Below are 47,032 nucleotides of genomic sequence, written 5' to 3'. Positions count from 1 at the left end.
CCTTGCGGAATCAGAAAATACCCCGGTGGGGTATTTTCCCGTAAGGCTGTGGCCGACTCGTTCGGCCAAGTCATGAACGGAGAACGGGGGTGCGGTGCCAGCCGCTATGTGAAAAACGCTTTAGGCGTTTTTCATGAGCCTTGCGGAATCAGAAAATACCCCGGTGGGGTATTTTCCCGTAAGGCTGTGGCCGACTCGTTCGGCCAAGTCATGAACGGAGAACGGGGGTGCGGTGCCAGCCGCTATGGGAAAAACGCTTTAGGCGTTTTTCATGAGCGCGCTTTGCGCGCAAAGAGTCTTACTCGCTGCGGCGAGCGCTGGAAATTAAATTTTAGTTGATTTTCCCTTGCGGGGGACGGGAAAATCAAAAGGGGATTTCGCGTCCTGCGGGACGCGACTCAGGGCTCTGCCCTGAGAACCCGCAGCCTTTCGAGAAAGGCTGGCGAAAGCTTCATTTCGCCTGCGGGCGGGTTACCCGAAAACCTATTTGCTATTTTCTGCGAAACGGTGTACAATAGAACCCAAATGGTTCTGTTTTTACGGTGAGGAGATTTCAAAATGCAGAATTCGATCCAATTCGACGCACATTACATAGATTGCGGTGACGCATGCATCGCGTATTACACTTTTGGTCAAGGCGAGCCGCTTGTTTTGCTGCATGGCAATGGCGAAGGCAGTGAATATTTCGCGAAATGTATTCCCTACCTGTCCCGTTTTTATCGTGTGATCGCGGTAGACAGCCGCGGACACGGCAAATCTGAGCGCGGCGAGGGAAAGTTGAACTTTGACCGCATGGCAGAAGATCTGCGCATGGTATTTGACGGTCTGGGACTGGAAAAAGCGCATGTGCTGGGCTTTAGTGACGGCGGAAATCTGGCGATCAAGTTTACGCTGCTTTATCCACAGCGTGTGGATAAGTTGATTCTGAACGGTGCGAATGTATCCATGCTGCGCGGTGTGGTACCGTGGGTGCAGCTGCCGGTGTATCCGGCGGTCGGACTGCTGACGGCGTTGTCGCCGCTCGGTCAGGAATGGAAGAACAAGCGCGATGTGCTGGCGCTGATGGCGCATGGATACGGTGTGCGGCTGCGTGATTTGCAGCTGATCGATCAGCAGACGCTGGTGATTGTAGGCGATCACGACATGATTTTGGAGTCGCACACGCGCGCGATGGTACGCCAGCTGCCGCGCGTGCAGATGGCAGTTTTACAAGGCAGTCACTTCATTGCGGCCGAGTCGCCTGCACGATTCAGCCTCAACTGCCTGCGTTTTCTGCGTGGAGAGCCGATGCCGGACGAGGTTGCGGCAGAGTGGTTCGTGGAGGATGAAAAGGCAAATCATCGATAAGAAAAAAGAGGGCGAACAGCCCTCTTTTATGTTGTGGTATATTTTTTTGGACATAAGAAAAACACACCCGAAGGTGTGCTTTTCTTTGAAAAAGAGAAAGAGAAGGTAGAGAAAAGGGATAATAGCTATTTTAGGATGCTTCCCTAGGGGAAGCATCGTCCGCCGCGCGGGCGGTTGGGAAACGGCCCATGAGGCCGGGAAAGAATTACTTGGTACGCGGACGATAACGGTCGTAGATCGACACGCCAGGTGCGTAGCAAGTCAGCTGAGCCTGTGCAAGGCTGTTCAAAAATCTTGCAAATTTCATGATTTACGCATCCTTTCAATTGGTTTTCTTACTGTCCAATATGATACACCCAATGTCGAAAAAATGCAACGAGTGACTTGTACCAAATACATAAAAACAATAGAAAAATTTTATGCACATTTTACAAAGGCTTGATTTACGCAAAAAGACGGCAAAAGAGAGAAAAAAGTTTTGACAAACTCTTTACAATCGTGCATGATAGGAGAGAAAAGGAGGAAGGCGAAGATGGAACGAGAGCAGATTGAGACGCTGCTGCATACGCAGTTTGCCAAGAAAATACGGAATCCATTCCGCAAAGCGGTAGAAGAGTACCGTATGATTGCACCGGGCGACCGCATTGCGGTTTGCATTTCGGGCGGCAAGGATTCTGCATTATTGGCGGTTTTGCTGCGGGATTATCAGAAGTACGGAAATGTGCCGTTTGAGGTGATTTGTCTTGCAATGGACCCGGGGTATGAACCTGAGAACCGGCGGCAGATCGAAGAGAATATGGACCGGCTGGGATTGCCGCTCGAGGTGTTTGAGACCAACGTCCTGCGTGTGGCGGGCAATCACGCGGCGGAAAACCCCTGTTTTCTGTGTGCCAAGATGCGGCGCGGATACCTGTATGCCGAGGCCAAGGCACGCGGGTGTAATAAGATTGCGCTGGGACATCACTACGACGACGCGATTGAGACCGTGCTGATGGGCTTGATCTACGGCGGACAGGTGCAGGCCATGCTGCCGCGGCTGAAGAGTGCCAATTACGAGGGCATGGAGCTTATCCGGCCGCTGTACCGCGTGCGTGAGCGCGACGTGAGCGCATGGGTGGAAGCCGCAGGGCTCACCTTTCTGCCTTGTGCCTGCCCGGCGCACGTCAAGGAGGGCGACACCAAGCGGGGCGAGATCAAAAAGCTCATCGCATCGCTGGCAGCCGACAATCCGCAGATTGAGGCCAATATCTTAAACGCGGTCAAGAACGTCAACACAGCCAAGGTGCTGGGCTGGCGGGACGCGGACGGTGCGCATAGCTTTCTCGATCGCCTGGATTCGTAGCGTTTTGTGACGATTTTGTGTACGCCGTTGTTTTTTACGGTTAGAAATGGTATAATAAAAAACAGCCGACCGCGGCGGGAAGATTCCGCACGGCGATCAAAAACAGGCCGGTCTGCGTCTGGTACAAACCGGCAGTACAAGGGAGTTTACAAGGAATGATCAAGACATTTGGCAAACGAATTCTGGCCATGGTCGTAGCCTCGGCAGTCGTTGCAGGCGTTACCATGACTTACGGAATTCCGAACATCAAGTACAAAGAGATCAAGTCGTCCGAGCCGGTCGTTATGACGGTTAACGGCGATCCGGTACACGCGGACGAACTGCGTGCATACCTCAAGTATAATAAGATGTCGATGGAAAACATGCTCAGCTATTACGGCATGGATGATTCCATCTGGTCGGACCCGTCCATGGGCTCGATGATGGTTCAGCAGCTGTTCCAGGCAGCCAGCCAGCAGGCAATCGAGGTACGCGTGGTAAACCAGGAGTTTAAGAACCTGGGCCTCAAGCTGACCCGTGCCGAGAGCGAGGCAGCAGAGCAGCGCAAGGAAGACGATGTTGCACTGCTTGGCGATCAGGAAGCGTTCCAGTCTTGGCTGGACAGCATCGGCTATACCAAGGACATTTATAACAACACCATTGCAATTTCGGCGTATGCGAGCGCAATTCAGGACGCATACTACGGCGATAACGGCACCAAGACCAATACCCAGGCGATCATGGATCAGTTCAATGAGACTTATCTGTGCGCAAAGCACATTCTGGTCAAGTCCATTGACGATTCGTACAATCCGCTGACCGGTGATACCCTGACCGCAGCGCAGAACAAGGCCAATGAGGCACTGGAGAAGGCAAACGCCGGCGAAGATTTCGATACGCTGATCGCACAGTATAACGAAGACCCGGGCATGGAGATGTACCCCGAGGGCTACGTATTTACCGAGGGCGACATGGTTGATGAGTTCTATCAGGGCGCAAAGGCACTGGAACCCGGCCAGACCTCGACTTCTCTGGTTGAGAGCAGCTACGGCTGGCATATCATCCAGCGCGAGCCGCTGACCGAAGATCAGCTGACCGATGACATCAAGGAAGTCCTGATTCAGCAGATCACCGGTAAGACCTTCATGGATGAGATCACCGAGCTGATGGACGCAGCTGATGTTGAGTACACCGAGGATTACGGTGAGGCAACGTATGATAACCTCATGAAGCTGCTGGGCGAGGAGACTACCGAGTCGACCGAGACCACTACGACCGAAGATAGCGCGGCAGCACAGGAGACAGCTCCGACTGGGGAACAGACCACCGCGGAATAAGGAAAAAGAGAGAGGCTTGCAAACGCAGGCCTCTTTTTTGCGGCAAAAAACCACCGCACCAAATATTGAAGCTTTCGCCAGCCTTTCTCGAAAGGCTGCGGGTTCTCAGGGCAGAGCCCTGAGTCGCTGTCCGCAGACAGCGAAATTCCCCTTTTGAAACCCGGTGTCCGACCCGGGTTTCAACTAAAAAATAACAAAAAAAGCGCCGTCCGCAGACGGCGCAATTTCCCCGCGGCCAAAGGCCGCTCATAAGACCCGACCAGCCGGATCGGGTCTTTTTTATGACGTACTTACAGCTTCTCCGCCCAGTCAGCTTCCTTAAAGCCAACCAGAACGGTGTCACCGTCCACAACGATCGGACGCTTGACCAGCATACCGTCGCTTGCCAGCAGCGTGAACTGCTCGTCCTCGCTCATCTCGGGAAGACGGTCTTTGAGGTGCAGCTCCTTGTACAGGTTGCCGCTGGTGTTGAAGAACTTCTTGAGCGGCAGGCCGCTTTTGCTGTGCCACAGGCGCAGCTCGTCCTCGGTGGGGTTTTCCAGCTTGATATCGCGGACGGTTACGTCCTTGTTCTGCGCGTCCAGCCATTTTTTCGCCTTCTGGCAGGTGGAGCACTTGGGGTAGCAGACGAAGAGCATGGGAAGGGTCTCCTTTTTGTTGATTTTGGGGTGGGATTTTAAGGAAAAACGCTGATAAGCGTTTTTCATGAACGCGCTGAGCGCGCAGGGGAATTGCGCGTCTGCGGACGCGCTTTCATTTTTGTTTTGGTTGATTTTCGCACGGCGAAAATCAAAAAGGGGATTCCGGACTCTAGCACTCATTTTATCCGCGCACAGCGCGGGAATGAGGATAGTGACCTACGGGCCGGAGTCCGGCTCAGGGCTCTGCCCTGAGAACCCGCAAGCCTTTCGAGAAAGGCTTGAGCGAAAGCTTCAATATTGGGTGCGGTGCTATTTCGTTTCTGCGTATTTTTTCACCAAAGTCTGCGCCATCTGCATGGGTGTCTCGCCGGGTTTGAGTCTGAGCGACAAGTACGGCTGACTGCCCGCATTGAGCAGCAGACGACCAGAGAAATCCGGGTCACCGCACAGCTGAGACAATCTGCGGAAGTCGGTCTGGGCGAAGGTGATATACAATCTGCCAGCGTCCTGTTTGATTTCGGTCACGCCCTGATCGCCAGCCTGCGCACGCAGCAGGGCGATATCCAGCAGAGCGACGGCCTCTGTCGGCGGTTCGCCGTAGCGGTCGATCAGCTCATCCAGCAAGTCGCTTCGACCCTCGTCTGAGCGAATGAGGGCGATACGGCGATATAGATCGACGCGCTGGCCGGGGTCGGGGACATAATCGGCGGGCAGGTTGGCCGACAGGGTAAGTTCTGCGGCGCATTCGACACGCTGGGGTGGGGTTTCGCCCTTTTCCTCGAGCACGGCTTCTTCGAGCAGTTTGAGGTAGAGATCATAACCGACGCTCATCATGTGACCGGACTGTTCCGGGCCGAGCACGTTGCCCGCGCCGCGAATTTCCAGGTCACGCATGGCGATTTTGAAGCCCGAACCGAACTCGGCAAACTCGCGGATAGCCGACAGACGCTTCTGGGAAATTTCCGACAGCACCTTGCCGCGTCGGAAGGTGAGGTAAGCGAAGGCGCGGCGGCTGGAGCGGCCGACACGACCGCGAATCTGATGCAGCTGGGCAAGACCCATGTGGTCGGCGTCCTCGATGATGAGGGTATTGGCGTTGGGAATGTCGATACCGGTCTCGATGATGGTGGTGCACACCAGAATGTCCAGTGCGCCGTCGCTCATCTCGTTCATGACGTTTGCCAGCTCACGCATGTGCATCTTGCCGTGCGCCACGCCGATGCGTGCGTCGGGGAAGTCCTTTTGCAGCCGCAGCGCGGTGCGCTCGATGGACTCGACGTAGTTGTGCAGATAGTAGATTTGACCACCGCGCGCGAGCTCACGCCGGATGGCATCGTTTACAATCGCGTCGTTGTACTCCATGACGTAGGTCTGCACCGGCCAGCGGTCGTGGGGCGGCTCTTCGATGGCCGACATATCACGAATGCCGGACAGTGCCATGTTGAGGGTACGCGGGATGGGTGTTGCTGACAGGGTGAGCACGTCGACCTGCTTGGACATCTCCTTGAGCGTCTCCTTGTGGCTGACGCCGAAGCGCTGTTCCTCGTCGATGATGAGCAGGCCGAGGTCGTGGAACTTGATTTTCTTATTAAACAGCTTGTGCGTGCCGATAATCAGGTCAATCATACCGCTTTGCAGCTGGTCGAAGATCTTTTTCTGTTCGGATGCGGTCTTGTAGCGGGAAATCAGCTCAATTTTGACCGGATAGCCCGCGAAACGCTGTACTGCGGTCAGGTAGTGCTGACGAGCAAGCACGGTGGTGGGCACCAGAATGGCGGCCTGTTTGCCTGCAAGCACGCATTTCATGACTGCACGCAGGGCAACCTCGGTCTTGCCGAAGCCAACGTCGCCGCACAGCAGACGATCCATCGGGCGCGAGGATTCCATATCGCGCTTGATCTCTTCAATGCAGCGCAGCTGATCGTCAGTCTCGTCGTAGGGGAAGGCCTGCTCGAACTCGCGCTGCCAGATATCGTCGTGCGGGAAGGCGAAGCCCTTGAGGCGAGCACGCTCAGCGTAGAGCTGAATGAGTCCGGCAGCCAGTTCTTTGGCGGCTGCCTTGGCGCGCGAGCGGGCACGCTGCCAGTCCGCACCGCCCAGCTTGTTGAGCCGTACTTTTTCCGGCTCACCGCCGCCGATGTACTTGGAAATGAGGTCGAGCGAGGTGGCGGGAACATACAGGAAATCGGTGCCCGCAAAGGCGATCTTGATGAAGTCGCGCGCTGCGCCGTCGACCACCATGCGTTCCATACCGATGTACCGGCCAATGCCGTGATGCTCATGCACCACGAGGTCGCCGGGGGTCAGGTCGGTGTAGCTCTTGACGCGGTCGCGGTTGGATTTTTTGGTACGGCTGGATTTTTTGCGTGCCGGGGCGTGGCCTTCGGTCAGGATGGTCAGACCCAGGCCGGGATATTCCAGACCGGCGGACAGCGTACCCTCGAGGATGTGCACCCGGCCGGGTGCGGGCAGGCGGTTAGAAATCGGCGCATCAATGCCGTGGGCTTCGAGCGCTTCACGCATATTCTTGCAGCGCAGATCCGAGCTGCACAGCACGCAGACCGCGCGCTTGAGCTGTAAAAATCCGGCGATATCGGCTGCCGCCATGTCAAACGAGCCGCCGAAGGCGTTCATCTGGTTGACCGAGAAGCTGACCAGCGTTTTTGGAGTCAGCTCGTTCACCGACGACAGGAAGGTATCCAGTCGGACGAGCGGACGGCCGAGCAGGCTGCGGCACAGGGCAACAAAGTCGAGTGCGAAGGTTTCGGGCTGCTGGGGCAGCTCACCGCGTTCAGCCAGCGCTTCGAGGTCACCCGCAAGGCGCAGGATGTAGCCGCCGACCGCCTCGCGCAGGCGCGGTGCGTCGTCGATGAGGAAGATGGTGTCCTCGGGCAGATAGTCGAGCGGGGTTGCGGCCTCGGGGTAGATGAGGGGCAGGTACTTGTCTGCCGCGGGCAAAGACTGGGTCTCGGTCAGACGCTCGATGTCGCGCTCCAGATTGCGCACCAGATCGGGGTGCTTTTTGCGCTTTGCGCGGGTGGCCTGATCGAGCGCCTTGCACAGACCGCGGATGCCGCCGGGTGCGCAGGCAGGCAGGGTCTCCATGCAGGGCAGACAGGTGAGTGCGTTCAGGCTGGCACCACGCCTTTGAGAGCCGACGTCGAACGCAGAGATCGAATCGATCTCATCGCCCCAGAACTCAATGCGCACGGGCGCATCGGCGCGGGGCGGGAACACGTCCAGAATGCCGCCGCGCACCGAGAACTGACCGGGGCCTTCGACCTGTGAACAGCGCTGATAGCCTGCCGTGACCAGCTTTGCCGTCAGATCGGCGAGCGGGGTCAGATCACCGACCCGGATGGTCAGCGACGCATCGTGCAGTACCGCAGGCGGCAGGGTCTTCTGCACGAGTGCGGCAGCCGATATGGTGACGAGCGGCGCATCGGGCAGCTGCGCCAGCGCCGCGATGCGTGCCTGTTCGTACTGACGGGACATGCCTTCCATGCCCGCCATGGTCAGTTCGCGTGCGGGGACGTGCAGGACGGGCAGCTCGGAGAAGGATTCCAGATCGGAAGCCAGACGAAGTGCGGCGTTGTCCTCGTCGGTCAGGATGCAGACCGGGCGCGAGGTTTCCAGACGGAGCGCAGCGGCGAGCTGTGCCTTAGCGGCAGGCGGCAGACCGACGGCGAGCGCCGGGGTCTGACCCGACCGGATGGCATTAAATAGCTCTTTGTATTCTTTTGAATCTGTAATACTTAAAGTAATATTTTGCATAGCAGACTCCTGTCGAAAAATGGAAGCAAACGGGGAGACGGCAAAAGGGCAGATTTTGCAACCTGCCCATAAAACCGTCATTTTATTTTAAACCTTCGGGGCTGTGCCTCGAAGGTTTCCCGCGAGCCCGCGCCGCAGTCCGGCGCGGATGATCCGGGGGTATCAAAAAGGTTTCGAGTGCTCGCAGGAACCTTTTTGTATCTAGGGACGAACCAGCACCTTAAAATACGCCGTAGGCGTGTGCTGGTGAGGTGAGCGACCCGACTCGACTTTCGAGAGTCGGGTAAAAAATATGTCGGTGACATATTTTTTAGCGATGGGAGGGTCCCCCTGGATTATTTTATTCGTGGCTGTGGCAAGCCGCGCAGTCGCCCGAGCAGCCCATAATCGCCTCGGGGTCCTTGCCCTGCTTGCGGTAGTAGTCCGCGATTGCCGAGCGCAGTGCCTCCTCAGCCAGCACCGAACAGTGCATCTTGACCGGGGGCAGACCGTCCAGCGCCTCTGCGACTGCCTGATTGGTCAGCTTGAGCGCCTCCTCGATGCTCTTGCCCTTGACCATCTCGGTAGCCATGGACGAGGTCGCGATCGCTGCGCCGCAGCCAAAGGTCTTAAACTTAACGTCCTCAATGATGCCGTCGTCCGAGATCTTGAGGTAGATCTTCATGATATCGCCGCACTTTGCGTTGCCGACCTCGCCGACACCGCTTGCGTCCGCGATCTCACCGACGTTGCGCGGGTTTGTGAAATGGTCGAATACCTTCTCGCTGTATTCCATAAGAGTTAGGCTCCTTTGTCTCTATAATTTATGAATGGATGTGCTTAATGATGATGATGGTGATCGTCGTGCAGATCGGATGCTGCGGTCAGGTCGGGCTTGCCGTCCACCCAAACCGGGCTCATTGCGCGCAGCGTCTCGACAACCTTGGTGACGTTCTCAATCAGGTAGTCTACGTCCTCCTCGGTGTTCTGCTCGCCCAGAGTCAGACGCAGTGAACCGTGCGCGATCTCGTGGGGCAGGCCGATGGCCATGAGCACGTGCGAGGGGTCGAGCGAACCGGTCGAGCAAGCCGAACCGGTCGAGCCGCAGATGCCGGCCAGATCCAGACGCAGAATCAGACCCTCGCCCTCGATGGCCTCAAAGACGAAGGAGGCCGTGCCGGGCAGACGGTTGACCGGGTCACCGGTGTAGTGGGTGTAGGGGATGGCATCCATGATGCCCTTGACCAGACGGTCGGTCAGCTTCTTGACGTAGCCCATCTTCTCGGCCAGATGCTCACCGGTTGCGTCCTCGATGGCCTGTCCCAGACCGACCATACCGGCTACGTTCTCGGTGCCCGATGCAAGGCCGCGCTCCTGACCGCCGCCGTAGACCAGCGGCTCGAGTGCGATACCCTTGCGGACGTACAGCGCACCGATGCCCTTGGGACCGCGGAACTTGTGCGCGGACAGGGACAGCATGTCAATGCCCATCTCCTGCACGTCGAGCGGCATGTGGCCGACAGCCTGTACCGCATCGGTGTGGAAGACTGCACCGTGTGCGTGTGCGATCTCAGAGATTGCCTTGAGGTTCTGGATGGTGCCGATCTCGTTGTTTGCCGCCATGATGGTGACGAGAGCGGTCTGATCGGTGATGACCGACTTGAGCTGCTCGAGATCGACGTGACCCTGTGCGTCAACGTCCAGATAGGTGACCGGATAGCCTTCCTTCTCGAGTGCCTCGCAGGTGTAGAGGACTGCATGATGCTCGATCTTGGAGGTGATGATGTGCTTCTTGCCGCGTGCCGAGCGACCCTTGACATAGCCGCGGATGGCGAGGTTATCGGCCTGCGAACCGCCGCCGGTGAAGATGATCTCGGACGGGTCCTTTGCGTTCAGTGCACGCGCAACCTTCATGCGCGCTTCGGTGACCGCACGGCGTGCCTCGCGGCCAATGCGGTAGAGCGAGGACGGGTTGCCGTAAAACTCGGTCAGAAAGGGCTTCATTGCCTCAAATACAGATTCGGACATGGGCGTGGTCGCCGCGTTGTCCGCGTAGACAAAACGATTCATATGGTGATCTCCTCCTTGTGGAGTCTGTGTTCTACACTTAATATACACCAAACCAGTATGCATTATCAAGCATGAATTTGACCAATTCGGGACCGGGAAAAACCGGTATTTTTGCGCCGAATGGTCGATTGGGAAACTTTGCCTGCCGGACAGACAGAGCCCTAAAGATAAGTTTACTATGATTATGCCCGAAATGCAATCAATTTTGCAATTTTTTCCGTCAAAACAGGGAGAGAGGGACATAAAAAAGCCCCTGCCGGAGGGCAGAGGCTTTGGAAACGGTCAGATGCTTAGCTGGCCGGACGAACGGCGGGCGCGGTGGTGGCTGCACCGTTTGTCAGGTCGATGCGCACAGCGGCATTGTAGGCCGATGCGTTGCGCTCGTAGGAGATGGACGCACCGGACTTGGTCTGTACGGTGGTCAGGGTGGTCATGGGCGCGGCCTCTGCACCGTAGGGAGACGCCGTGCGGATGATGGTGAGCGACTGATTGGGGATGAGCTTCATGTCAACCGAGGTGTAAGCGTCGGCGGTGAAGTGCAGGCTGTAATTGCCCGAACCGTCGATCGGCGTGGTGGCCGACTGGTCGGACAGACGGCGTACAACCTCACGCACCTGCGCGGTGCTGCTGCCCGGGGTCAGGGTGAGCTTCTGCGCCTCGGCGCAGACGAAGTCGATTGCGTCACCGTTCTTGACAGCGGTCAGGCTGGCGGTGTTATCGAGCGGCTTCATCGCCCACTTGCCCTGTGCAATGCCGACCTCGGTCAGGAAGTCGGACTTGAGGTACAGCTTGCCGTCCACACGGCTGACGATGCCGTCGACGGTCAGATTCTGCAGCTTTTTGAGCAGGGCGTCGACGTTCTCATCGATCACATTCGCACCCTCGTTGGCTGCAATGGCCTGTTCGATGGCCGAGCGGTCGGTCTGGAGCTTGGCGGTAAACTGCGCAGCGTCCAGGCTCTCTGCACCGGTGATGGTGCCGTTGATGACGACCGGAATGTCACCCATTGCGGTGTGATAGGTCAGGGTCGCGCCGATGGCACCGGACAGCGAGCGGGCGGTCTTGGGTGCGACACTGTTCTGGAACTGGGTCATCGCGGTGATGGCCTGGAACTGGTTAGAAAACTCGGTCTGCATCATCTTTTCGGTGTCCACGATCAGAACGGTCTGGGTGTTGTTGTCCCAGCCGACCGCAGCGCCGAGCGCCTGCGCGGCAAAGCGAACGGGGACATAGGTACGACCGCCTTCAATGAAGGGGGCAGCATCGGTGGAGAACGAACGGTCGGAACCTGCCCGATCAACCGTACATGCCTTGCGGCCGATGGTCAGCTTGACCGTGCGGTCACCGCGCTTGGCGGTTACCGTGCGCGAGGGATCGTCCCAGGAGACCGTCGCACCCATCGATTCAAAGATGGCACGGAAGGGGACAAAGGTGCGGTTGTCACGCATGAGGGGCTGGGCATCCGAGAAGGCGACCGGCTGGTCGTTCAGCGTGACCTGGATACCGGCGGCGCGAGCGCCGGATACCGGGAGGGCAGATACCAGGAGCGCGGCGGCGAGTGCCATACCGCATAGACGGGAAAATAAACGCTTCATAAAAAACGCCTCACTTTTCTTTGGATTATTCCGCGAGCGCATAGATGGCGCGGATTTCGTCGGGGCCGAGATCGATGTAGCTCTTGACCGGACGGGTGCCACCCTTGGTGGTCAGATCGATGATGGCATCGTACTCGTCAGGAGTCAGACCGAGTTCGCTCATGTGGGTGGGCATGCCGATCTCGGTGAAATAACGCTTCATGGCCTCGATACCGGCCAGCGCGGTGCGCTCGGGGTGGTCGAAGTCCATCGGGCAGTCCCAGACACGGTTTGCCAGCTGGGCAAACTTGGGAATGTCATATTTCATCACAAACTGTGCCCAAGCGGGGAAGAGAACGGACAGACCTGCGCCGTGCGAGATCGAGTCATGCAGGGCAGAGACCGGATGCTCAAGCTTGTGTACCGGGAACTTGCGGATTTTGCCGCAGCCGGTCAGATCGTTGTGCGACAGCGAGGACGCCCACATCAGCGTCGCACGCGCTTCGTAGTTGTCGGGGTGTGCGATGGCAACACGGCCAGCCTCGCGCACCGATACGAGCAGCGCTTCGGCAATGCGCTCGCTCAGATCGCACTCGTCCTGACCGGTCACGTAGCGCTCGAGCGTATGCATCATAATATCAACGATGCCGCAGCCGGTCTGGAACTTGGATACCGTAAAGGTGTTTTCCGGGTTCAGGAACGCGACGAGCGGGCGAACGGTCTCGGAGGTGATGCCCTGCTTGACCCAAGGGGTGATGAGATCGTTGGTGATGACGTCAGAGTTGGACATCTCGCTGCCGGCTGCCGAGATGGTCAGAACCACACCAACCGGGAAGACTTCGCTGCGCTCGGGATGGGTGCCGGTGGACGCATACTGCCACGGGTCGTTACCGGTCACAAGACCAACACCAATCGCCTTGGCCGAGTCAATGACACTGCCGCCGCCGACAGCCAGAATAAAGTCAACCTTTTCCGCACGGCCAAGCTCAATGCCCTTGTGAATAAAGGATAACTTGGGGTTGGGCTCAACACCGCCGAACTCGACGTAAGACAGACCGGCCTCGGTCAGAGAAGCGATGACCTTGTCCAAAAGACCGGTTTTCTTGACCGAACCACCGCCAAAGTGAACGAGAACACGGGTTGCACCCAGCTCACGCAGCTCGGTACCGATCTGGGATTCCACACCACGACCGAAAATGACCTTGGTGGGGGCACAGTATGTAAAATTCTGCATAGAAAACAATCCTCCTTAAAAGATCATGGACATAGGGGCTGTCCATGGATAGATTCATTATAGCATATTTGCCCGCGAAATAGGATACATTTTGGGAACAGTTAAACCACCGCACCCCTACTAAAGTTTGGATCAAACCTTTTCAAAGGTTTGCGGGTTCTCAGGGCAGAGCCCTGAGTCGGACTCCGCAGAGTCCGAAATCCCCTCTTGAAACCCGGTGTCCGACCCGGGTTTCAACCAAAAAATAATTTAAAAGCGCGTCCGCAGCCCGTAGGCCACTATCCTCATTCCCGCGCTGTGCGCGGATATCATGAGTGTACGCGCAACCCCCCAGCGCACCAGGCGCGCTCATCAAAAAAGACGACCTGAAGGTCGTCTTTTTTCGCTACCTAATACCACCAATCACCCCTTACTACTCCACCCCCTTTCATGACAATCCAGGGACAAAACACGCAAACCCCTTGCCAGACCGCACAAAAAGGAATATAGTGAGAGAAAAGGCGGCAAGGTCCGCCGGATCTGAGAGGAAACATTTTATGTACGATTACACCCCGTTCCAGTGGCTGCTGGTGTTCTATGTCTATTGCGTCCTGGGATGGATGTTTGAATCGACCGTCGTGTCGGTTCAGCAGCGCAGACCGGTCAACCGCGGCTTCCTGCGCGGCCCGATGCTGCCCATTTACGGCTTTGGCGCTGTCCTGCTGCTGCATGTGGCATTACCGCTTGACGGTCACCCGGTCGCAATGTTTTTCGCCGGTATGATCGTCGCGACCGCATTTGAATATGTGGTTGGTATCATCATGGAATCGCTGTTTAAGGTACGGTATTGGGACTATTCCGAGCATCGCTTTCAGTTCCAGGGACGTATCTGCCTGCAATCCTCGCTTGCGTGGGGTGCACTGTCGGTGATTCTGCCGTACTTCATCCATAAGCCGGTAGAAGATCTGTTAGAGCACTTGTCGCCCTTTATGACAGCCCTGATCGGCTGTGTGGTATCGGTCTATTTTATCACCGACGTTGTCAGCTCGGTCAAGACCGCACTGGGTATTGCCAAGCTGCTCGAGGAAGTGGACAAGATGCGTGCCGAGGCCGACGCGCTGCGCGAGCAGCTGACCGCGCAGGCCGAAAAGACGCGCCAGCAGCTGACGCAGGCCGCGCAGGAGATGCGTGCGCAGAGTGCGGCAGTGGTCGAGGAGCGCAGACAGCGCATTATGGCGGCATCGGAAGAGCGTCGCTTGCAGCTGCACCTTGCGCTGTGTGAGGCGGACAGCCGCATCACCGAGCGTGTCGAGCGTATGCGCCGCACGTCCAAGTGGATGCTGCGCGGCAACCCGAGCTTGCGTTCGGGACGGTATCAGGAGGCGGTCGAGGAACTGCGCCGTCGTCTGAAAAGAGGATAAGAGATTTGTGTATAAGAAAAGCACCGTTCGAGAGAACGGTGCTTTTGTTTTGGGGGATTGCGCGTCTGCGGACGCGCTGAAAGTTAAATTTTGTTGATTCCCGGGTCGGACACCGGGAATCAAGAGGGGATTTCGTGTCCTGCGGGACACGACTCAGGGCGACGGTGCCTACGTGTTAGGGACTTGGCCGAACAAGTCGGCCACAGCCTTGCGGGAAAACGCCCCACAGGGGCCTTTTCAGATTCCGCAAGGTTCGAGAAAGGCTTGAGCGAAAGCTTTAATAATTGGTGCGGTGGTTTAGGGGTTCAAAGTCGGGGTGACGTTACCAGCGACGCGGAACTGTTTGAGCACGATACCGTTTTTATCCGGGGAGATTGTCTCCTGATGATCGCCGGCGGTAACGGTCACGTCGTGGTCACTCTGACCGAACACGACCACCAATGTTTTGGGTTCGTCCTCCGTGCCGACCCGGGTATGATAGACGGCGACATCGTCCTCACTCTGCATGGCATTCAGATAGCACCAGCGATCGGGGAACAGCCAATCGGGAACAAACAGTACCAGATCGTTTTTCTGGTCTCCGGCGTCGAACAGAACAGCCAGACAGCGGTCGGTCAGGTCGGTTTTATAGACCTCGGGAGCCTGTTCGCTCATGACAGCCTGCTGCAAGGCAGCGGTCAGGTCTTCGCTCGTGCTCAGTTTGACCGAGCCGGTCAGATGACTGGTCACGAAGAATCCACCGACAAAGAGGATGAGGACAATGACGATGACGAGGATATTTTTCGCACTCAGTCCTTTGCGTTCGTCCATGGTCTTACCTCCTGGGATCGTCGTCTCTGTGCTGCTGACGCTCGTACTGCTCCATGCGTGCGTACTTGGAGCGCATCATCTGGCGGCGCTTCTGACGCTTGCGGCGAGCGCGGATGATGTAGAAGGTGATATAGAGGATGAACAGCAGGATGATGACGAGCAGGATGAGCTTAAACAGCGGGGTGCTGAAGAAGTTTTCGAGCAGGTATGCGTAGTAGAGCACCTCGGACATGGACACGTCATTGAGTGCGACCAGATCGATCGAACCGTAGGTGACGCCGTTCAAGGACAGCGACAGTGTGCCGAGCTTGTCCCCCTTGGTAACCGGTGCGACCAGATCTTCCTTGACCGTGATGGACTGTTCAAAGTCGGCAGCGGTCAGATCCTTGGGCACGGTTGCGGTCAGGTCACCGCCTGCGACCAGCATGAGTTTGTTGGCCTCGGTGGACAGGCGGATGGGCACTTCCTGAATCTCGGTACCCTGACTGATGAGGGTCTTGGACTGATAGTTTTCGTATGCCCAGTCAAACAGCTTCTTGGTCTCATCGTAGGTGAGCGGCTGAGCCGAGCCCTGCGGCTTTTCGCAGCCGAGCATGACCGAAATCAGCTCCGAACCCTTCTTTTCCGCCGATGCAACCAGACAGTAACCGGCCTGGCTGGTGTGACCGGTCTTAACGCCGGTGGCGTATGCGTAGTAGTACGGGCTGTTGCGCGACAGAATGAGCTGGTTGGTGGTCAGTAAGTACAGATTCTTGCCGTTCGGATGCTCGGCAGCCTTGTTGGACGGCGCGAGGTTTTTCTGTGCCGTGCTGACGATATCGCAGAAGGTCTCGTTTTTCATGGCCTCCTGCGTGATGCGGAACAGGTCGTGCGCGGTGGTGTAGTGGTTGTCATCGTGCAGACCGTTGGGGTTTGCAAAGTGGGTACCGGTGCAGCCCAGATCGGTGGCACGGGCGTTCATCTTGTCAACGAAGGTCGGGACATCGCCCGAAACCACACGCGCGAGGGTGTTGGCCGCCTCATTACCCGAGGGCAGCAGCAGACCGTATAGCAAATCCATGATGGAAACTTCCTCACCCACGACAAAACCGGCCTTGGACGAGTCGGCTTCCACGCCGTTAAAGTCCTCCTGGGTGACCGTGACCTTCTGTTCGAGGTCGTCCACGTTTTCCAGAACGATGAGCGCGGTCATGATTTTGGTGGTCGAAGCCGGGTAGCGTTTTTCCTCGGCGTTCTTTTCGTACAGCGGCAGACCGGTTTCCGGGTCACCTAAGTAGACGGCAGTGGCCTGAATGTCCGGGGTGGAGATGGCCTGCGCCGCACCGGGGCACACGGTCAAAAGGCATAAGAGCACAACAAAAAAGGCGGCAAGGTGCCGCCGGAGAGCAGGGAAAGTCATTCTTCGGGTTCCTCCAGCGTAAAGTCTTCATCGGAAAAGCGGCCGCGGATGACCGCCGGTTTGGGCGGGATGCGGCGCAGGGGATCATAGCGGAACGCACGGCAGGCGTGTTCTTTGGGTACAACACCTCGCTTGCGGCAGGCGACGTGTTCGTCGTCGAGCGGGACGGCGCGGGCACAGTACAGGCAGCGCGGTTCGATGTCCCGGCGGAAAAGGAAACGGTTGGGGCGCAGCGTTTCGCATCACCTCCTAATCAAAGGGAATTTGGGATAGTATTCTCATTATAGCCGATTTCGGTGCTTTTTTCCAGAGGAAGTTACACACAGGATAGAAATGGAAACAAAGAGCAGACCGGCAGCCGGATGGGTGGGCAGACTGGCGAGCGCGGCAGAGAAAACCGGCGTGGGATGGGGGAGAATGGCCTGGACGATCATGGTCAGGGCGGCTGCGATCAGACCGTGCAGTACCTTCCCATAAAAGAGCCGCCGCAGGGACAATCCGTTCACAGCGGCAGCCGTCTGACACAGGACGGACAGACCACCGAAGCCGACCACAAAGCTCATCGCGGGCAAAAGCGCACGTCCCGCACCCTCGGGCAGTAAGACCAGACCGCTCGTCATCTCTAAGATACCGACGAGCAGCGGCTGCGCCGCGTCGGCGGGTGCACCGAGGAACCACAAAAGCGGGGTGCACAGCACGGCAGCGTGCTCCAGAATACCGGCGGCTTCCAGCACCCGGCGCAGCATGGAAAAGAGCATGATAAAGGCGGTGATGGACAGGCAGGCGCGTCCGGCCTGCTGCACCGACTGGGTCAGACAGGTGGAAAAGGGTAGCGGTTCGGGTGCGCGGCTGGCGTGCCGCATAGCCTGCGGTGACTCCCGGACGGTCATGGCAAGACCGGTCAGCAGCGCGGCGGCGATGTGAATGCCGTAGAGCAGCACACCGGTGCGCACCGACCCGCACAGACCGGCGCCGCATACGCCGATGAGAAAGGCCGGGCCGGTGTTGTTGCAGAATCCCAGCAGACGCTCGGCTTCCTCCCGCGACAGCGTCCCCGCGTCGTACAGCTCGCGCGCAGCCTGTGCGCCGATGGGGTAGCCGCCGGTCAGACCCAGCACGAGCGGCCCTGCCGCCTCGCCGGGCAGACCGTAGACCCGTCGGATGAGCGGTGCGCACCATTTTCCCACCACCGACACCGCGCCCGAGCGGATGAGCAGACCGCTCGCGACAAAGAAGGGGAAGAGTGCGGGAATGGCAGTCGCAAGCGCGACGTCCAGACCTTCCTGTGCACCGCGCGCCGCGGCGGCCGCGTGCGGTACGACCAAACAGAATAAAATCGCCGCGAGAAAGGCGGCGGAATACGGCAGCAAACGGCGCATGGCTGTGACCCTCCTGACAGACCCCGAAAAAATGGGTTTTGTCCATCGTATGCCGTGCGGTCTAGGTTCATACCGGCTTTGCATAGAGTAAGGGGAGAAAGGAGGCGAGCGCAGATGGGGCTGCGGGAGATGTATGCCGCACTCGGGCAGGCCGTCCAGGGCGCGCCGCGTGTGGAAGTGGAGGGCGGACGCCTGGTCATCGAGCGGCACCGGGGCGTGCGGGCATATAGTCAGACTTGTATCCGGGTGGACTGCCCGGACGGAGAGGTCTGCATCGAGGGCGAGGGCTTGACGCTCGAAGCGCTCTCGCGTGCCGAGGTCGCGGTGCGCGGCCAGGTGCAGCAAGTGAGGCTGGAGCACAGGAGGGGGTAGTGTATGATCGGACGTTTGGTATCGGGCGCGGCGGGTGAGGTGCGCATCCGGGTGTGCGGCGCATCCATCGAACGGTTTCTGAATGTCGCCTTGCAGGGCGAGATCGGCCTGTGGCACACCGTGCGTGTGGATGCCCGGACGATCGAGACCACGCTGTCGCTGTCCGATTTTTACGCGCTGCGGCGGCTGATGGGACGCACGGGCTGTCGGGTGCGGGTGATTGGACGGCGCGGCCTGCCGTTTTTTGTTGCGCGGCTGCGCCGGCGCTGGATTTTGACCGGCGGTGTGTGCGCACTGGCGCTGGTCGTCGTGCTGCTGACCCAGTTTGTGTGGGTGCTTGAGATCGTCGCCGCCGACGGCATTCCGGTCAGTGCGCTGCGCGATGTGCTGCGCGAGACCGGTATCTATGAGGGCGCATGGCTCGGACAGATCGACACCGACGACACGCGCCGCGCCATTCAGAGCGAAATCCCGGAAGTCGGCGTCATCGCGATTACGCGCATCGGCAACGCGGTGCGTGTGGAGGTCGATGCCGCCGTGCCCACACCCGACCGTATCGACCGCGCTGCACCGACCGGTCTGGTTGCCAGCCGGGACGGGGTTGTCAGCCGCACGGCGGTAACCGGCGGACAGCTGCTCGTCCAGCCCGGCGAGGCCGTCGAACAGGGGCAGCTGCTGGTCTCGTCGGCCGTGCCCAATACGACCGAGTGGGGCGAGGCGCACCGCGCACACGGCATGGGACGGGTCATGGCCTACACCAGCCGCACGGCAACCCTGCTGTGTCCGCTGACGTGGACGGAATCCCGCGCGACCGACCGCATGACCACTCGATATGCGCTGATTCTGGGCGACCGGCGGATAAATTTGTATTTAGGGAGTGGTATTCATACCGATACTTGTGATAAAATAACCATAGAAAAGACAAGGCTTTCCATCGGAAGCCGCCTGATGCTGCCCATTTCCCTCGTGCGCGAGACCTGCCGGGCGTGTGATGCCGTCCCGGTTTCGGGCACAGCGCAGGAGGTTGGAGACGCGGCGGCGCAGACCTGGCTTGACCGGCTGGCGCAGGCACTGGACGGAACGATTTTGGACAGCCGCTGGACGATCGAGGAGGAGGCAGGCGCGGTGCGCGTGCGCGTGACGGCGTCATGCGAGGAGCAGATTGCCTGCGAGATGATCGACCGCACACCCTTGCCCGAAAAGGAGCAGGAGGAGCCGGCAGAGTAAGCACCCCTGACCGTCCGGTGATTTTTTGGAAAGACAGAAAGGCAGCGAATATGATAGAAACAACCATGCAGATGGAGCAGGCCGACCTGATGATCGCCATTTTCGGTGCGTTCGACGAGAATATCAAGCTCATCGAGCGCGAACTGGGCGTATCGGTGGTCAGTCGGGCGACCGAGCTCAAGATTTCGGGTGACCCCGAGGCAGTCGGGGTCGCCGAGCGCGTTTTTGCCGCGCTGCTCGAGATGGCGCGCCGCGGCGAGGCGGTCAGCACCCAGACCGTGCAGTACGTTATCGGTCTGGCGCGCGAGGGCCGCGAGAGCGAAGTGCACACCATGGGCCGTGACGTGCTGGTCATCACCGCCAAGGGTAAGCCCATCAAGGCCAAGACCCTCGGACAGAAAAAGTATATGGAGGCCATCCGCACGCACACCATCACCATGGGCATCGGCCCGGCCGGTACGGGTAAAACCTATCTGGCCGTCGCCGCGGCCGTGGCCGCATTCCGCGACAAGCAGGTCTCGCGCATCATTCTGACCCGACCGGCGGTTGAGGCGGGTGAAAAGCTGGGCTTCCTGCCCGGTGACCTGCAAAGCAAGGTCGACCCCTACCTCAGACCGCTCTACGACGGTCTGTTCGACATGATGGGCGCGGAGAATTTCCAGAAGCACATGGAAAAGGGCTCGATCGAGGTCGCACCGCTCGCTTACATGCGCGGACGCACGCTCGATGACTCCTTTATCATCCTGGACGAGGCGCAGAACACCACGCCCGAGCAGATGAAGATGTTTTTGACCCGTATCGGTTTTGGCTCCAAGGCGGTCATCACGGGCGACGTGACCCAGATCGACCTGCCCGACGGCAAGACTTCGGGACTCAAGGAAGCGTCCCGCGTGCTCATGGACGTGCCCGACATCGCCCAGTGCTATCTGACCGACAAGGACGTTGTGCGTCACGAGCTGGTACAGCGCATCGTCAAGGCGTATGCCGATTATGAGAGCCGCAAGATGAGCCATGTGCGCGAGGATCGCCCGGCGCGTGCGGTACGCGCTGCACGGTCGGACAAGCCCGACGCGCCGCGTAAATTCCAACGCCGTCTGGAGGGGAGAAGATGAACCATCTCATTCGCGTGACCACCGAAGTAGAGCTTGCGCACGAGGACGAAGTGCGCGACCTCATCACCCGCTGTGCGCAGCAGGTGCTGAAGAGCGAGGGCATCGACTTTGATGCCTTTATCGATGTGACCATCGTCGATGGCGAGACCATCCGGCAGATGAACGCCGAGTACCGCGACAAGGACGCGGTGACCGACGTGCTGTCCTTCCCGATGTACGATTTTTACAACGGAGAAGCACAGGAAGAGCTGGAATACGACCCGGAGATCGACAAGGTCATGCTGGGCGATATGATTTTGAACTACGACCGCGCGGTCGAACAGGCCGCCGACTTCGGTCACTCGCCCGAGCGCGAGTGCGGATTTTTGACCGTACATTCGGTGCTGCACCTGCTGGGCTATGACCACGAGCGGGAGGAGGACGACCGGAAGCTCATGCGCGGCAAGGAAGAAGAGAACCTGACCGCATTGGGTCTGGTACGCGCATGATGGGCGGCGAGATCCGCAAGCTGCGCCAGAGTTTTCAGTACGCCGTGCGCGGCGCCCGGCTGTGTATGCACACTGAGCGCAACTTCCGCATTCACCTGACAGCAGCCTGCTATGTGACCCTGCTCGCCGTGCTCTGCCGCCTGTCGGCGGTAAAGTGCGCCGTGCTCGCGCTGTGCTTCGGCGTGATGATGGGCGCGGAGCTGATGAACACCGCCATCGAGTGCCTGTGCGACTGGAAAGCGTCGGGCTACGACCGCGCTGTGCGCGATGCCAAGGACATTGCAGCCGCAGGCGTGTTCGTGTGCGCGGTGGCGTGCGCCGTCATCGGTTTGCTCTTTTTTATCCCCGAGCTTGACACCATTCTGGATGCTCTGCACACCCATCCCACCCTGATTTTTGTTCTGATTTTTTCAGCGCCCTGTGCGCTCTGGTTTATTTTTCGATTTGGAAGGAAAAGATAAATGGAAATTACAAAAACCGCGATTGTCTCCATGGTTGGACGACCCAACGTAGGCAAATCCACCCTGACCAATAAGCTGGTTGGCCGCAAGGTGGCCATCGTGTCCAACAAGCCCCAGACCACCCGTACCCGTATCACCGGCTTGCTCAACAAGGACGGCTGCCAGTACGTCTTTTTGGACACCCCCGGCCTGCACAAGCCGCGCTCGCGCCTGGGCGACTACATGGTAAAGGTCGTCGAGGACACCGTCACCGAGGTCGACGTGGCCGCACTCATCGTCGAGCCCATCCCGAACATCGGCGCACCCGAAGAAAAGCTCATCGCGCAGATCGAGGAGGCCGGCATCCCGTCCATTCTGGTCATCAATAAGACCGACACGGTCAAGCACGAAGACCTGCTTGCTGTTATTGCGGCCTACGCGGCACGCCATGAGTTTGACGCGGTCGTACCGGTATCCGCACGTACGGGTAAGAATCTGGATATCCTGATGGAGGAGATCAATAAGTTTGCGCTCGAAGGCCCGCAGCTCTTCCCTGAGGACATGGTATCCGACCAGCCCGAGCGCCAGATGGCAGCCGAGATCATCCGCGAAAAAATGCTGCTTCTGCTCGACCGCGAAGTACCGCACGGCGTTGCAGTCGGCATCGAGAAGATGGAGACCCGCGAGAGCGGTACGGTGTCCATCTACGCGACCATCTACTGCGAGAAGGCCAGCCATAAGGGCATTATCATCGGCAAGGGCGGCGCCATGCTCAAGAAGATCGGCGAGCTGGCACGCCGCGATCTGGAGCGCGATCTGGGCGCAAAGGTTTACCTTGACCTGTGGATTAAGATCAAGGAAGACTGGAGAAACAACCAGTATCAGATGAGAAACTTCGGCTATCAGGACGAATAAAACCGGTATAGGGGGACCCAAGTGGCCATCGCTAAAAAATATGCCACTGGCATATTTTTTACCCGACTCTCGAAAATCGAGTCGGGCCGCTCACCTCGTCAGCGCACGCCTGCGGCGTATTTTAAGGCGCTGACTCGTCCCTATATACGCAGGAGGTTCCGGTAGAAACCTCCTGCGATACCCCCGGAATATCCGCGTACCCCAGGGCACCTTCTCGAAAATTTCTTGGAAATTTTCTCACCTTGCCGGACTGCGGCGCGGGGTCGGGGTAAAACTTCGAGGCATAGCCCCGAAGTTTTGAAAATTAAAAATCTATGCTTCGTTTTGTCTACGCGAAAATGAGCGAGATATTTCCTCTTATACTTTGCCCCAAAGCTGGCTATGCTATGGGACGAAAGGGGAGAGCGTACATGGATTTACAGGAATTTTGGAATCGATTTATTCATACAGGCGAACCGGCGGCTTATCTTTTGTACCGGGGACTGCATGAAGAACACGACAAGGAGCGATATGGAGCATCTCACGCACAAAGGTCTGGTCATCCGGGAGACCGATTTCGGGGACAATGACCGCTATATCAGTGTGCTGACCGAGGAGGGACGGCGCATTGAGGTGCTGTGCAAGGGCGTGCGGCGGCGCGGCGGACGGATGATGAACGCGGTGCGGCTGTTCTGTTACAGTGAGCTGACGCTGTATCAGGGGCGGGGCGGCAAGTATACGCTCCAGCAGGCCGATCTGATCGCGTCCTTTTGGGGCGTGACCGAGAGCATGGAGACGTACGCGCTGTGCTGTTATCTGGCCGAGCTGACCGGTCACATGACCGACACCGAGGAGGACAGTCCGGCGGCAGCCCGCCTGCTGCTCTACGCCCTGCACGCGCTGGCCGAGCAAAAGCGCGACCGCCTGACCGTCAAGGCCGCCTTTGAGCTGCGGCTGATGGCCGAGAGCGGATACGAGCCGGAATTTTCCCGGTGCTCGGTGTGCGGTGAGCCGCTGGGGAACAGTCCCTGGTTTTCTCCGCGCGACGGCGTGTGCCGCTGCGCGTCTTGCGCCGAGCGTCTGGGCGCACAGGGCTATGTCCGTCTGATCCCGGCAACCTTTTCGGCCATCCGGCATATCCTGACACAGGAGCTGCCCCGGGTGTACGCTTTCGCGCTGAGCGGGCCTGCCCGTGTGCAGCTCGCCCAGGTGTGCGAGGCGTACGCGCTGTGCCGCGCCGAGCGCGGCTTTGACAGCCTTACATTTTACCGCTCTCTGGAACCGGAGGGCGCGATTTCACCTACATTTGGAGCAAAGACATGAACCGATTGGGAGAAAAATCACTTAGAACACTGGAATATTTTACCGTCCTCGACCTGCTGGCGGCGCAGACCGTGTCGGCACGCGGACGGGAGATGGCGCTGGCGCTGCGACCGGTCACCGACCACGAGGACGCGGCGCTCTATCTGCGTCAGACCACCGATGCAAAGAACATGATGGTCAAAAATGGCAGCCCGACGCTGGGCGGCATCCGCGACGTGACCGCAGCGCTCAGACGGTGCGAGGTTGGCGGCGCGCTCAACATGCGCGAGCTGCTGGGTGTGGCCTCGCTCCTGCAGGCGGCACGTCTGATGCAGGCGTATTTTGCCGAGCAGGAGGAAAAGACCACCTTAACCCCGATTTATCACCGCATTTCGGGTAATCGGAGCCTGGAAGAGTCGATCACGACCTCGATTGTCTCCGAGGAGGAGATGGCAGACGGCGCATCGCCTGAGCTGTCGTCCATCCGCCGCGAGATGCGCCGCATCGGCGGACGTGTGCGCGAGACGCTGGGACGCATGATCTCGGGCGAACGCGCCAAATACTTACAGGAAGCTATCATCACCCAGCGAAACGGACGTTTCGTCGTGCCGGTCAAGGCCGAGCACCGCGGCGACGTGCCGGGACTTGTGCACGACACCTCGGGTTCGGGCGCGACGCTGTTCGTCGAGCCAGCACAGGTCGTCGAGATCAACAACCAGCTCAAGGTACTCGAGGGACGCGAGCAGCAGGAGATCGAGCGCATTCTCGCCGAGCTGTCGTTGGGCGTGGCACAGTGCGCGGAATCCATCCGCGAGGACTATGAGGCGCTGTGCACTTTCGACTTTATTTTCGCACGCGCCAAGCTGTCGTTTCAGCTGAATGCCTGCGAGCCGCACCTGACCGAGGACTACGCGGTCAATCTGCACCGCGCCCGTCATCCGCTGCTCGATCAAAAGACCGCCGTGCCCATCGACATCGCCATCGGACGCGACTATGACACCCTTGTCATCACCGGCCCGAACACCGGCGGTAAGACGGTATCGCTCAAAACGCTCGGTCTTTTGTGCCTGATGGCGCAGTCCGGTCTGCACATTCCGGCAAACGAGACCTCCGAGGTGTGCATCTTTGAGAACGTCTATGCCGATATCGGTGACGAGCAGTCCATCGAACAGAGCCTGTCCACCTTCTCGTCCCACATGAAGACCATCGTCGGCATCATGGAGAAGTGCGCCAAGGGTGATCTGGTGCTGTTCGACGAGCTGGGCGCAGGTACCGACCCGATCGAGGGCGCAGCCCTTGCGGTCTCGGTCATCGGCTACGCCCGTCAGATGGGTGCGCGTGTCGCCGCGACCACGCACTATTCCGAGCTGAAAACCTTCGCACTGACCACCGACGGTGTCGAGAACGCATCGTGTGAGTTCGACGTGGGCACGCTGCGCCCGACCTACCGCCTGCTGACCGGTATTCCGGGTAAGTCCAACGCCTTTGCCATCGCCGCACGCCTGGGACTCCAGCCCACCATTTTGGAGCGGGCAAAGGAACAGATCTCGACCGAGAACACCCGCTTTGAGGACGTTCTGGCCGAACTGGAAAAGGAACGCCGTCAGCTGGAGAAGTATAAGGCCGAGGCCGAGCGCCTGAGAGCGGCGGCACAGAGCGAGCGCGACAAGGCCGAGAACCTCCGCGACAAGACGCAGGACGAGACCGACCGCATTCTGGAGAACGCACGCCTCAAGGCCGACCGTATCCTCAAGGATGCGCGTATGGCAGCCGAAACCGTGTTTGACGAGCTGGAAGACATGAAGAAGCAGGCGCAGAAGAAGGCAGCCGATCAGAATCTGGCGGCAGCCAAGACCACCCTGCGCGGCATCATCACCCAGACCGAGACCGAACTGCGCGGCAAGGCACGCGAAAAGCGCACGGTCGACCCGAATGAAGTCAAGAACTTGAAACCGGGCGATGAAGTACAGCTTTTGAACGTGTCCGGAGTCACCGCAACCGTGCTCAAAGCACCGGATGCGGACGGAAACGTACAGGTGCAGGCGGGCATCATGAAGATGAATGTCCGTGTGACAGAAGTGCGTCCGCTCAAGAAACAGAAGCAGGAGAAGAAGCCGTCCGGCCGTCCGGCAGGCGGCAAGGGCGGCGTCAGAGAGCTGCGCGTGCAGGCAGCGCCGAGCGAAATCGACGTGCGCGGCCTGTGTGCTGAGGAGGCCATTTTGGAGGTCGACCAGTTCATCTCGTCCGCCCTCATGAGCAAGCTGCCCACCGTGCGCATCATCCACGGCAAGGGCACCGGCACCCTGCGCGCTGCAATCCAGAGTCACTTAAAGCGCAACAAGTTCTGTAAGACCGTGCGCAACGGCGTCTTCGGAGAGGGCGAAATGGGTGTCACGGTTGTCGAGTTTAAGTAAAACCCGCGATCGGGCAGAAAAAACCAAAACACACCATTTATGCCCGTTTAAGGGCGCGAAATTGTTGAAATAGTTCAATAAAGCTCGCGGAAAACCGGGATTTTCTACAAATCAGTAAAGGCTTTCTTTGAAAATAGGATTGACGAAAAGCCAAAAAAAAGGTATCCTATTATTATCTTATCAGTGGTTTAAAAACGAATTAAGAGAGCTTAATTAAACTTTGAATTAGGGAGCGATGAGGAAATGTATTCGAAAGAAGTACAGGTTACCAATCAGGTAGGTCTTTATGCAAGACCGGCAACTTTTTTCATTCAGAAGGCCAATGAGTTCAAGAGCACCATCCTCGTTGAGAAGGAAGAGCGTCGCGTAAACGCTAAGAGCCTGCTCGGTATTCTCTCTCTTGGCATCACCAAGGGCACTACGATCAATCTGATCGCTGACGGCCCGGACGAGGAAGAAGCAGTCAACGCACTCGTTGAGCTGATTACCTCTAATTTCTCCGACTAAGCGCCTATCCGCAAAGGCACCAAAAGCACCGCGTCAGCGGTGCTTTTCTTGTCTTACCCCGCCCATTTTCTTTGGTATCGATTTCTATGAGCGAACGTTTTGAAGAACTGAAAGCAAAGGTCTTGTCCCTGCCCTTCGAGCCCGGCGTCTACATTATGAAGAACCGGGACGGACAGGTCATCTACGTCGGCAAGGCCAAGGCACTCAAGAACCGTGTTTCCCAGTATTTCCAGTCCGATTCCCGCCACTCACCCAAGACCATCCGCATGGTTTCAAACATATGGGATTTTGACATTATTGTCACCGAGACCGAGTTCGAGGCGCTGGTGCTGGAAAACCAGATGATCAAGAAGTATCAGCCCAAGTACAACATCCTGCTCAAGGACGACAAGGGCTATCCGTTCATCAAGGTCACGACCTCCAAGCCGTACCCGTCTTTTTCCATCGTGCCCAAGCCCGGACACGATGCCGACCGCTACTTCGGCCCCTACACCAGCCGCCGTGCGGCCTATCACGCCATCGACACGATCAACGAGACCCTAAAGCTCAAGACCTGCCGCCGCGTGTTCCCGCGTGACATCGGCAAAGACCGACCGTGTCTCAACCTGCACCTTGGTCGGTGTATCGCACCGTGTACCGGGCAGGTGAGTGCCGAGGAGTACGCGGCACGCGTGCAGGAGGGCATCTCGCTGCTGGAAGGTAACGACAAAGCCCTGCTTGCTGACCTGACCGCCCGCATGGAGCAGGCGGCAGAGGACTTGCGGTTTGAGCAGGCGGCCACGCTGCGCGACCGCATCCGCGCCGTGCGCGCACTGGGCGAAAAGCAGAAGGTGGTCGCGGGTGCATTCGCCGAGCTGGACGCGGTCGCGTACGTGCAGGGACAGACCCGCGGCTGCGTGGTCGTGCTGCACTATCTGGCAGGCGACCTGCACGACAAGGAGTTCACCCTGCTCGACGGCGTGACGGCTGCCGACGCAGGCGAGGCGCTGGGTGCATTTTTGAAGCAGTATTACGCCCTGCGCGGCGCGGTGCCGCGCACCGTGCTGCTGTCCAGTCCGATCGACGAGTCCGAGGCGGTGGGTGAGTTCCTGTCGTCCATCGCAGAGCGCAAGGTCGAGCTGGCCGTGCCCCAGCGCGGACGGCGGCATGACATCATCCGTCTGGCCGAGAAGAACGCGCGCGAGGAGATTTTGCGCGTGGAGACCAGCCAGGAACGACGGGTCAAGTCGCTCGAGCTGCTCGGACAGATGACCGGCATGGACGAACTGCCGCACATTCTGGAAGCCTACGACATCTCGAACTTTGCCGGACAGGATACGGTCGGGTCGATGGTGGTCTTTGAGGACGCCAAGCCCGCGCGGTCAAGGTATCGCAAGTTCCGCATCGAGACCGCAGCGCAGGGACAGGACGACTACGCGTCCATGACCGAGATGCTCACGCGCAGATTGCAGCGCTGGAAGGACGGGGACGAGAAGTTCACGCCGCTGCCGTCGGCCTTTCTGATCGACGGCGGACTGGGACACGTGCGCACCGCGCAGCGTGTGCTCGACCAGTTCGGGGTCACGACCCCATGCTTCGGCATGGTCAAGGACGACCACCACCGCACGCGCGGACTGGTCGCACCCGATGGCCGGGAGTTCGGCATTTCCACCGTCCCGGCGGTTTTCGCCCTCATCGGACGCATTCAGGAGGAAGTGCACCGCTTCGCCATCACCTACAACCGGGCGCTGGGCGCTAAGAAGGTGCGCGGCTCGTCGCTCGATCAGATCGAGGGCGTGGGCGAAAAGCGCAGAAACGACCTCTTGAAGCACTTCGGCACCATCGAGAACATTCGCGCGGCCTCGGTGGACGAGCTTGCGCGTGTTGTCCCGCGGACGGTGGCCGAAAACGTGCATGATTACTACGAAAAACGCGCAAAGAAAGAGAAATAACACGGAGGAACCCTTATGCGAGTCATTTCCGGTACAGCCCGGGGCAAAAAGCTGACCCCGGTACCCGGTATGGATACCAGACCCACAACCGACCGGGTCAAGGAGTCCATTTTTAACATCATCCAGAACCATGTGCGCGGCGCACGCGTGCTCGACCTGTTTGCCGGCACCGGCCAGATGGGCATTGAAGCGCTGTCACGCGGCGCAGCATCGTGCGACTTCGTCGACCACGACAAGACCGCCCAGTCGGTCGCGCGCAAGAATATCGACGCCTGCCGCGTTTCCGACCGCGCCCGCCTCACGGGCGGCGACTTCGGCGCGTTCGTATCCCGCTGCGCCAAGGGACAGTATGATCTCATCTTTCTCGACCCGCCCTACGGCGGCAAGATCCTGAAGGAAGCCCTTTCCGCGATAGAAAGGTTTGACATTTTGTCGGAAACTGGTATAATAGTATGCGAAAGTGCCGCAGAAGATACGGTCGAGACCGGCCTCAGGAAAGGCCGCGAATACCGCTACGGCGCCATTAAGATCACGATCGTTTCACACGATCAGGAAGACGGGACAGATAAATGAAGATTGCAATCTATCCCGGCAGCTTTGATCCGGTGACCCTCGGCCATCTGGACGTCATCGAGCGCGCAGCCGCGCTCTTTGATCGCCTTATCGTCGTGGTCATGCACAACCAGACGAAGAAGCCGATGTTTACCCCCGAGGAACGCCAGGCGTTCCTGCGCCGCGTGACCAGTCACCTCGATAACGTTGAGGTGGATATGTTCGGCGGCCTGCTGGCGGAATATGCCCGTCAGCGCGGCGCGTGCACCATCGTAAAGGGTCTGCGCGCGGTCTCTGATTTTGAATCCGAGTTTCAGATGGCTCTGGCCAACCGAAAGCTCAATCCCGACCTTGACACTGCGTTCCTCATGACGAGCGCCGAGTATATGTATCTCTCGTCGTCCATCGTCAAGGACATTGCCGCACACGGCGGCGATATCTCGGGCTTTGTCTCGCCCGAGCTTGTGGACGAGGTACTCAAACGCATGAGAAAGGAAGACTGACTTTATGGCAGCAGCACTGGAAGAACTGATTAACAACATCCAGGAGATGGTTCAGGAAGCCTGGACACTCCCGCTGTCGAGCGATAAGTGCGTCATCGAGCGCGAGCGCATGCTCGACCTGATCGATGAACTGCGCAGCACCCTCCCGGCCGATATCAAGATGGCCGCCGAGATCGTACAGCAGAAAAACCAGATGATGAGCGAAGGCCGCCGCGAGCTTGACACCATGCGCAAGCGCCTGGAGGAAGAGGCGCGCAAGATGCTCAACAAGACCGAGATCATGCAGGAAGCGCGCAAGCGTGCCAAGGAGATCATCGGCAATGCCGAGATCCAGGCGCGAGAGCTGCGCCGCGCTGCGGGCGAGTACTGCGACGAGTCGCTCAAGCGCACCGAGGAAGCGCTGGCGCTGTCGGCAGAAGAGGTCAAGAAGGCGCGCGCAAAGTTCCGCGCAGCCGGAAAGAACGGCTAAAAGACAGATTTTTTCGGGGGAGGACGAGATTTTTCGTCCTCCCTTTTCTGTGTTTTGCGGCAGCAGACAGGGACAGGGGAAAAGGGAGGATTGCGAACATATGTGCGAAAATTCGAAAAATCGTGAAAATAGACGAAAAACAGGCACATTCCGCGCTTAAAAATCACCGGAAAGCCGCGCACAGGGGTTGCAATTCGGTAACAAAACGACTATAATAAAACGAGAATGGGTGCGGCTTCCTGTCCGTCCCTGTTCTGCCACACGCCCGGCGCATCCCGCCGGCGTATCACTTCAATTTGGATTTTGACATGAACGAATTTTTTCATATCAGCATTTTACTTGAGCCCTGCTTGGATGCGCTGAACATCCGGCCGGACGGCGTGTACATCGACGCGACGCTCGGCGGTGCAGGGCATTCCTATCACATCGCAAGCCGTCTGTCCGACGCGGGTACGCTTTTGTGCATCGACCGCGACGACGAGGCGCTGCAAAACGCCGAGACCCGGCTCGCACCCGTGCGCCAGCGCGTGCGGCTGTGCAAGAGCGATTTCCGCAAACTCGACGAGGTGCTCGCACGCGAGGGCTTCGACAAGGCCGACGGCATTCTGTTTGACCTCGGCGTGTCCTCGCCCCAGCTCGACCACGGCGAGCGCGGATTCTCCTACATGCAGGACGCACCGCTCGACATGCGCATGGACCGTCAGCAGGCGCTGACCGCCTACGACGTGGTCAACACCTGGAGCCGCGAGGACATCCGCCGCATTCTCTTCGAGTACGGCGAGGAGCGCTACGCGCCGCTCATCGCGGCTGCCATCGAGCGCCGCCGTGCAGAAAAGCCGATCGAGACCACCCTGGAACTGGTGGACATCATCAAGAGCGCCATGCCGGCCAAAGCCAAGCGCGAAAAGCAGCATCCGGCAAAGCGCAGCTTCCAGGCCATCCGCATCGCGGTCAATGATGAACTGGGCGCGGTCGCAGAGGCGATGGACAAGGCCATCGACGTGCTCGCCCCGGGCGGCCGTCTGGCAGTCATCACCTTCCACTCGCTGGAAGACCGCATTGTAAAGACCGCCTTCCAGAAGGCGGCGCAGGGCTGTATCTGCCCGAAGGATTTCCCGGTCTGCGTATGCGGCCGGAAACCGCGCGTCAAGATTATCACGCGCAAACCGATCGTTCCGGACAGCGGGGAACTGGCCGAGAACGCCCGCGCACGAAGCGCAAAGCTGCGTGTGTGTGAAAAGATTTGAAGGGGTTCAACAAACCGAGAGGAGTCCATGTTATGAAAGCAAGCCGCGAAAGCGTTGCCTATCGGCTGGACGCCGCATCATCGCCAAACCAGCTGGATACCAGCCGTTTTGAAGCGCCGGAACGCAAGAAGCCGACGCAGACTGAGAGACGGGAGCCGGTGGGCAGACAGCCGGCATCCAAGCAAGGGACACAGAATGCCCGCAAGGCGAAGAAAACCAAAAAGGGGGCCCGTATCCGGCAGCATATCCGACTGGTGACGCCGGCGCGCCTGTTCTGCGCCATTTTCGTTGCGGCGGTATGTGTTTGCCTGATCTATTCGCAAATGCTGCTGACGGTCGAGACCCACAAGCTTTCGTCCTGTGAGGCCGACCTGAAGACGCTCGAGAGTGAACACGTATCGCTCATGAGCAAGTACGAACAGCAGTACAGCGCGGAGTACATTGCGGATTACGCAGAAAATACCCTGGGTATGGTGAAGCTCAACAGCAGCCAGATCGAGTACATCGAGCTGGCGGGCGAGGGCGGCATTGAGGTCTCGGCCTCTGCGCCCGTGACCGGCGGCGTGGTCGGTTCGCTCGTGCGCGGTTTCACCGCTCTTTTGGAATATCTGCGCTGAGCCCCGCAATAAGATAGATACTACGGGAGTGAGAGGTGTCAAACACTTCTGACTCCTTCTTTTTTCTGATTTTGACGGAGGAATCACGCTTATGCCCATCAAAGGACCGGGAAAGGAAATGCAGCGGCGCATGGCTGCGCTGGCTGCCGTCGCCTGCACCATCGGTTTTTCTGCGGTTGTCGTGCGTCTGCTGTGGATGCAGGTGTATCAGTACGATTACTATAACACCAAGGCAAACTCGCTCCAGACTCGCGACACGATCTTACAGCCCAAACGCGGCACCATTTACGACAGCAACATGACCGAACTTGCGGTCTCGGCCAGCACCGAGCGCGTCGAGATCTATCCCAATATGTTCCTCAGCAGCGACAATACCAACACCAAGGTACTGAAAATCCCGGTAGAGGAGCAGCAGGAGCGCGTCGCACAGCTGTTGTCCGACGTGCTGGGCGTGGACTACAATACCGCGCTGCAAAAGGCACAGATGACCGATAAGCATGGTTTGAGTATCGCCTTTGGCGTGGAAAAAGAGGTCGCAGACCAGCTGCGCGCCAAGATGACCGAGGCAAAGAAAGCCTATGACGAGGACACCAAGCGCATCCGGGCTAACGACGGACAGGGTACATACTCGGACGAGGCGTTTATTTACAGCGGTATACTCGGTTTTGTTGACGACTATCGCCGGTATTATCCCATGGGTTCGTTTGCCTCTCAGGTCATCGGCTTTATGAACGAGAGTGAGAATCCGACCGGTCAGTCGGGTATCGAGCTGCAGTACGAGAGCGAGCTTGCCGGCTCGTCCGGTCGTGTCGTACGCGCGGCAAACTCGGCGGGCGGCAATCTGCCGGTCGAGGCCGAGCAGTATGTCCCGGCACAGGACGGCAATTCCATCGTGCTGACCATCGACTCGACCATTCAGGAAATGCTGGAAAAGCAGCTGGAAACCGCACTGGCCGACAACCCGCAGGCACGCGGCGGCGTATCGGGCATCGTTATGGACGTCAAGACCGGCGACATTCTGGCGCTGGCCGAGCTGCCCGACTTCGACCCCAATACTCCACGTATCATCAACAACGAACAGCAGATTGCGACCATGAAGTCCGATCTGGTGGAGACACTGACCGAAAAGGGCATGGACGCGAACAACCTGCCCTCGGACGAGTGGTTCAAGTCGGGCGGTGTCAACAACCTGAGCGAAAGCATTGTAAATAATGAGGAATATATCAGCATTCTGGACGATCTGCGCGTCACCGCGCTGAGCGACATGTGGAAGATCAAGCCGGTTACCGACATGTATGAGCCCGGTTCGGTCTTTAAGCTGCTCACCGTCGCCTCGGCCTACGAGGAACAGGCGGTGGGCTCCAACAGTACATTCTTCTGCGGCGGTTCGCTGCGCGTCGACTCCGAGACCGTCATCAACTGCCATAAACGCGGAGGCCACGGCCAGCAGACCCTGACCCAAGCACTCATGAACTCGTGCAACGTCGCCATGATGCAGATTGTATCCCAGCTGGGGCCGGATGCGTTCTATAAATACTTTGGCGCGTTTGGACTACTCAATCGCACCGGCATCGACCTGCCGGGCGAACGTGACTCCATCGAGGGTATCGATATGCACACCTTGGAGTCCCTGCAAAAGACCAAAAGTACCCTGATGACCGCGTCTTTCGGTCAGCGCTTTAAGGTTTCTCCCATTCAGATGCTGTCCACCGTCTGCGCCATCGTAGACGACGGCAAGCTCAAGACCCCGCACGTGGTCAAGGAGATTCTGAACGCCGACGGCACGGTCAAACAGTCCATCGAGACCGAGGTTAAGCGTCAGGTCATCTCGGCTGACACCTCGGCATACATGCGCGAGGCCATGGAAAAGGTCGTCTCCGAAGGTACCGGCCAGAACGCTTACGTTGCAGGCTACCGCATCGGCGGTAAGACCGCAACGTCCGAGCTGTCGCTGCCCGGCACCCCGACCGACCAGCAGCGCTATACCGCATCCTTTACCGGTGTTGCGCCCATGGATGACCCGCAGATCGCCGTTCTGGTCATCATCTCCGACCTGCCCAATGAGGCGACTCACGGCGGCGGTGCGATTGCCGCACCGGTTGTCGGCCGTGTCATGAATGACGTTCTGCCGTACATCGGTGTCGAGCCGGTATACGACGAGACCGAGGCCGACCGCCGCGAGGTCAGCACGCCGCGCATCATCGACATGACCAAGGACGAGGCAGCTGCGGCAGCCGAGAGCGCTGGTCTAACTTACCGATTCCTGGGCGAGGGCGATACGGTCAGCGATCAGGTACCGAGTGCCGGTCAGAAGGTACCGGTCGACAGCCAGATGATTATTTATCTGGGCGACCGCACCAAGACCACCGAACCGGTCACCGTGCCCAACCTGGTTGGCCGCGCACCCGAGGAAGTCGAGGCCATCCTCAAGAACAATAACCTGTACCTGCGCCGCACGGGCGTAGCGTCGAGCAAATACAACTGGCAGACGACTGCCATCAAGCAGAATCCTGCCGCGGGCACCAAGGTGTCGGTCGGCACGGTCATCGAGGTCGAGTTCTCCAACACCGAGGGCGTAAACGACCGCTAAGTATAAGAAATGAGGTTCTCTATGAAACTGAGAGATTTACTGAAGGATATCCCGTTCACCTACACCGCGGTCGATCTGGATATCGACATCCGCGAGGTGCGCTATGACTCGCGCGTCGTCCAGCCGGGTGACCTGTTCGTCGCCGTGCGCGGCTTCGCCACCGACGGCCATGCCTATATCGGCATGGCACTCAAGAAGGGCGCGGTCGCAGTCGTGTGCGAGCAGGCCGGTAAGGGCATCCCGGCGGTCATCGTTCCCGATGCCAGAGCCGCACTGGCCGACATCGCGGGCAACCGCTTTGACCATCCCTCGCGCAAGCTCACCATGGTCGGCGTGACCGGTACTAACGGCAAGACCACGACCACCACGCTCGTAAAGCACATTCTGGAAGCTGAGGGTCATAAGGTTGGCCTCATCGGCACCAATCAGAACATGATTGGCGACGAGGTCATCCCGACCGAGCGCACCACGCCCGAGTCCTACGAATTGCAGGCACTGTTTGCACGCATGGCCGAGGCTGGCTGCACGCACTGCGTCATGGAAGTTTCGTCGCACTCGCTGGTGCTCGACCGCGTGCGCGGCGTGCGCTTCGCCGTCGGCGCGTTCACCAACCTGACCCAGGATCATCTGGACTTCCATAAGACCATGGAGGCCTACCGCGAGGCCAAGGCCAAGCTGTTCACGATCTCCGACAAGGGCGTCATCAATCTCGACGACCCGGTTGCAGATAAGATGCTCGCGGACGCTGCGTGCCCCTGCCTGACCTTCTCGGCAGACAAGGACGCAGCCGACCTGTCGGCTAAGAATATCGAGCTGGGCGCGTCGGGCGTGTCCTTCGTCGCAGCGACTCGCGACGCGATTGCCCGCGTATCGCTGGGCATTCCCGGTCACTTCTCGGTCGAGAACGCGCTGGCAGCGCTGGGCGTGTGCGTCGCTCTGGGCGTACCGCTCGAGCACGCAGCCCGCGCACTGGGCACCGCGCACGGCGTCAAGGGTCGTGCCGAGGTCGTACCGACCGACACCGACTATACCGTACTCATTGACTACGCGCACGCACCCGACGGCGTATCCAACATCCTGCGCACCGTGCGCGGCTTTGCCAAGGGCAGAGTAATCGCCCTGTTCGGCTGCGGCGGCGACCGCGACCGCACCAAGCGCCCGATCATGGGTCATCTGGCGGCCGAGCTGTCCGACTACTGCATCGTCACCTCGGATAACCCGCGTACCGAGCAGCCCGAGGCCATCATCGAGGACATCGTCGCCGGTATGAAGGATGCCAAGGTGCCGGTGGACGTGATCTGTGACCGCCGTGCGGCCATCTATCACGCGCTGGACATTGCCCAGAAGGACGACGTCATCGTGCTCATGGGCAAGGGTCACGAGACCTATCAGGAGATCGACCACGTCAAGCACCACATGGACGAGCGCGAGATCGTGGCAGATTATTTCAAGGAAAAGAACGTATAAAACGGTTTTGCCGATAAAAAGAACAAAAAGGGGCATAGAAAGAGATGCAGCAATTTACCCTGTCAGAGGCTGCGGCCTGGACGGGCGGCACATGCACGGCCGACCCGGTCATCACAAGCGTCGTGCGTGACGCGCGCGAGGCAGGCCCGGGGAGCCTGTTCGTTGCGATCAAGGGCGAGCGGTTCGACGGACATGACTTTATTGGTCAGGCCATCGAGCGCGGCGCCGCCGCAGTTCTGACCCACCGCAAGGACGAAACCTATTCGATTCCCGCACTCTACGTCGAGGATACCCGTCAGGGTCTGCTCGACCTCGCGGGCGGATACCGGGCGCAGTTTGACTGCCCGGTTGTCGCGGTCACCGGCTCGGTGGGCAAGACGACCACCAAGGAGATGATCGCATCGGTGCTGTCCGAGCGATACGACACGCTCAAGACTCAGGGGAACCTGAATAACACCATCGGTATGCCGCTGACCGCACTCGAGATGGACGAAAACACCGAGGCTGCGGTCTTTGAGATGGGCATGTCGGCTTTTGGTGAGATCGCGGCGATGGCGGCCTGCGGCCAGCCCAATATCGCGGTCATCACCATGATCGGCACCTCTCACATCGAGTTTTTGGGCTCGCGTGAGGGCATTTGCCGTGCAAAGATGGAAATTCTCGAGGGATTGGCCGCACGCGGCGGCATCGCGGTGTTAAACGGCGACGAGCCGCTCTTGTGGGAGCAGAAAGACCGCCTGTTCGGCCGCATCGTGTGGTTTGGACAGAATAATCCCGACTGTGAGTTCCGCGCCGAGGATATCTCGTGCACCGACGGTACGCTGCGCTTCACGCTCATCTGGCCGGAGGGCAGAAAGACGGTCGAGGTCGCATCCCAGGGCACCCACAACGTGGGCAACGCACTGGCGGCGGCTGCCTGCGGCTGGCTGCTCGGTCTGGACGGCGATGACATGGCGGCAGGCCTTGCGGCTTATCGCCCGGTCGGCATGCGCGAGCAGCGCTACGAGAAGAACGGCTTTGCCATCTATCAGGACTGCTACAACGCAAGCCCGGACTCGATGGAAGCCGCGCTGCGCGTGCTGGGTGAGATGGCGGGGGGGCGCCGCTTTGCCGTGCTCGGCTGCATGGGAGAGCTGGGCGACTACGCACCCGACGGCCATCGCAGAGCCGGACGGGCAGCAGCACAGTACGCCGACTACCTGTTTGCCTACGGCCCGGACACCGCGTACCTCAAGGAGGGCGCGGTCGAGGCCGGTATGGACGCGGCACGCATCGCGTGCTTTGACACGCACGAGGCGCTGGCTGAGGCGCTGCGCGCGGCGGCACAGCCGGGGGATGCACTGCTGTTCAAGGGCAGCCGTGCGATGAAAATGGAAAATGCTTTGAAACTGTTCCTGGGGGAGGAAGTTGAATCATGAAAACCATCCTGCTCGCGGCGATCGTCGCCTTTGTGGTGACGGCCGTCATCGGCAAGCCGGTCATTCGCTGGCTGCAAAAGCAGAAATTCGGCCAGAAGATTCTGGAAATCGGCCCGAAGTGGCACATGAATAAGCAGTACACCCCGACCATGGGCGGCTTTATGTTCATGATCGGTATTACGGTCGCCATGCTCGTGACCGCCATTGCGCTCGGTGTGTTCACCGGCGGCAGCGTGGGCGTGGGCAGCTTTTTCTCGGTCTGGCTGCTGGCCGTGGCTTACGGCTGCGTCGGCTTTGTCGATGACTGGGCCAAGATCAAGAAGAAGGAAAACGCCGGCCTGACGCCCAAGCAGAAACTGCTGCTTCAGATCGTGGTCGCAGCGGTCTTTGTGTCGCTCCTGCATCTGGCAGGCGACCTGCCGATGGCAGAGAACGGCGGCGTGTACCTGCCCATTCCGGGCACCGGCATCACGCTGACCCTGCCGTGGATTGTCTATTTGATCTTCGCGATCTTCGCCATCGTGGCCGAGAACAACGCGGTCAACCTGACCGACGGCATCGACGGCCTGGCAGCAGGCGTGACCCTGCCGGTTGCGGTGTTCTTTACGGCACTCAACTACGCCGTGGGCAACCTGGGCGCGACCGTGTTCGCGGGTGCGCTGATTGGTGCCCTGTGCGCCTTCCTCATTTATAACTTTAACCCGGCCAAGGTCTTTATGGGTGACACCGGCTCGCTGTTTTTGGGCGGTGCGGTCGCTGGTCTGGCGTTTGCAGCCGGTCAGCCGCTGCTGCTCATCCCGGTCGGCCTCATCTACCTCATCGAGACCGTCTCTGTGGTGCTGCAGGTGACCTACTTCAAGGCCACCCACGGCAAGCGCCTGTTCAAGATGGCGCCCATCCATCACCACTTTGAGATGTGCGGCTGGGGTGAGAAAAAGATTGTATTCGTGTTTGCGGGTATTACGGTTGTTATGTGTATCCTGTCCTGGATGCTGGTAGCGTAACGGCCTTCCCGCTGGAAAGGAGCCCTGGATGAACGCAAATCCAACATCAGGCGGCATGCCCCTGCGGATGCGGCGCGAAAAGCAGGCCGCACCCAAGCACGCCGCGCCCAAGGCGCACCGCCTGGACACGCGTGCGCTGATCGGTATTATACTGCTGCTGGTGGTCGGTCTGATCGCGCTGTTTTCGGCCAGCTATCCGGCAGCCATCAGCAAGTTTAACGACGGTACGTTCTTTGTCAGACGACAGGGACTGTATGTTCTGGTCGGCTTTGTCGCCATGCTGGTCATCTCGGGGATCGACTATCATGTCTATCTGCGCTTTCAAAAACCGCTGTTTATCTTCTGTATCGCGCTTTTGATCTTGGTACCGCTGGTCGGTGTCGATCACAACGGCGCGAAGCGCTGGATTGAGCTGCCCGTTCTGGGTGAATTCCAGCCGTCCGAGCTGATGAAGGACGCGGTCATCATTTCGTTCTCGTACTACGCCGTGCGCTACGGCGACCGTATACGCCAGATTCGCGGTGACCTGCCGTTTTTCGGTGCGCTGGCGCTGATTGCCGGACTGCTGTACCTCGAGCCGCACCTGTCTGCGACCATCATTATTTTCGGCATCGGTCTGGCTATTCTGATCGTGTCGGGCATGAAGATCTGGTACTTTATCCCGATCGGCATCGTCGTGGGTGCAGCCGGTACGTGGTACATCGCGACCCAGGGCTATGCAAGCGCGCGTATTGAGGCTTGGCTTAACCCCTTCGCCACCGAAGAGCTGTTCAAGCACGACGGCTGGCAGGGCGGCAACAGCCAGATTGCCATCGGTTCGGGCGGATTCTGGGGACTGGGTCTCGGACAGGGCAGACAGAAGCACCTCTACTTGCCCGAGCCGCAGAACGACTTTATTTTCTCGGCCTGGTGCGAGGAGATGGGCTTTATTGGCGCACTTCTGGTGCTTGTGCTGTTCGCCTTTCTGATTTATCGGTGCTACTACATCGCCTTCCACGCGCCTGACAAGATGGGCTGCCTGATCGCGACCGGTATCGCCACTAAGCTCGCCATCCAGACGCTGGTCAACCTCTGGGTCGTCACCGGTCTGTTCCCGGTTACCGGCGCATCGCTGCCGTTTTTCAGCTACGGCGGCACCGCACTGCTCATGCAGATGGGCGAAATGGGCATTATCCTGAATATTTCACGCTATATGCGCCCCAGTGAAAAGCGAAGGGGCTAGGGGGAGAGGAAATTCTATGAAGCTGTACATTACCGGCGGCGGCACGGGCGGACATGTAACACCGGGTCTGGCCATCGCACGTTATTTTGAGAGCAAGCGCCCGGATACCGAGGTGCGCTTTGCGGGTACGAGCAAGGGCATCGAGTCTCGTCTGGTGCCGCGCGAGGGTTATCCGCTCGACACCATCGAGATCACCGGCCTGCGCCGCTCGTTCAGCCCGTCGGCCATCGGCCACAATGTAAACGCGCTGCGTCAGGCGATGGCATCCATCGGCACGGCAAAGAAGCTGCTCCGCAAGGCACAGCCCGACGTGGTCATCGGCTGCGGCGGCTACGCCTCGTTCCCGGTCGTCTCGGCGGCGCAAAAGCTGGGCATTCCGACCGTCCTGCTCGAGGTCAACGCCTATCCGGGTATCACCACCAAGATGCTGGCCAAGAAGGCCGACAAGGTGCTCATCTGCTTTGAGGAGGCACGCGAACTGGTGGGCGGCGGCGATAAGGTCGAGCTGACCGGCTCGCCCGTGCGCGGCGAGATCGTGTTTGCCGACCGCGCAAAAGCCCGTCAGAAGTTAGGACTTTCGGACAGTGACCGCCTGGTTGTGTCGTTCTGGGGTTCGATGGGTGCAAAGTACATGAACGAGCACATGGCCGGCATGCTGGCGCTGGAAACCAAGCAGGGCAGCAGCTTCCGTCACATTCACGCGACCGGTTCGGCGGCCTTCCAGTGGCTGCCCAAGATGGCGTGCGAGCAGGGCGCAAAGCTGACCGGCGGTAACATTGAAGTGACCGAATATATTTACGATATGGCATCGTACATGGCGGCGGCCGATCTGGTCATCTGCCGTGCCGGTGCCGCCACCATCGGCGAGCTGTGCGCGCTGGGCAAACCGTCCATCATGGTGCCCTCGCCCTATGTGGCCGAGAACCATCAGGAGAAGAACGCGCGTGCGCTCGAGCATGCAGGCGCGTGCGAGGTGCTGCTGGAGAAGGACGCGACCCCGCAGACGCTGCTCGAGATGACCGAGCGCCTGCTCGCGGACGATGCCCGTCGGGCAGAGATGAGCCGCGCAGCGGCAGGCCTTGCGCAGCTGGACGCAGGCGAAAAGATCTACCAGCAGATTCTGTCGGTCCTGCGCTGATCTGCGCGGACGGACAGGGAGAGGGTTCGGTATGGCGAAGAGAGAGAACGAGCGCGTGCCGTCGGGAGAAAAGCGGGAGCAGCTGACCGGTCTTGACCGGTTTGCTGTGCCCGAGCGCACCCCGACGCAGACCGGGGGCAACCGCCGAACGGGCGAAAACCGGGCGAAACGCGCTTCCAAACAGAAGAAACAGACGGCGAGCCGATCAGGGAGTGCGCCCGCAAGGACGCAGACGGCGCAGCCGTCCGGAAAGAGAACACAAGCAACGCAGGGGACACAGCCGTCTAAGCGCCCAAGCGGTCAGAGTGGCATGACCGCGAGGGTGCAGGGCACGCAGAAGCTGACTCCACAGAAGCAGGGCGTGACCCAGAGACCGCTGGGCGGCGGACGCACCGGGCGCGACCGCGTGCAGCATCTGCGCAAGATCGTGCGGCGCAAGGAGCGCCGTGCACGGCTGACCAAGATCATTGCGGTTTTGCTCAGTCTGGTGTGCGGCGTGCTGGCGCTGACCGCCTTTTTCCGCGTCGAGCAGCTGGAGATCGTGGGATTGACCCGCTACGAAACGCAGGACGTGCTGAACACGTTCGGCATCAAGCAAGGGGACAACCTGTTCTTCTGCGACAGCCTGCGCGGTCAGAAACGACTGCTTGCACAGTATCCGTACTTTGAGAGCGTGTCGGTCGAGCGTGACCTGCCCAGCCGCATGGTCGTGACCGTCAAGGAGGCACAGCCGATCGCGGCGGTCAACAGTACGCAGGGCGGCTGGTTCGTGCTGGACAAGGACTGCCGTGTGCTGGAGCGCACCGATCAGGAGGGCGCGAAGGACGCAGCCGAGGTGCTCGGCCTGCGCACACCGGGTGCAGAGCCCGGTCAGACGCTGCCCGCTGAAGACCCCGACGTGCTCGAAGCGCTCAAGACGCTGGCAAACGGTCTGGACAAGGTCGGTCTGGGCGGAAAGGCAACGCTCTATAACTTGCAGGATCTGGACAGCATCTGGTTTTTGTACGAGGAACGCTTTGCCGTGTGCGTGGGCGATACCAAGAATCTTGACCACAAGCTCGCCATCTTGCAGGCGCTTGTGACCGGCGATCAGTTCAGCCCGTCGGACAAGGGTTCGATCAATCTGGCGCTCGGTGACCGTGCGATCACAAACACCAGTTTATCGGCCGGAGAGGTGGAAAAAACCGCACGCGGACAGGCCACCATCCAGCACATTGAAAACACGTCTGATGACACCGGGGAAGAAAGCGATCAGGACACCTCGGACAGCGATTCTTCGGAGGAAGAATAATCCGGAGGGGCAGACAGAAAAATAAGTTTTTTTCGCAAAATGACCGGCAACATCTTGCCAAATTGCGCAAAAAGCTGTAAAATGAAAAGAAATGGGGGATGTGCGCCCATTTCAGGAAAACAGCCTATCAAAAAGGATTTCAAGATATCGAAAATTTGCGAATTTACATACGGAGGACGGCATAATGGGTTTTCAGTTTGAAACAGGACTTGACAATGTAGTCAATATCAAGGTCGTGGGTATCGGCGGCGGCGGCAACAACGCAGTCAACCGCATGATCTCGAGTGGTATCCAGGGCGTAGAGTTTATCGCCATCAACACCGACAAGCAGGCGCTGCAGTATTCGGGCGCACCGACCAAGATCCAGATCGGTGAGAAGATCACCAAGGGTCAGGGTGCAGGCTCCGATCCGATGCGCGGTCAGAAGGCTGCCGAGGAGAGCAAGGACGAGATCGCTTCCGCACTCGAAGGCGCTCACATGGTCTTCATCACCGCAGGCATGGGCGGCGGCACCGGCACGGGCGCAGCTCCGGTCGTTGCAGAGATCGCACGCTCTATGGGTATGCTGACCATTGGTGTCGTCACCCGTCCGTTCGCATTCGAGGGCAAGAAGCGTCTCGATCAGGCGCTCTACGGCATCGAGAACATGCGCGAGAACGTAGACTCCCTCGTCATCATCCCGAACGAGCGCCTCAAGTTCGTTTCTGAGCAGAAGATCACCTTCAAGAACGCATTCGCTATCGCAGACGACGTACTGCGTCAGGCAGTTGCAAATATTTCCGAGCTCATCACCGTTCCGGGCTTCATCAACCTGGACTTCGCAGACGTTACCTCGGTCATGAAGGACGCAGGCTTTGCACACATCGGTACGGGCGCTGCAACCGGCAAGGACAAGGCAACCGAGGCAGCGCAGATGGCAATTTCCAGCCCGCTGCTTGAGACCTCGATCGACAACGCACGCGGTATCATCCTGTCCATCAGCGGTTCGTCCGATATCGGCCTCGAGGAGATCGAGACCGCAGCAGGCATGGTACAGGCAGCTGCACATCCGGACGCACACATCATCTTCGGTGCATCCATCGACGAGGAACTGGACGACGAGCTGCGTGTCGTCGTTATCGCAACCGGCTTTGACACCGTTCCCGAGTCTGCAAAGGGTGTAGACGGCAGCATCGTTCCGCCCATCCGTGAGGGTGCTACCCCGGCACCGAACAGCGGTGCACAGCAGCAGACTGCATTCCAGTCTCCCTTCCGTGCGCAGCAGCAGGCCGCACAGCAGCCCCAGCAGCCCACTCAGTCGGATATCGAGGACGACGCATTCAAGGCAATCATCGATATTTTCAATCACAATAACTAAGAATACTTTTCGCAGTGCATATAAAAAACAGCCCCCCTACAAAGAGGGCTGTTTTTGCCGCACGAGACCAGAGAAATGAAAGGATGTGATGGGCCCGTGAGCCCTGAACCGAGTCGAAAACGGAATCAGAATATGGTTTGCGGTGGGTCACATCCGAAGCACATGGAGTGACCACCGCGGAAAGGCGGTTACTCTATGATCGAATACTTTAAGTCGGACGCACGCTTGCTGAGTCCGCTGTACGAATTTGAGCCGGGCTGTTGGGTGAATCTGGTGCGCCCGACGAGCGAGGAGATCACTCACGTCCTGGCGACAACCGGCGTCGAGGAAGACTTCCTGCGCGCTGCGCTTGACCCGGAAGAGAGCTCCCGTGTCGAGCTTGAGGAAGACCAGACCCTGCTCATCGTTGACATTCCGACGCTGGAAGAGAGCAACGTGGAGCAGGATGAGTCTAAGATCTTCGGCACCCTGCCTATGGGCATCATTGTCCTGCCCAATACGGTCATCACCGTATGCTTGCAGGACACCACCGTTCTGCGCGGCATCGCGCAGAATAAGGTACGCGACATCCACACGGCCATGCGCACCCGATTTGTCTTGCAGATTCTGCTGCGCGTCGCCGGTTTATTCCTGCGCAACCTGCGTATGATCGAGCGCGACTTTACCAAGATCGAGCGCAGACTGTACGACTCGCTCAAGAATGAGGAGCTCATCCAGTTGCTCGGCCTGTCTAAATCGCTCGTTTACTTCTCCGCATCGCTGAAAGGCAACGAAGTGACGATGGAGAAGATGCTGCGCGGACGCATTTTGAAGCTCTATGAGGACGACCGCGACCTGCTCGAGGACGCGCTCATTGAGATTCGTCAGGCGATCGAGATGGCGGGCATCTACTCGAGCATTTTGGCGGGTACCATGGATGCTTACGCCTCGGTCGTGTCCAATAACCTGAATATTATCATGAAGGTTCTGACCGTTATCACTATTATCATGACCATTCCGAATATTATCTTCGGTTTCTATGGCATGAATATTACCGGAAATGATTTGCCGTTTGCCTATTGGTGGTGGGTGCCGGTCGTGATCTCGATCTGCGGCTGCATCGGCGCATGGATTTACATGAAGCGTAAGGATCTGCTGTAAGAGAGGAAAGCAATCCCGCCCGGCCCGTAGGTCACTATCCTTATTCCCGCGCTGCGCGCGGATGAAACGAGTGCTAGGCGGAAATAAAGCTTTCGCTCAAGCCTTTCTCGAAAGGCTTGCGGGTTCTCAGGGCAGAGCCCTGAGTCGGACTCCGCAGAGTCCGAAATCCCCTCTTGAAACCCGGTGTTCGACCCGGGTTTCAATTAAACAAAACAAATCAAAAGACCGTCCTTTTGGACGGTCTTTTTTTTGCCCTACGCGCTCAGCGCGTTCATGAAAACCAACCTGCCGGATTGGTTTTCCCAAAATTTAACGTAACTTGTACTCCTTCCCGCAAACAATCACCGACTCGATCTGACCTAAATCCTGCGGGACTGCAAAACGTACACTGGTCGAAACATACGTATCTTTACCGTTGGGCTGCTTGGTGCGATAATCGATGCCATCTTCGCAATAAGTACCGCCACTCGAAGAGCTGACGACACTGTAATCCGGCTCGATATCACTTAAACTATGACCGATAAAGACCACACGACCGTCTTTGTACTTCAAATGCAGATCAAAGTCGCAGTCACAGGTCGTGTTTTCCAGCTTGCCTTCCGCGATCAATCGTGCAGTTTCCGGACTTAAGAGATACTCGGGGTGCGTCGGAAGTACCCAGCCGTGATTATAACACGAACCTCCTTCGACGCGTACCGTGACAAACAGCGGAGAGATGGAAAGACTGGTAAGTGTCGATGTACCACCATAAATCGGAACTTCATCGTTGGGTGTGAGATAAATGGTTTCAACCGGCTGCAGGGGAATATCGGAGATGGACAGCGGATAAAAATTGTCCTGGAAAAGGGCGATATCCTGACTATTGTCATTCAGTGAGCAGAACCCAACTTGCTGAATGCTCAGGTCAAAGGACTCGATGCTGGATAGCTGCGCAGAGGATTGTCCTGTGGTATGGAACTGCTTGAAGCATACAAAATCGAGTGTCCGATTGTCCAGATCGATCTTCATGCAGCTGGTATCGGAAAGCTGCGGGTACGGGATTTCTTCTTCGCTGCCCGATGCATGCAGTGCAATTTCTGCGTCGATATAGAAGTCATCCAGTAGATCATTCAAGTCGGTGATTCCATTTTCCTGAAATTCTGCTTTCAATTCATCGATCGGAAAGCTTTCGGGCATTTGCACCTGTATCGACGTATACAATACATTGTCATCTACCAGACATTCTTCGACTGTAAATGTCCATCCGTCTCGTTCTACCGATTTGCCGACCCCGTAAGCGTCAACCGGCATCCCAAAGAACGCCCGCAGCGTATCCCCAAAGGCCGGAACGGCAGCGGCGGTGAGCATGGTGACGGCGAGTGCAGCCGCGAGCGCACCGCAGACCGCTCTGCGCATGCGATGTCGTTTGGGTTTGCGTGTATGCTGGGGTGCAGACTGCGCAGCCTGTCGCAGTCTGGCAGACAGTTCCTGCTTTTCCTCCGGGGTGAAGCGCACCTCGTTCATGGCGTCAGTATAGCGTTTCATATCCGTATCCCTCCAGTTCATGTTTGAGTTTATCCCGTGCGCGGCTCAGGCGTTTGCGCACCGCAGCGGGAGAGATGCCGATGAGGTCGGCAATCTCGTTTGTGTCGTAGCCCTCGTAGTAATACAGATGGATGACTTCCCGATCCCGCAGAGGCAGCGCCTGCACGGTGCGCAGCAGGGTATCGTCCGGGTCGGGAGACGCGGGTGCGGGGATGTGGGAAGCGTGGTCGAGGGCGGTGTGCTTGCGCCGCCATGCGCTTTTGAGCAGGTCTTTGCAGGCGTTGATCGTACTGCGCAGGACGTAAGCGCGTTCAGTGGTGGGTGAGTCGAAGTTGAGGTCGGATTGCAGCAGGCGGCAGAAGACATCCTGACAGATATCCTGCGCATCAGCGCGGGACAGGGAATAGGTCATTGCAAGGCGCAGGATGGTATCGGCGTAGCGTGCGACAAAGGCGTCGGCCTCATCGGGTGATTTCCAGAGCATAAAGGTCTCCCTCCTTTCTGTAATAGAGACGAGGCAGGTGGGGGAAGTGTGACGGGG

At 58.7% G+C, this 47,032-nt stretch carries 40 protein-coding genes; 29 read left to right on the top strand and 11 right to left on the bottom strand.

The annotated features are described in order from the left end of the window. From B5F17_RS15020 to B5F17_RS13110, 4 genes are all read left to right on the top strand, one after another. Nucleotides 1–339, top strand: a 339-nt coding sequence (locus B5F17_RS15020; RefSeq protein ID WP_206396737.1) for a hypothetical protein, incomplete at its 5' end; no start/stop codon positions are given. Nucleotides 340–558: 219 nt separating this feature from the next. Beyond that, nucleotides 559–1,347 carry an alpha/beta fold hydrolase gene (locus B5F17_RS13120; RefSeq protein ID WP_087374507.1) on the top strand — a complete coding sequence of 263 codons (789 nt, stop codon included), beginning with the start codon at nucleotides 559–561 and terminating at the stop codon, nucleotides 1,345–1,347. A gap of 532 nt (nucleotides 1,348–1,879) precedes the next feature. Beyond that, nucleotides 1,880–2,689 carry a tRNA 2-thiocytidine biosynthesis TtcA family protein gene (locus B5F17_RS13115; RefSeq protein ID WP_087374505.1) on the top strand — a complete coding sequence of 270 codons (810 nt, stop codon included), beginning with the start codon at nucleotides 1,880–1,882 and terminating at the stop codon, nucleotides 2,687–2,689. Nucleotides 2,690–2,844: 155 nt separating this feature from the next. After that, the gene (locus tag B5F17_RS13110) at nucleotides 2,845–4,005 is read left to right on the top strand and encodes a peptidylprolyl isomerase (protein WP_087374503.1); all 1,161 of its coding nucleotides are present in this window, start codon (nucleotides 2,845–2,847) and stop codon (nucleotides 4,003–4,005) included. A gap of 290 nt (nucleotides 4,006–4,295) precedes the next feature. Here B5F17_RS13110 and B5F17_RS13105 read toward each other — a convergent pair whose 3' ends face one another. From B5F17_RS13105 to B5F17_RS13080, 6 genes are all read right to left on the bottom strand, one after another. Beyond that, nucleotides 4,296–4,643, bottom strand: coding sequence for an arsenate reductase family protein (locus B5F17_RS13105; RefSeq protein WP_087374501.1), 348 nt, complete (start codon nucleotides 4,641–4,643; stop codon nucleotides 4,296–4,298). A gap of 312 nt (nucleotides 4,644–4,955) precedes the next feature. After that, nucleotides 4,956–8,420: a transcription-repair coupling factor gene (gene mfd, locus B5F17_RS13100; RefSeq protein ID WP_087374499.1), complete on the bottom strand. Its 3,465-nt coding sequence runs from the start codon at nucleotides 8,418–8,420 to the stop codon at nucleotides 4,956–4,958. Between the two features lie 340 nt (nucleotides 8,421–8,760). Further along, nucleotides 8,761–9,195: a Fe-S cluster assembly scaffold protein NifU gene (gene nifU, locus B5F17_RS13095; protein ID WP_087374497.1), complete on the bottom strand. Its 435-nt coding sequence runs from the start codon at nucleotides 9,193–9,195 to the stop codon at nucleotides 8,761–8,763. Between the two features lie 44 nt (nucleotides 9,196–9,239). Next, nucleotides 9,240–10,469: a cysteine desulfurase NifS gene (gene nifS, locus B5F17_RS13090; protein WP_087374495.1), complete on the bottom strand. Its 1,230-nt coding sequence runs from the start codon at nucleotides 10,467–10,469 to the stop codon at nucleotides 9,240–9,242. Between the two features lie 290 nt (nucleotides 10,470–10,759). Next, complete coding sequence (locus B5F17_RS13085; RefSeq protein ID WP_162608188.1) at nucleotides 10,760–12,064, bottom strand: copper amine oxidase N-terminal domain-containing protein; 1,305 nt, start codon at nucleotides 12,062–12,064, stop codon at nucleotides 10,760–10,762. Between the two features lie 25 nt (nucleotides 12,065–12,089). Continuing rightward, nucleotides 12,090–13,277 (bottom strand): iron-containing alcohol dehydrogenase, encoded by a 1,188-nt coding sequence (locus tag B5F17_RS13080; protein ID WP_087374491.1) that lies wholly within the window; start codon nucleotides 13,275–13,277, stop codon nucleotides 12,090–12,092. A gap of 536 nt (nucleotides 13,278–13,813) precedes the next feature. On the opposite strand from B5F17_RS13080, the gene B5F17_RS13075 reads away from it, so the two are divergent. Further along, complete coding sequence (locus tag B5F17_RS13075; RefSeq protein WP_087374490.1) at nucleotides 13,814–14,677, top strand: putative ABC transporter permease; 864 nt, start codon at nucleotides 13,814–13,816, stop codon at nucleotides 14,675–14,677. Nucleotides 14,678–14,974: 297 nt separating this feature from the next. On the opposite strand, the gene B5F17_RS13070 is transcribed toward B5F17_RS13075, so the two are convergent. The 3 genes from B5F17_RS13070 to B5F17_RS13055 form a co-directional block, all read right to left on the bottom strand. Beyond that, nucleotides 14,975–15,487: a hypothetical protein gene (locus B5F17_RS13070; RefSeq protein ID WP_087374488.1), complete on the bottom strand. Its 513-nt coding sequence runs from the start codon at nucleotides 15,485–15,487 to the stop codon at nucleotides 14,975–14,977. 4 nt (nucleotides 15,488–15,491) lie between these two features. Then, nucleotides 15,492–16,886: a D-alanyl-D-alanine carboxypeptidase family protein gene (locus B5F17_RS13065; RefSeq protein ID WP_087374486.1), complete on the bottom strand. Its 1,395-nt coding sequence runs from the start codon at nucleotides 16,884–16,886 to the stop codon at nucleotides 15,492–15,494. Between the two features lie 281 nt (nucleotides 16,887–17,167). Then, nucleotides 17,168–18,265, bottom strand: a complete 1,098-nt coding sequence (locus B5F17_RS13055) for a nucleoside recognition domain-containing protein (RefSeq protein WP_162608187.1) — start codon at nucleotides 18,263–18,265, stop codon at nucleotides 17,168–17,170. Nucleotides 18,266–18,343: 78 nt separating this feature from the next. Here B5F17_RS13055 and B5F17_RS13050 point away from each other — a divergent pair, with 78 nt between their 5' ends. The 24 genes from B5F17_RS13050 (at nucleotide 18,344) to B5F17_RS12935 (ending at nucleotide 44,967) form a co-directional block, all read left to right on the top strand. Beyond that, nucleotides 18,344–18,637, top strand: a complete 294-nt coding sequence (locus B5F17_RS13050) for a YabP/YqfC family sporulation protein (protein ID WP_143287746.1) — start codon at nucleotides 18,344–18,346, stop codon at nucleotides 18,635–18,637. A gap of 3 nt (nucleotides 18,638–18,640) precedes the next feature. Continuing rightward, complete coding sequence (locus B5F17_RS13045; protein WP_087374479.1) at nucleotides 18,641–19,864, top strand: sporulation protein YqfD; 1,224 nt, start codon at nucleotides 18,641–18,643, stop codon at nucleotides 19,862–19,864. Between the two features lie 50 nt (nucleotides 19,865–19,914). Continuing rightward, nucleotides 19,915–20,976 (top strand): PhoH family protein, encoded by a 1,062-nt coding sequence (locus B5F17_RS13040; RefSeq protein ID WP_016148683.1) that lies wholly within the window; start codon nucleotides 19,915–19,917, stop codon nucleotides 20,974–20,976. Further along, nucleotides 20,973–21,464, top strand: a complete 492-nt coding sequence (gene ybeY, locus B5F17_RS13035) for an rRNA maturation RNase YbeY (RefSeq protein WP_087374477.1) — start codon at nucleotides 20,973–20,975, stop codon at nucleotides 21,462–21,464. The genes B5F17_RS13040 and ybeY overlap by 4 nt, the downstream gene beginning before the upstream one ends. Then, entirely contained in the window at nucleotides 21,461–21,925 is a 465-nt protein-coding gene (locus B5F17_RS13030) for a diacylglycerol kinase (protein WP_087374475.1), read from the top strand. Before ybeY ends, B5F17_RS13030 begins: the two co-directional genes overlap by 4 nt. Beyond that, nucleotides 21,926–22,819 carry a GTPase Era gene (gene era / locus B5F17_RS13025; protein ID WP_087374473.1) on the top strand — a complete coding sequence of 298 codons (894 nt, stop codon included), beginning with the start codon at nucleotides 21,926–21,928 and terminating at the stop codon, nucleotides 22,817–22,819. It begins immediately after the preceding gene. A 510-nt stretch (nucleotides 22,820–23,329) separates the two neighbouring features. Beyond that, on the top strand, nucleotides 23,330–24,121 hold the full coding sequence (gene recO, locus B5F17_RS13020) for a DNA repair protein RecO (RefSeq protein ID WP_162608186.1): 792 nt from the start codon (nucleotides 23,330–23,332) through the stop codon (nucleotides 24,119–24,121). Then, a complete protein-coding gene (locus tag B5F17_RS13015) occupies nucleotides 24,118–26,514 on the top strand; it encodes an endonuclease MutS2 (protein WP_087374469.1) in 2,397 nt (798 codons plus the stop codon). Before recO ends, B5F17_RS13015 begins: the two co-directional genes overlap by 4 nt. Nucleotides 26,515–26,757: 243 nt before the next feature. Beyond that, nucleotides 26,758–27,021 carry an HPr family phosphocarrier protein gene (locus B5F17_RS13010; RefSeq protein ID WP_016148677.1) on the top strand — a complete coding sequence of 88 codons (264 nt, stop codon included), beginning with the start codon at nucleotides 26,758–26,760 and terminating at the stop codon, nucleotides 27,019–27,021. Between the two features lie 86 nt (nucleotides 27,022–27,107). After that, the gene (uvrC, locus tag B5F17_RS13005) at nucleotides 27,108–28,952 is read left to right on the top strand and encodes an excinuclease ABC subunit UvrC (protein WP_087374467.1); all 1,845 of its coding nucleotides are present in this window, start codon (nucleotides 27,108–27,110) and stop codon (nucleotides 28,950–28,952) included. A 15-nt stretch (nucleotides 28,953–28,967) separates the two neighbouring features. Further along, entirely contained in the window at nucleotides 28,968–29,525 is a 558-nt protein-coding gene (rsmD, locus tag B5F17_RS13000) for a 16S rRNA (guanine(966)-N(2))-methyltransferase RsmD (protein ID WP_016148675.1), read from the top strand. After that, a complete protein-coding gene (coaD, locus tag B5F17_RS12995) occupies nucleotides 29,522–30,007 on the top strand; it encodes a pantetheine-phosphate adenylyltransferase (RefSeq protein ID WP_016148674.1) in 486 nt (161 codons plus the stop codon). Before rsmD ends, coaD begins: the two co-directional genes overlap by 4 nt. 4 nt (nucleotides 30,008–30,011) lie before the next feature. After that, nucleotides 30,012–30,476, top strand: a complete 465-nt coding sequence (locus tag B5F17_RS12990; protein WP_016148673.1) for a hypothetical protein — start codon at nucleotides 30,012–30,014, stop codon at nucleotides 30,474–30,476. Nucleotides 30,477–30,784: 308 nt separating this feature from the next. Further along, nucleotides 30,785–31,723: a 16S rRNA (cytosine(1402)-N(4))-methyltransferase RsmH gene (gene rsmH / locus B5F17_RS12985; protein ID WP_087374465.1), complete on the top strand. Its 939-nt coding sequence runs from the start codon at nucleotides 30,785–30,787 to the stop codon at nucleotides 31,721–31,723. Between the two features lie 32 nt (nucleotides 31,724–31,755). Continuing rightward, the gene (locus B5F17_RS12980; RefSeq protein WP_016148671.1) at nucleotides 31,756–32,340 is read left to right on the top strand and encodes a hypothetical protein; all 585 of its coding nucleotides are present in this window, start codon (nucleotides 31,756–31,758) and stop codon (nucleotides 32,338–32,340) included. Between the two features lie 91 nt (nucleotides 32,341–32,431). Then, nucleotides 32,432–34,930, top strand: a complete 2,499-nt coding sequence (locus tag B5F17_RS12975; protein WP_087374463.1) for a penicillin-binding transpeptidase domain-containing protein — start codon at nucleotides 32,432–32,434, stop codon at nucleotides 34,928–34,930. Between the two features lie 21 nt (nucleotides 34,931–34,951). Continuing rightward, nucleotides 34,952–36,397 carry a UDP-N-acetylmuramoyl-L-alanyl-D-glutamate--2,6-diaminopimelate ligase gene (locus tag B5F17_RS12970; protein ID WP_087374461.1) on the top strand — a complete coding sequence of 482 codons (1,446 nt, stop codon included), beginning with the start codon at nucleotides 34,952–34,954 and terminating at the stop codon, nucleotides 36,395–36,397. Nucleotides 36,398–36,441: 44 nt separating this feature from the next. After that, nucleotides 36,442–37,815, top strand: a complete 1,374-nt coding sequence (locus B5F17_RS12965; protein WP_087374459.1) for a UDP-N-acetylmuramoyl-tripeptide--D-alanyl-D-alanine ligase — start codon at nucleotides 36,442–36,444, stop codon at nucleotides 37,813–37,815. After that, entirely contained in the window at nucleotides 37,812–38,819 is a 1,008-nt protein-coding gene (gene mraY / locus B5F17_RS12960; RefSeq protein WP_016148667.1) for a phospho-N-acetylmuramoyl-pentapeptide-transferase, read from the top strand. Before B5F17_RS12965 ends, mraY begins: the two co-directional genes overlap by 4 nt. 28 nt (nucleotides 38,820–38,847) lie before the next feature. Then, nucleotides 38,848–40,041, top strand: coding sequence for an FtsW/RodA/SpoVE family cell cycle protein (locus tag B5F17_RS12955; protein WP_087374457.1), 1,194 nt, complete (start codon nucleotides 38,848–38,850; stop codon nucleotides 40,039–40,041). 16 nt (nucleotides 40,042–40,057) lie between these two features. Further along, on the top strand, nucleotides 40,058–41,179 hold the full coding sequence (gene murG / locus B5F17_RS12950; RefSeq protein ID WP_087374455.1) for an undecaprenyldiphospho-muramoylpentapeptide beta-N-acetylglucosaminyltransferase: 1,122 nt from the start codon (nucleotides 40,058–40,060) through the stop codon (nucleotides 41,177–41,179). A 31-nt stretch (nucleotides 41,180–41,210) separates the two neighbouring features. Then, nucleotides 41,211–42,470 (top strand): cell division protein FtsQ/DivIB, encoded by a 1,260-nt coding sequence (locus tag B5F17_RS12945; RefSeq protein WP_087374453.1) that lies wholly within the window; start codon nucleotides 41,211–41,213, stop codon nucleotides 42,468–42,470. A gap of 184 nt (nucleotides 42,471–42,654) precedes the next feature. After that, complete coding sequence (gene ftsZ, locus B5F17_RS12940) at nucleotides 42,655–43,827, top strand: cell division protein FtsZ (protein ID WP_087374451.1); 1,173 nt, start codon at nucleotides 42,655–42,657, stop codon at nucleotides 43,825–43,827. 195 nt (nucleotides 43,828–44,022) lie between these two features. Continuing rightward, complete coding sequence (locus B5F17_RS12935) at nucleotides 44,023–44,967, top strand: magnesium transporter CorA family protein (protein ID WP_087374449.1); 945 nt, start codon at nucleotides 44,023–44,025, stop codon at nucleotides 44,965–44,967. A 309-nt stretch (nucleotides 44,968–45,276) separates the two neighbouring features. Here the strand turns inward: B5F17_RS12935 and B5F17_RS12930 are convergent, their stop codons facing one another. Together B5F17_RS12930 and B5F17_RS12925 are read right to left on the bottom strand one after the other, a co-directional pair. Further along, on the bottom strand, nucleotides 45,277–46,491 hold the full coding sequence (locus B5F17_RS12930) for a DUF4179 domain-containing protein (protein ID WP_087374447.1): 1,215 nt from the start codon (nucleotides 46,489–46,491) through the stop codon (nucleotides 45,277–45,279). Further along, nucleotides 46,475–46,975, bottom strand: coding sequence for an RNA polymerase sigma factor (locus tag B5F17_RS12925; RefSeq protein WP_087374445.1), 501 nt, complete (start codon nucleotides 46,973–46,975; stop codon nucleotides 46,475–46,477). The genes B5F17_RS12930 and B5F17_RS12925 overlap by 17 nt, the downstream gene beginning before the upstream one ends. Nucleotides 46,976–47,032 lie beyond the last annotated feature (57 nt).

Source organism: Butyricicoccus pullicaecorum, from assembly GCF_002160355.1.
GTDB classification, from domain to species: Bacteria; Bacillota; Clostridia; order Oscillospirales; family Butyricicoccaceae; genus Butyricicoccus; species Butyricicoccus pullicaecorum.
The sequence above is the reverse complement of the archived record's forward strand: the minus strand, read 5'-3'. Positions and strand labels throughout refer to the sequence as shown.

What these genes read in the sequence shown, in the direction of transcription:
- ftsZ (WP_087374451.1), top strand. Translation starts at nt 42,655, where the DNA reads ATGGGTTTTCAGTTTGAAACAGGACTTGACAATGTAGTCAATATCAAG.
- rsmD (WP_016148675.1), top strand. Translation starts at nt 28,968, where the DNA reads ATGCGAGTCATTTCCGGTACAGCCCGGGGCAAAAAGCTGACCCCGGTA.
- B5F17_RS12990 (WP_016148673.1), top strand. Translation starts at nt 30,012, where the DNA reads ATGGCAGCAGCACTGGAAGAACTGATTAACAACATCCAGGAGATGGTT.
- B5F17_RS13085 (WP_162608188.1), bottom strand. Translation starts at nt 12,064, where the DNA reads ATGAAGCGTTTATTTTCCCGTCTATGCGGTATGGCACTCGCCGCCGCG.
- B5F17_RS13080 (WP_087374491.1), bottom strand. Translation starts at nt 13,277, where the DNA reads ATGCAGAATTTTACATACTGTGCCCCCACCAAGGTCATTTTCGGTCGT.
- nifU (WP_087374497.1), bottom strand. Translation starts at nt 9,195, where the DNA reads ATGGAATACAGCGAGAAGGTATTCGACCATTTCACAAACCCGCGCAAC.
- B5F17_RS12955 (WP_087374457.1), top strand. Translation starts at nt 38,848, where the DNA reads ATGAACGCAAATCCAACATCAGGCGGCATGCCCCTGCGGATGCGGCGC.
- B5F17_RS12930 (WP_087374447.1), bottom strand. Translation starts at nt 46,491, where the DNA reads ATGAAACGCTATACTGACGCCATGAACGAGGTGCGCTTCACCCCGGAG.
- mraY (WP_016148667.1), top strand. Translation starts at nt 37,812, where the DNA reads ATGAAAACCATCCTGCTCGCGGCGATCGTCGCCTTTGTGGTGACGGCC.
- B5F17_RS13010 (WP_016148677.1), top strand. Translation starts at nt 26,758, where the DNA reads ATGTATTCGAAAGAAGTACAGGTTACCAATCAGGTAGGTCTTTATGCA.
- B5F17_RS13015 (WP_087374469.1), top strand. Translation starts at nt 24,118, where the DNA reads ATGAACCGATTGGGAGAAAAATCACTTAGAACACTGGAATATTTTACC.
- B5F17_RS12970 (WP_087374461.1), top strand. Translation starts at nt 34,952, where the DNA reads ATGAAACTGAGAGATTTACTGAAGGATATCCCGTTCACCTACACCGCG.
- B5F17_RS13045 (WP_087374479.1), top strand. Translation starts at nt 18,641, where the DNA reads ATGATCGGACGTTTGGTATCGGGCGCGGCGGGTGAGGTGCGCATCCGG.
- ybeY (WP_087374477.1), top strand. Translation starts at nt 20,973, where the DNA reads ATGAACCATCTCATTCGCGTGACCACCGAAGTAGAGCTTGCGCACGAG.
- uvrC (WP_087374467.1), top strand. Translation starts at nt 27,108, where the DNA reads ATGAGCGAACGTTTTGAAGAACTGAAAGCAAAGGTCTTGTCCCTGCCC.
- recO (WP_162608186.1), top strand. Translation starts at nt 23,330, where the DNA reads ATGGAGCATCTCACGCACAAAGGTCTGGTCATCCGGGAGACCGATTTC.
- B5F17_RS12980 (WP_016148671.1), top strand. Translation starts at nt 31,756, where the DNA reads ATGAAAGCAAGCCGCGAAAGCGTTGCCTATCGGCTGGACGCCGCATCA.
- nifS (WP_087374495.1), bottom strand. Translation starts at nt 10,469, where the DNA reads ATGAATCGTTTTGTCTACGCGGACAACGCGGCGACCACGCCCATGTCC.
- B5F17_RS13070 (WP_087374488.1), bottom strand. Translation starts at nt 15,487, where the DNA reads ATGGACGAACGCAAAGGACTGAGTGCGAAAAATATCCTCGTCATCGTC.
- B5F17_RS13075 (WP_087374490.1), top strand. Translation starts at nt 13,814, where the DNA reads ATGTACGATTACACCCCGTTCCAGTGGCTGCTGGTGTTCTATGTCTAT.
- coaD (WP_016148674.1), top strand. Translation starts at nt 29,522, where the DNA reads ATGAAGATTGCAATCTATCCCGGCAGCTTTGATCCGGTGACCCTCGGC.
- B5F17_RS12935 (WP_087374449.1), top strand. Translation starts at nt 44,023, where the DNA reads ATGATCGAATACTTTAAGTCGGACGCACGCTTGCTGAGTCCGCTGTAC.
- mfd (WP_087374499.1), bottom strand. Translation starts at nt 8,420, where the DNA reads ATGCAAAATATTACTTTAAGTATTACAGATTCAAAAGAATACAAAGAG.
- B5F17_RS13030 (WP_087374475.1), top strand. Translation starts at nt 21,461, where the DNA reads ATGATGGGCGGCGAGATCCGCAAGCTGCGCCAGAGTTTTCAGTACGCC.
- murG (WP_087374455.1), top strand. Translation starts at nt 40,058, where the DNA reads ATGAAGCTGTACATTACCGGCGGCGGCACGGGCGGACATGTAACACCG.
- B5F17_RS12965 (WP_087374459.1), top strand. Translation starts at nt 36,442, where the DNA reads ATGCAGCAATTTACCCTGTCAGAGGCTGCGGCCTGGACGGGCGGCACA.
- B5F17_RS13115 (WP_087374505.1), top strand. Translation starts at nt 1,880, where the DNA reads ATGGAACGAGAGCAGATTGAGACGCTGCTGCATACGCAGTTTGCCAAG.
- B5F17_RS13105 (WP_087374501.1), bottom strand. Translation starts at nt 4,643, where the DNA reads ATGCTCTTCGTCTGCTACCCCAAGTGCTCCACCTGCCAGAAGGCGAAA.
- B5F17_RS13110 (WP_087374503.1), top strand. Translation starts at nt 2,845, where the DNA reads ATGATCAAGACATTTGGCAAACGAATTCTGGCCATGGTCGTAGCCTCG.
- B5F17_RS12945 (WP_087374453.1), top strand. Translation starts at nt 41,211, where the DNA reads ATGGCGAAGAGAGAGAACGAGCGCGTGCCGTCGGGAGAAAAGCGGGAG.
- rsmH (WP_087374465.1), top strand. Translation starts at nt 30,785, where the DNA reads ATGAACGAATTTTTTCATATCAGCATTTTACTTGAGCCCTGCTTGGAT.
- B5F17_RS13055 (WP_162608187.1), bottom strand. Translation starts at nt 18,265, where the DNA reads ATGCGCCGTTTGCTGCCGTATTCCGCCGCCTTTCTCGCGGCGATTTTA.
- B5F17_RS13120 (WP_087374507.1), top strand. Translation starts at nt 559, where the DNA reads ATGCAGAATTCGATCCAATTCGACGCACATTACATAGATTGCGGTGAC.
- B5F17_RS12925 (WP_087374445.1), bottom strand. Translation starts at nt 46,975, where the DNA reads ATGCTCTGGAAATCACCCGATGAGGCCGACGCCTTTGTCGCACGCTAC.
- era (WP_087374473.1), top strand. Translation starts at nt 21,926, where the DNA reads ATGGAAATTACAAAAACCGCGATTGTCTCCATGGTTGGACGACCCAAC.
- B5F17_RS12975 (WP_087374463.1), top strand. Translation starts at nt 32,432, where the DNA reads ATGCCCATCAAAGGACCGGGAAAGGAAATGCAGCGGCGCATGGCTGCG.
- B5F17_RS13040 (WP_016148683.1), top strand. Translation starts at nt 19,915, where the DNA reads ATGATAGAAACAACCATGCAGATGGAGCAGGCCGACCTGATGATCGCC.
- B5F17_RS13065 (WP_087374486.1), bottom strand. Translation starts at nt 16,886, where the DNA reads ATGACTTTCCCTGCTCTCCGGCGGCACCTTGCCGCCTTTTTTGTTGTG.